The organism is Fusibacter tunisiensis (assembly GCF_016908355.1).
GTDB classification, from domain to species: Bacteria; Bacillota; Clostridia; order Peptostreptococcales; family Acidaminobacteraceae; genus Fusibacter_D; species Fusibacter_D tunisiensis.
Window position 1 is genome coordinate 57,672 of the sequence record NZ_JAFBDT010000004.1, and the last position, 57,671, is coordinate 115,342.

Here is a 57,671-nt window from a genome sequence, read left to right on the forward strand (position 1 = left end):
ATTAAGGTTAAGTATCCATGCCTGATTACAACTTTAAGCGAAATGAATGAAGCACGCTATATGTCTGTAAAAGGAATTTTGGATGCCCACCGCATTTTGGAAGTAGAAACTTGGTCTTTTGAACATATTAATGCTGATGTTTCTAAAATGGGTCTAAAGGGTTCTCCAACAAAAGTGAAAAAGTCATTTACAAAAGGTGCTAAACAAGCGGGAAAAATTGTGGAAGGCACCCCTAAAGAACTGGCAGTCGCTATTGTAGACAAATTAAAAGAGAAATTTATTGTTTAGGAGGGTCTCATGGACATTTCAAATTATAAAGGTGTTTTAGTCTTTGTTGAACAAAGACGTGGCGAAATACAAAATGTATCATTGGAACTACTTGGAAAAGGCCGAAAGATTGCAGATGAACTTGGTGTTTCTTTAATCGCGGCAATTCCAGGGTATAAAATTAATAATTCCAGTAACTTATTGGTGGCATATGGTGCCGATAAAGTGGTTATAATGGACCATGAAGATTTAGAAACCTACACAACAGAACCCTATACACAAGTGATGACCGAGATAATTGAAAGAGAAAAACCTGAAGTTGTCTTGTTTGGAGCAACTTCTATTGGAAGAGACTTGGCACCACGCGTGTCAGCGCGACTGGGAACGGGCTTAACGGCAGATTGTACATCACTTGACATATCAGAAGACAGACTCCTTATGATGACGCGACCAGCTTTTGGTGGTAATATTATGGCGACAATAGTCTGTCCAGACCATAGACCACAAATGTCCACAGTGCGTCCAGGTGTTATGACAAAAATGGAACGTGACCCATCACGAACAGGGGATGTGGTTCAAATGCCTGTATCGCTTGAAAAGAATCCAATGTGTGTAGAAGTCCTTAAGTTTGAGCAAGTTATGGAAGCAAAACAGGATATTCAAGATGCAAAAATTTTAGTGTCAGGTGGGCGTGGCATTGGCTCAAAAGAGAATTTTGAAGTACTCTACGACTTATCTGATACAATTGGTGGTATGGTTTCGGCATCAAGAGCCGCTGTTGATAGTGGCTGGTTGGATCCGTCGCATCAAGTTGGACAAACAGGCAAAACTGTAAGACCCGATCTTTATTTTGCATGTGGTATATCTGGCGCAATTCAACACGTTGCGGGTATGGAAGAAGCAGAACTCATTATTGCCATTAACAAAGATAAAGGATCAAAAATATTTGAAGTCGCTGACCTTGGTGTGGTAGGTGATGTTCACAAGATATTACCGCTTGTAACTGAAGAAATTAAAAAGATTAATGCCTCAAAAAAAGTAACAGACTAGAAAATCAAATGTATTCTTACCAAATTCTAATCTGTGACTAACGCGTTTTACACGTTATAAAGGTATGATAGAGTCATAAATCACACAGATGAGTTGGAGGTAATTATGATATTTGCTATCGCTGTAATGGGGCTAGTGGCACTATTCTTGCACAATAGAGGGTATTCTTTTGAAAAAATGATTCCATTTTTATTGATTGCAGGTGCAGTTGCTTTCTTTATTCCTATTGGAAGTATCTTGGCAGTTCCGTTTAAAATCATTGGGGGCATATTGGGTGGCCTTGGCGGTTTGATTGGTGGTATTGTCGGATTGGTTGTAGGCTTGGTTGGTGGCATTATTGGCCTTGTCTTTGGTGCAATTGGAGTTGCTTTTGGATTGGTGACACTTCTAGGCATACCACTCTTAATTGTATTTGTAATTTATAAAATTGTCACATAATTAAGGCCCGCATCATTCAGTAAAAGAATGAAATGCGGGCTTTTTACGTGCGCTTAGTTTTCTATATAGTAATCAACAATGAGTCTTCCTGGCGCTTTGAGTTCAAATACTTTAAAAGCCCCAGAATCTGTTAGCAAAATTCTTATACCCACGGCTGAATCGTCATTTGGATAAAAATATTCAATGGCTTCAACATTTGGAAACGCAACAGTTGACCGACTGGCAAATGCCCCACGGGCACCACTAATTAGAATTGTCAAAAGTTTGCCATCACTTGTAACAGTTGCTTCATAGCGGCCTATCTCTGACACGGTTTCAGTAGGTTCGGCTCCAGTCCAAGCATAAAGGTCAAAGACAAGTCGATCAAATGTGTCGTGATGGCCATATCTTACAGCGTAAATGTCTTGGCCATCTGAAAGTGTGCCACCAGTAAAATTACCTGTTGTAATAAATCCTTCCGGCCGAACGGGTTCAGTGGCTGCTTCGGTAGTAGGGGCGGTCTCTGATGTTGTCGTTTCAGGTTCGCTTGTGGGTTCTGGCGCCGTAGTGGGTTCTGTTTCAGAAGGCACTTGATCAGGTTCTTCGAAATTGGAAACTTCAAACTCTGATATAAGCCATTTTCCATCTGCTTGTGTGATTTCAAATTGCCATTCATAGGTTTCTGTATAAGTACCTTCAGAATTCGTCCGTGTCATTTCAGTCAGGACCTTATAGGCTGAAACATCATGGGCTTCATGAATGGGTGAAAGTTCGTAGGCATCTATTGAATCCAATGAGCCGGATTTTGAAAAGTTTTTAAGAGGTGTTAAAGACGCCTCTGAGTTTGTAAAGACATTGAGTATGGCGATGTTATCTTGGTTTACAAAAGAAGGCAGTAAAGCAAAAAATTGATCAACTTGATCTGGAGCTGTTCGGTCTGTTGGAACGACGATTGGAACTTTTGAAGTTGGTTCGGTGGCATCATCAGGTGTATCTGGTCCTAAGAGACGTCCAGCTAGGAATACAATTAACACCAAAAGCGCCAGCAGTAAAAGCACCCATATTGGGAATTTCCTTTTCGGTTCTTGAGGCGCATCCATTTCATATAAATCTTCTTCTTCTGAAGCAGTAGAATCGCCATCAAAAAGAGACCTGAGTTGAGCGTCTGTTTGTGTTGTTGACTGGAGTTCATATCCGCAAACTTTGCAGATTTCTGCAGAATCAGGGTTGTTAAAACTGCAATTTGGGCATTTCATATAGATCTCCTTCCATTAGCGGTCTAAAGGGATGTCAATGGTAAAGCAGGTTCCTTTCCCTTCTTCGCTGGTGACTTCGATTTTGCCACTATGTCCTTCCGTCAATTGCTTTACAATGGCAAGTCCCAAACCAGAACCACCTTTTTCTTTTTGATCTTTTACTTTGTTCACCATGAAAAACGGATCGAAAATATGATCTAGCACATCTTGTGGAATGCCATCTCCGTCATCTTTAATCTGTATTTGTAGATGATAATCCACAACTTTTGTCCAGATTTCAATCTTACTTTTAGCATATTTGGTAGCGTTTCCAATTATATTGTCTAGTATTTGATTGAAACGGTAGGGATCAACCAATATAAAAGTAGATATAAAAGGTTTGTTTAAAACTAAATTCAAAGGGCTGTACTTGAACTCCATGAATTTATGATTGAAATAAGCGTTGAGTAAGACACCTGAATTGATGCGCTCAAGATTAAGGGTAAACTCACCAAGTTCCTGCTTTGTATAGACGGACAGGTCATCAATTAAATGATTTAACTGATTGGTTTTGGTGAGTATGGTTTCAATATATTGGTCAAAAGTTGTTTGATCTTTTACAATGCCATCTTGAATGGCCTCCACATAACCTTGTATGGACGTAAGAGGTGTTCTTAAGTCGTGGGTTATGCTGGCAATTAAGCGTTTGCGTCTCTTTTCAATCTCGTGCTGCTCAAGAATTGTGTCTTTTAAGCGCACACGCATTTTATCAAATTCTTGACAAAATTCGCCAATTTCATTTGCCCCTTTATATTCAATGGGGTAATTGAGATTTCCTGATCGAATATGTTCTGCTGCTTTTTTCATCTGTGATATGGGATTGAAAATGTATTTGGTCACCAACAAGATAATGGCCATAAAGTAAATAATTAAAATGGTTACAAAAAGAGCCAGCATCAAAAATGGACTTTCAAGAATCCGTTGTGTCTGAATGGCGTCTAGTTTGTAGTTAAAAATCATAAAAAATAAAAATGCAGTGGTCATTAAAAGAATGCCCATCATCAAAAGTGCAAGGACACTTCTTAAGTTGAGTCGTAAGCGATGGTCTGACATGATTACCCCTTAAATTTATATCCGATTCCCCATACGGTTTCAATAAATGTAGGATTGGAAGGATCGGGTTCAATTTTTTCTCTGATTTTTCGAACGTGTACAGTGACCGTGTTAATATCACCATATTCATTGTAGCCCCATATTTCATCAAATATTTTTTCTCTAGAGAGCGCTTGATTTTTATTGAGCATTAAGTAATGCAAAATTTCAAACTCCTTAACTGAAAAAGGGATAAATCGATCTTTAATTTTAACAGTTCGGGCTTTGATGTCCAGTTCCAAATCGCCACACTGGAGCACTTCAACAGAGCCTTTACCCGAAAGTTCATTGGCCCTTCTTAAATGCGATTGAATTTTGGCAATTAACACGCGTGGACTAAATGGTTTTTCCACATAATCATCTGCGCCTAGCCCCAAGGCTAAAATCTTATCTGTATCTTCTTTTTTTGAGCTGAGCATAATAATGGGTATGCTGGATTCGTTTCGAATTTTACGGCAAAGTTCAAAGCCATCAATTTTAGGGACAATGATGTCGAGTAGTGCTAGGCTTGGTGTTTCGCTCTCAAATTTCATCAATGCTTCTTCACCATCACTGGCAGTGATTGCTATGTAACCGGAGGCATTGATGTAATCTTTGAGCAGGGTTTGAATTTGTAAATCATCTTCAACAATTAGAATTTTATCCATTGGTTCGCCTCCTAACGTTTATTTTTTTATGCCTTTTAAATCGGCAGTGGATAATATGTTAATGGTATTTGAACGCGTGAGTGATTTCTTCCGTCTATATGTTCTGTGAGCAGCTGAAATCATAGCTTCTAAGAGTTCTTTAAAGGATTTTCCGGTTGCCTCCCAGAGGTAAAAAGAGAGTGATCCGGGAATTGTGTTAAACTCGTTAATGTAAGGCAATCCACTTTGTGAATCAATCATAAAGTCAATTCTTGAAACGCCGGCACAGTCTAAAGCAACAAATGCTTCAGCGGCCATTTTTTCAATTTCTTTCTTGAGGGAATTTGTTAAGTCAGCAGGTAATTTTCTTTTTGCTGCAGACATGCCTTTGGTTTGGTTGGAATTCACATATTTTTCTTCATAGGTTAAAAAATCGGAAGCTGAAAGAGGTTCTTCACAAACAGATAACTCAAGTTTTTCGCTATCTCCTACAACGGAGATGTTAATTTCACGCATGCCTACAAGCATACGTTCAACGAGGATACGGTTGGTAAAAAACCGAGCAAGGTCGATTGCATTAATAAGTTCATTTCTATTTTTTGCAGGTGTCACACCGACACTGGATCCAATGTCAGCGGGCTTTACAATCATAGGGTAATTGAGTTTCTCTTCTAAAGCGTCAATTATAGCACTTTGATACATGATCCAGTCGTGCGTGTAGAACCAGTCACCTTCAACGACCCGGACACCAGAATTTTTCAGAAAAAGTTTGGACGCAATCTTATCCATGGTCATTGAAGCAGACAAAACATTGCATCCTATATATGGGATGTCCATATGTTCCAAAAATCCCTGTAAAGTACCGTCTTCACCACCTGTTCCATGAATAATTGGAAAAGCGATATCTACACTTGTAACATAGGCGCTTTTTAGCTTGGGTATTGGGTCTTTAATGAGCATGGCACACTTATTTGATTTTACCATATTTACTTTCTGAGATTCTGTAATAACTTTGTTTAAATCTTTAAAATGTTCAACTTCTAATAGGTAATCGCCAGTGTACCACTGATTGTCTTTTGAAATGTAGATTGGGACAACCTGATAGCCTGGCATTTTAAGCAATTGCGATATGGCTTGTTGTGCAGTGATGACGGAAACCTCGTGCTCTACGCTGGGTCCTCCAAAAAAAACACCGATATTAATCATTCCATAACCCCTTTATTCATTAAATGTATCTGGCAAGTCATTTTCAAGCAGAACAACATCATCTTGTTTCACGATTTCTGATAGTTTTGAAAAAGCATCTTGTGTGCTTTTTGCCACATAAAGTTTGGCTGGATTATATCCGCCTTCTTCAAGTCCATCTTGGATGGGACGTGTTTGGTGCTTGCCGACTAAAATTGTAAAGTCACAAGTTTTAGAAATGTTTACGCCAAAAGCTTTATTCAATTCATAGTGACGGTCACCAAGTCCAATCATCCCTGGTGTTATGATGATTTTTTGATTGCCTTCAAATTGGTCAAGTACTTCTAAGGCCATTCTTGAGCCCACAGGATTGGAATTAAAAGCGTCATCTAAAACGGTGTAGTGGTCATTAACCCGTCTAATGGACAAACGATGGTCTACTGGTTTAAGGTCCATTGTCAAATAAGGGAGTCGATCCATTGGAATCCCTAGGTTTATGGCGACAGCAGCACCTGCAACAATATTTGCAAGATTATGCCGGCCTAAAAGTTGGGTTGTTAATCTCACTTTTTTGCCACTTGGCTTGTGCACTAAGGTGAAACTTGAGCCTTTAGAGTTTACAGAGATAGATTCTATATTGAAATCAGGTGTCTCTATATTTCCGTCTGGTTGAGCAGAAAATGAGACATAATTTAAGTCGCTTCTTCTTGGCAGTCCAACGATATTGGAATCCGTTACATTTACAAAAGCTGTTCCCCCTGTTTTTAACAATCTAAACATGTTCCCTTTTTCATTGACGATGTTTTCAAAAGTTTTAAAAGTATCCAAGTGTTGTGGGCCGATGGATGTAATAATGCCCAGTGAAGGTTGAACAAATTCCATGAGTTCTTTTATATCACCCACGTGATCTGCCCCCATTTCTGCAATGAAGATTTCGTGGGTAGGCTTCATATGTTCCCGTATGGCACGTGTTAAGCCCATCTTGGTGTTAAAACTTTCAGGGGTCATTAAGACATTAAAATCTTTAGAGAGCATTGCATTTAAAACGTTTTTTGTACTTGTTTTCCCATAACTTCCTGTAATTCCAATTATGGTTAAGTTTGGAACTTTAGCCAAAGTTTTATGCGCATCATTGTAGTACCAATTGTTGATGGTAAGTTCCATAGGTTTGTTGATAAGATTCGATGCGATGACGGTTATAAATCCAAATAAATATAAGGCTAAAATCAAAATAACGCTTGCCCAAGTTACCATGAAAAAAGTAAGGGTCATAAGACCAATAAGTTGAATGGCATTTGTAACAAGCAAGCGTTTAACCCTAGGTGTGTATTTTAGTTTCTTCTTCGCAGCATATGCCGTTCGTATAAGATGAAAAAAATAGACGTCAATCAGGATGAGTAACAGCCCTATAAGTCGACTCCATAAGGTGTCTGTAAGTTGTGTTAGAAAAACGCCGCCTATGAAAAGCACTTCGTGTGGTCTTATAATCTTGGTGTAATTTCCAAATCGCCACTTGATATAATTTTTATTTTTATAACTGATTTGCTGTAAATGGTGAATGTGGGTATGTGTCTTATACCAGGCAGCAATCGTTACAACACTGATTATAAGTATGTCTAAAAACATGCATTAGCCTCCAAGAAAAGAATTCAATACGATAAGCGTCCGTTCGGGTTCTTCCAAATAAGAAAAATGACCAGCACCATCAAAGACAACAAGTCCAGCATCTGGAATTAATTTTTCCATAGTTTTACCATCTTCAAGTGGTGTGCTATCATCTTCAGATCCCCAAATGAGCAGTGTAGAAGCTGTAATTTTTGGCAAAAGGTAGGTTAAATCTTCGTTGACGACTTTAGACAAGGTTTGCTTCATAACCACATCTGCATTTTTGTAATCAGAACTTGAATACTTTTGCCTGTAAGCTTCAAGTGGTTCTTTTAAAATCCATGAAAGTACCGGAATTCGTGCAATGTTTTTAAAGAGTTTGTAGCCATAGACCTTTAAATAGTAGTCAGATTTACGTTTAGGCTTTATACCAGCACTGTCTATTAAAACCAATTTTTTATAATTGAAACGCTGCGACAAGCGTAGGGCAACCCTTCCGCCGAAAGAATGCCCAATGGGGATGAACTCAGTTAACTTAAGTTCTTTTATAAAGGCTTCTGTCATATTGACGTAGTCATCTAGTGACCACGGGCGATCAGGCTTATCTGACGCGCCAAATCCAGGGAAATCTAGTGCGATGATTTCATAATTGTTTTTAAGATGTGTCGTAAGGCAATTAAAACTTTCACAGTTTGCACCCCACCCGTGTAAAAACAGGAGAGGGGTCCCCCCACCTGTTTGGGTATAGTTTATGGACAGTTTATCGTATTTAAAAATGGGCATAAATCAACCTCTTTTTTTCTTTATTATTGTTACCCTTTATTTTATCATAAAAGAGAGTGAAAGAAACTACTTTATGCGGATTTTTGCGTATTGACTGGGCTTATTAATATGGGTATACTATTTTTTTATTGCCTTGGTTTTGAAAGGAGTAGGGTATGGCGACAAAGTACATATTTGTAACAGGTGGCGTGGTGTCATCACTTGGAAAAGGTATAACAGCAGCATCACTTGGTCAATTGTTGAAAGCACGTGGATTAAGTGTGACCATTCAAAAATTTGACCCTTATATCAATGTGGACCCTGGGACGATGAGTCCCTACCAACATGGGGAAGTTTTTGTGACGGATGATGGGGCAGAAACCGATTTAGATTTGGGCCATTACGAGCGGTTTATTGACATTAATTTATCAAAATACAGCAATGTTACAACTGGAAAAATTTACTTCAGTGTTTTATCGAAGGAACGGCGCGGGGATTATCTTGGCGCAACGGTGCAAGTGATTCCGCATATCACCAATGAAATTAAAGAACGTCTCAAAGTATCTGCAAGAGAATCGGGTGCAGACATTGTGATAACAGAAATAGGCGGAACGGTTGGCGATATTGAGTCTTTACCGTTTTTAGAAGCGATTCGTCAAATGAAATATGATGTTGGGCATGAGAATGTCATGTATATACATTTAACGTTGTTGCCCTATCTTGGTAAAGCTGGTGAAGTCAAAACAAAACCGACACAACATTCTGTTAAGGAACTTAGAGGGATTGGCATCCAACCGGATTTAATTGTATGTCGGACTGAAAAACCAGTAACTGCTGAGCTGAAAGGCAAAATTGCTATGTTTTGTAGTGTTCCAGAAAATCGCGTGATTCAAAACGTGGATTCTGATACACTTTATTCTGTACCACTTGCACTTGAAAAAGAAGGTTTATCAAAGATTGTTTGCGACTTTTTTAAGTTGTCCTGTAAGGCACCGGATTTGTCTGCGTGGGAAAAAATCGTAACGATCGAACAGCATTTAAAAAAGAAGGTGTCCATTGGACTTGTTGGGAAATATGTGGAATTACGAGATGCTTATCTGTCTGTTGCAGAAGCCTTGAAGCATGCTGGAATTGCCAATCAAGTCCAAGTGGAAATTCATTGGATTCATTCTGAAGATTTGAATCGGGAAAATGTGACTGACGTATTAGACAAAATGCATGGGATTATAGTACCTGGTGGGTTTGGAAATCGTGGGATAGAAGGAAAATTGGCAGCAATTGAATTTGCACGGACACATAAGGTCCCTTATTTTGGAATTTGTCTGGGAATGCAAATGGCAATTGTGGAATTTGCACGAAATGTTATGGGCATTGAAGCCGCACACAGTTCTGAACTTGACGGGTTGACGCCAGAACCTGTTATTGATTTAATGCCAGATCAAAAAGACCTTGAAAACATGGGTGGAACCATGCGGTTGGGCCTTTATCCATGTAAGGTGAAAGCAGATACCAAGGCTTATGCGGCATATGATGCCCCTTTAATTTATGAACGCCATAGGCACCGTTATGAGTTCAATAATGCTTATAGGTGTGATTTTGAAACGGCGGGACTTGTGTTCAGCGGTTTGTCACCGGATGAACGATTGGTTGAGATAGTTGAATTGCCGGAACATCCGTGGTTTGTAGCGGCACAGTTTCATCCAGAATTCAAATCGAGGCCAACGCGACCACATCCTTTATTCAATGCCTTTGTTGAAGCAGCATCAAAACAAGCACTATGATTTCCTGACCGATTGTTGTAAAATAGGAGGTGCAAGAGGGAAAACTATTTTTACGGAGGGATACTTATGTCAGAAAAAGCAATGATTAGAGTCCGAATGAGCATGCATGATGCCCATTATGGTGGCAATTTAGTGGACGGTGCACGGATGCTCAACCTTTTTGGGGACGTTGCAACTGAGTTGTTGATTCGTCAAGATGGCGATGAGGGCTTGTTTGCCGGTTATGAAAGTGTTGAATTTTTAGCGCCGGTTTACGCAGGGGACTATATTGAAGCTGTTGGTGAAATCACCAAGTTGGGAAACAGCTCCAGAAAAATGACTTTTGAAGCACGAAAAGTGATTGTTCCCAGACCTGATCTCAATGAATCTGCTTGTGATGTTTTGGAAACGCCGATAGTTGTATGCCGAGCGGTTGGCACTTGTGTTGTCCCAAAAGACAAACAGCGCAACAAATAGGAGGGTGTTATGGAAAAGTTAATTATAACAGCTGCCTTGACAGGCGCTGAAGTTACGCGTGAACAACAGCCTAATTTGCCACTCACGGCTGATGAAATTGCGACTGAAGCTTATGAATGTTATAAAGCAGGTGCATCAATTGTACATGTACACGCTCGGGACGAAAAGGGTGAACCAACTCAAGATAAGGAAGCATATCGCGCCATAAAAGATGCCATTTCAGAGAAATGCAATATTATATTTCAGCCTTCTACTGGAGGTGCTGTCTGGCATTCGCCTGAAGAACGTCTTCAGCCGGTGGAGTTGTCACCAGAAATGGCAACACTTAGTGCGGGGACCTGTAATTTTGGCCCAGATGTTTTCATGAATTCGGAAGCTTATATAGAAAAATTTGCCATAAGAATGCAGGAGCTGGGTGTTAAACCTGAAATTGAGGTTTTTGAACGTGGTATGATTGAAAATGCAAAGAAATTGGCAAAAAAAGGTCTTGTAAAAACACCAATGCATTTTGATTTGGTGCTGGGTGTACCGGGTGCTTGCCCAGGAACACCAGAAGACTTAATGTTTATGGTATCTCAGCTCCCTGAAGGATCGACATGGACGGTTGCTGGAATTGGCAGAAGCGAATTGCCACTTGCCGTTATGGCAATTGTACTCGGTGGTCATGTAAGGGTTGGTTTTGAAGACAACGTTTATTATAGTAAAGGCAGACTGGCCAAATCTAATGCAGAACTTGTAGAGCGGATTGTAAGATTGGCGGCTGAAATGGGTCGTGAAGTTGCAACGCCAGATGAAGCAAGGGCAATTTTAAATATTAAATAAAATGAGAATCCCAAGGTTGCATTTTGAAGCACCCTTGGGATTTTTTTAAAATGGTAAGGTTTCGATTTGAGTAAATTTTTCATAAAATGAGAGTTTTGATGCATTAAAACCATTGCTTGGACCACCATCTATCTTGATTTTTAAGTCTCCAGAAATATCTGCAACAAGCCACTTGCCATTGATATAGGCTTCAGTCCAAAAATGAGTGAAATCACCTGAAGTCCCTTGGACCACTCTGGCTGGAATATCAATTGCACGCAAAAGTCCAACGTAAAGGAGTGGCAACTCAAGGACATTGGCCGATTTTAACTGTACCAAATCTCCAATTGATTTTAAATCACCATCAAATGAAGTGGTGTCTAAAGTATAATTCAAATACAGCCATTCATAGATTCCAAGTGCCTTAGCATAGGAACTGGTTAAGTTATAAGTAATCCGACTGCTGGTGGTAAAAATATCCGGATTGTCAAAATCAACAAATTGCGAAGGCAACAAATCCTTAATCGGGTCGCTTGAAAGATTGACGACACTCATGTTTAGAATTGGTTTGTCTCTGTTGATCTTGCTATCTTCAGCAAGTGTTAATTTAATATAGTCTCCCAATGATGTAATGGTTGGATTGATCTGAACAGTTCCGTCATCGGTGGGGGTATCATTCATATGGGCATAGATTTTAATATTGTGTTTTCCCAGTCCAAAAGGGGTATAAATGAATTTGTCAAATGAATTGTTTCGAACGGGTACATACATCATAACCGCATCGTTGTCTTTGGAAATTTCGACATAGAATCCAAGAAGTGCGTCATTTAGACCAACCTTCCCCTTAAAGTGCAGTTGGTTTTCTACCACCATATTTGAGTACAGTAATGTGTCCAAATGAATGTCAGCATTGAAAAAAGTGTTGAATTCTACATAATGTTCAGACAAATTGTTAATGGATAATTTGTTGATTTCAAAAGTTGAAACAATTGTATCAAATATTTCCCTGCTCAAAGGGTTGTCATTTAAATCTGTATAAGTAGCTGTAAACAGATAGCCGGTTTTGTTTTCGAAAATTACATATAATATGTGATGCGTCCGGCGTTTAGGGTCGGGATTGTCCAGCGTGTAGTAAAGGGCCGAAGCATAGCTGTCGCCAACTTGAATCAGTTTTGTTCCAGTAATTTCAATGGCTTTATCATGGGCATAAAGCAAATTTTCCTGAAGACTTTTTAAAAGTGAAACTCGGGTAAACGTATCATCAAGTGGTAGGATTCTACTGTCAATTCTGTAGTGTTCATAATCGGCAATAAAGCCATATGCCCCATAGGCATCCGACATCGTTTCCCAGTATTCTGGAACATAAAAACTAACGCCCCAGTCCAAGAGCTTTACACGTTTATAATGATAGTACCCTATTTGGCGGTATTGATGGACTTCTTCCCTGTAATTGAGATAAACTGTTTTCGTTGATTCTTCATAGGAATAATTGAGTTCAAAGGCGTTTGCAACAACACTTAAAGGCACATAAATTTGAGACTTGTGCGTAAGCGCATGAATTGGCATCGCAGAAGGGTAACCATTAAGGGTATATGTATCCTTCCCAGCTGTGAACTTTACAAACACATTGTCTTTATAAGCAACCAATTGGTTATGTGCCTCATAGGTGTAAACTTGGGCACTGATGCTCTCCATGAACCACTTGGCCGGGACCATGATTTGGCCTTTTAATAGGTAGGGTTCTTCAGGATAAGCCATTTGTTTTTGGTTTAGAATAAGTGTGACCTTTTTGACGTCACCACTTCTGGAAGGTGACAAGGTGTTTGCAAAGGTCTGATTAGACACGACTATAAGGAATGACAGAAGAAGAGCCAAACCAATTGTAAATAAGAATTTTGAATATTTAAACATAAGCCTCACCGTTTGAATTCAAACATTGATTGTGGTAGTATTAAACTAAACTTTCATCTAGAATATATCACAAAATGAGGGGCGTCAATCACGCAATTGTTAATTGTTGCGCGGATTTAATATATCGGAGGCATGAATGGAAATTGATCAGTTAAGGGTGAAGAAAGTTGCCGACTTAAGGGAAATTGCAAAAGCAATGAAAATCCCACACGTGGCGCGGTATAAGAAAGATGAGTTGATTGATTTAATTGTCAATGGCAACACAGAGGAAGAAACCGAACTAGAAGTGGATTCTGAAAAACCTGTTGAAATTGAATCGGATTCAACCTATAAAGAAGTGGTTCGCACACTGGAAGAGCCACAGGAAAAACGCAGAAAACCTGAAGCCACTCAAGAAGTTGTTGAGGGGGTACTTGAAATCATTGACCAGGGCTATGGGTTTTTAAGATTTGAAAACTTTCTTACCAGTGACCGTGATGTTTATGTGTCACCTTCTCAAATTCGAAAATTCTCGATGCGAACAGGCGATAAAATTACTGGAATTACCAGACAAGCAAATGCAGGTGAACGGTTTAATGCCCTTTTAAGGGTTAATAAAATTAATGGTGATAAGCCTATCGCCAATTACAAACGGCCAAAATTTGAAGATTTGACGCCACTCTATCCAAAATCGAGATTTAGACTTGAACGCAGTGCCAATGAACATGCACTTAGAATTATTGATTTTGTTTCGCCCATTGGGAAGGGTCAAAGGGGACTCATTGTTGCGCCGCCTAAATCAGGGAAAACCATATTATTGCAGAAAATTGCAAAGGCAATATCTGCAAATTATCCGGAAGTTGAATTGATTATATTGCTTATAGATGAACGCCCTGAAGAGGTGACGGACATGAAGCGTTCGATAAATGGGGATGTGGTTTATTCAACGTTTGACGAACTGCCATCTCATCATATTAAAGTTGCAGAAATGGTCTTAAGCAGGGCCAAGGCACTTGTGGAGCAAAACAAGGATGTTGTGATTTTGCTTGATAGTATCACACGGTTGGCAAGAGCTTATAATCTTGTGATGCCATCAAGTGGTAAAACACTTTCAGGCGGTTTGGATCCCAATGCCCTCCACAGACCAAAACGGTTTTTTGGAGCCGCACGAAACACAGAAGAAGGTGGGTCTTTGACAATTTTAGCAACAGCGCTTGTTGAAACGGGTTCTCGTATGGATGATGTGATTTTTGAAGAGTTTAAAGGCACGGGAAATATGGAACTTCTTTTAGACCGAAAATTATCAGAAAAACGTATCTTCCCTTCTATTGATTTACGGAAATCGGGGACACGCCGAGAAGAATTTTTATTTGAAAAAAATGAGCTTGAGGCAGTTTGGAATATACGTCGGAACTTTGATAAATACAACAACATGGAAATTATTGAACGGTTTATTGATACGTTGGTGTCCACGAAATCTAATCGCGAGTTAATTGATCTTATCAACAAAGACTTAAATAATTAACAAAATGTTATTGAAAGAAAAAAGGCTTTATGTTACAATGATAAGGCTTGAAATTTGATTATCTAATTTGATATAAACAATAACGAAGAGTGAGGTGAAAAAAATGAAAGAAGGAATTCATCCTAATTACAAGGAAGTAGACGTACACTGTGCGTGTGGCAATAACTTTAAGACCCGTTCAACAAAATCTGAGATTAAAGTTGAAATCTGTTCAGAATGTCATCCGTTTTTCACAGGCACTGCAAAGTCTGTAGAGCGTGGCGGTAGAGCAGAGAAGTTTAAAGAGAAATACAATCTTAAATAAGTTGCTGTGATTAGGTTAGGATGGGGTAATCCTAACCTTTTTTGTTTATAGGGGGTCGAAATGGCAAAGTTGTATTTTAGATATGGCGCCATGAACTGCGGTAAGTCAACGGCGCTGATGCAGGTGGTTCACAATTATCATGAACGTGGCATGCGCGCTATGGTAATCAAACCTTATACAGACACAAAAGGCGGGGACCAAATTGTGTCACGTCTTGGAATTGTAAGAAAAGCAGATTTGATTATCAAGTCGGATGAAAGTGTTAAGGCAATGCTAGACGACTGGCGTGTTAGGCATGGTGAAGTGAATTGTATTATGGTGGACGAAGCTCAGTTTTTTAAAGCATCTCAGATAGATGAGTTTTTTGAGATTGCTGTAAAGCGTAATGTGCCCGTAATTTGCTATGGATTAAGAACGGATTTTTCCACTCGAGGGTTTGAGGGCTCTGAGCGCCTCTTGCTGTTGGCCCATAGTTTGGAAGAACTGAAGACCATTTGTCGTTGTGGACGTAAGGCAGTATTGAACGGTCGTAAAGTAAACGGAAAATTTGTGTTTGAAGGTGAACAAGTGGCAATTGATGGCGAAGATCAAGTTGAATACGAATCTTTGTGTGCCAATTGTTATTTCGAACTGAAAGAAAAGGAAAAAAATCATGAGTGACTATAAACCCAATGGATTTACAAGTATTGGCGGGCAAGCCCTAATTGAGGGCGTTATGATGCGCGGCAAAGAAACCATCGCCATAGCTGTACGAAAGCCTGATGGTGAGATTGAAATGAAAACAGAATCAGTTTCTGCAGTTTCAAAAATGAAGCTTACAAAACTTCCTATATTTAGAGGCGTATTTTCTTTAATTAGTTCAATGGTAGTAGGGGTGCGTGCACTCACTTATTCCGCTGAATTTTACGCCTTGGATGAAGCGGAAGAAAAGGATTGGTTTGAAAAGAAACTTGATAAAATATTTGGAGAGAAGGCAGACGATGTGCTTTTGGGATTTTCAATAGTATTCGCCTTTGCCTTTGCCCTTCTTTTGTTTGGCGTTTTACCGACTGGAATTGTAGGATTCTTTAAGCGATTTGTAGAGAGTGCTTGGGTTCTAAGTGCTATGGAAGGTGTTTTAAAATTTGCGATGTTTATTACCTATATTGTTGTGATTTCTAAAATGAAGGAAATAAAGCGTGTTTTTGAATACCATGGCGCGGAACATAAAACCATTCATTGTTACGAAAGTGGAAAAGAGGTAACCGTTGAAAATGCAAAAACATTTACAACATTGCACCCAAGATGCGGAACAAGTTTTATGTTTTATGTGCTATCAATCAGCATTATTTTGTTCAGCTTTTTAAGTTGGGATAATCTGCTGCTTAGAATTGTATCAAAGATTGTTCTTTTGCCAGTCGTAGCCGGTTTATCATATGAGTTGATTAAGTTGGCCGGAAAATCGACTCATCCCATAGTTAAAGTGTTAAGTGCACCGGGACTTTGGCTTCAAAAGTTGACCACAAACGAGCCGGATGATGCCCAATTAGAAGTCGCAATTGCCGCTTTTAAACGTGTTTTGGAGGATGAAGAAAAATGATCATCAAGGCATTGCATCAGCAAGTTGAATTCCAGCTGAAGCATGTTACGGAATCCTGGCAATTTGAAGCAAAAACGTTACTGTGCCATTTTTTAAAACTCTCATTTTTAGATTTGATTTTTAATGGGAAAGAAGAGGTGGCTAAAACTGATATTGAAGCAATTGAGTCAGCTGTTAGACGGCGATTAGAGGGCGAGCCCCTTCAATATATTTTGGGAACTCAGGCATTTATGGGACTAACTTTTGTGGTTACACATAGTGTTTTGATTCCTAGGCCTGAAACAGAGGTGCTTGTGGCTTGGGTTATAGACCAAATTAAACCAAGTGACACTGTTTTAGATGTTGGAACTGGAAGTGGTGCAATTGCCATTTCCATAGCAAAAAAATCCCCTGTACAAAAAGTCTATGCTGTGGATATTTCAGAGAAAGCTCTTGAAGTCGCGCGTCTTAATGCAGACCGATTAGAGGTTTCCAGTCAAATAGAGTTTTATCAAGGAGACCTACTTGAGCCTATTGAGGAAAAAACGTTTGATCTTATTGTATCGAACCCCCCATACATTCCAGAAAAAGATGCTGAAATTTTGATGCGAGAAGTGGTTGCACATGAACCGGGACTTGCACTTTTTGGTGGTGTAGATGGTTTAGATTTTTATAGGCGTTTAATACCGGAAGCGCTTAAGTGTTTAAAACCTGGCGGTTTATTGGTTTTTGAAGCGGGTCATGACCAGTCAGATCAAATTGTTAAAATGATGCTTTTAAGCGGTTATGTGGATGTTGGTACGTTTAAAGATTTGTGTGACATTCCACGATTTATTTATGGTAAAAAAACATGATGGAGGCTTAACATGTTTGATAAATTGGAATTTATTGAAGAAAAATTTGAAGAGTTGGGATTGAAGATTTCAGATCCCAATGTGATTGACGATCAAAAGTTATGGCAGAAGCTTATGAAAGAGCACTCTGAAATGACACCGATTGTTGAAAAGTACAAGGAATATAAGGCGGTTAAGCAGGGCATTCAGGATGCAAAAGAAATTATTCATGAAACCAATGACGATGAAATGAAAGATCTCGCAAAAATGGAACTTTCTGAATTGGAAGCGTCTATGGAGACCATTGAACTTGACCTAAAAAAACTCCTTCTGCCAAAGGACCCCAATGATGGTAAAGACGTTATTTTGGAAGTTAGGGCAGGTGCTGGTGGTGATGAAGCGGGACTATTTGCAGCAGAACTTCTTAGACTTTATATAAGGTTTTCAGAGCGAAATAGATGGAAGGTTGAGGTGCTTAACACCAGTGAAACTGGCGTTGGTGGTATTAAGGAAGCCTCTGTCTTAATTAAGGGATCTAATGTTTACTCTCGTATGAAGTATGAAAGTGGAACACACCGGGTTCAAAGAATTCCTCAAACTGAATCCGGAGGTAGAATTCATACATCAACTGCAACTGTTGCAGTTTTGCCAGAAGTGGATGATGTAGAGGTAGAGATTAAACAAAATGACCTTAGGGTTGATGTGTTTAGATCCTCTGGTAATGGCGGACAAAGTGTAAATACAACAGATTCAGCTGTTCGAATCACACACTTGCCGACAGGTCTTGTGGTAAGCTGTCAAGATGGAAAATCACAACTCAGTAACAAGGAAAAAGCGATGCAGGTTCTGCGTGCAAGACTTTATGAAATGGAATTGAGTAAGCAAAACGAAGAAATTGCGGAACAAAGAAGAAGTCAAGTTGGAACAGGTGATCGAAGCGCAAAAATTAGAACTTATAATTTCCCGCAAGGGCGTATTACAGACCATCGAATTCCAATTACCATTTATAAGTTGGATCAATTTATGGATGGCGAAATCAATGAGATGATTGACGAATTGACAACGTTTTATCAAGCAGAAGACCTTAAATCCCTTGAAAATTAACAATTTTCAGGTTTCCCCTTGAAATATTTTACTGGCAGGAGTATACTTGTCGAGTGTTTAAGCATTAGAACAGGGGGAAGATATGGAATCAAGTTATTGGTTTATGGTACAACTTGCCTTGATTTTGTTAGCGGCGAATGTTGCGGGGAAACTGAGCGAAAAATTTAAGCAACCGGCAGTTATGGGGCAAATTCTTATTGGACTTGTTTTAGGAGCCGGTTTGATGGAAAAAACAGAAATTATAGAACAATTCGCACAGATTGGTGTGGTGTTCTTGATGTTTATTGCTGGACTTGAGACAGATGTGAAAGAACTTTTGGCATCGATCAAGTCTTCATCTTTGATTGCGCTTGGCGGCATTGTATTTCCTGCATTTTTGGTTTTTGCGGGGATGATGATTGTATTTCCAAATCAGTCCATGCTCGTGGCGTTATTTTTGGGAATCGTCTCTACAGCCACTTCGGTAAGCATATCGGTTCAAACGTTAAGGGAAATACATCAACTCAGAACGAAACAAGGCCTTATGATTCTTGGGGCGGCTATAATTGATGATATTGCAGGTATTATATTGCTCACCTTATTGGTGGGACTTGTAAAGCCTGGCGCATCTAGTTCTGTTGGCGTTGTAACCTTAAAAATCGTTGCATTTTTTACAATTCTTTATGCAGTAGGCTTCGTCGTTGTGAAATTCTTACGTAAAATCAAAGATGATGTAGTTGGTGATGAACAAATTATAGTTTTTTCGATTATACTCTGCTTTATCTTGGCATTTATGTCAGAAGAGTTTGGTGTAGCTGCCATAACAGGCGCTTATTTTGCAGGGGTTATTTTTTCAATGACTTCTTTCAAACACAGAGTCTCACACGACGTCAATAAGGTTTCAAATCTACTGTTCACACCAATTTTCTTTGTTGGAATCGGTATGGACATCAATTTAAGTGCCGCAGCAACTGCTGTTGGTGTTGGATCACTTTTGATTGTTATGGGGATTATTGGGAAAATTGTAGGTTGTGGACTGGGCGCGAGATTGTCTGGATTTACATTGGATGATTCTCTACAAATCGGTGTTGGCATGGTGCCTAGGGCTGAGGTTGCAATTATCGTTGCCAATCTAGGTCTTCAGATGGCAATTCTTTCAGAAAAAGACATGGCGGCAACGGTTGTTATGGTACTTGTAACCACACTGGTAACACCGTCCATGTTAAAGTGGACCTTTAATCGGGTTCATAAATCTGTCGCATAATTTGAACCCTCCTTTGAAACCTAATTTTTGGTTTTGATAAGAGGGTTTTTTATTGAGTTGGTGTGAGGCGTAACTATGAAAAAAAATACGATGATAATACAGGTGGATACCCCGCAATTTGATCGAGATATTGAGCGGGCGGCTACCCTACTAAAAAAAGGTGAAAATGTTGCTTTTCCAACCGAGACTGTGTATGGACTTGGTGGAAACGCTTTTGATGAACAGGCCATTTTGGGCATCTATGAAGCTAAGGGTAGGCCATCAGATAATCCGTTAATTGTACATATTTCAAACAAAAAAATGTTGGAAGACTTAGCGATAGAGATTCAACCTTATGTTTGGCATTTAATAGAAGCATTTTGGCCAGGGCCCTTGACAGTTGTCTTGAAAAAAAAACAAGCGGTTTCCAGCCGAGTAACAGGAGGACTTGACACAGTTGCAGTCCGCATGCCAAATCATCCTGTGGCTTTAAAATTGATTGAATTAGCCGGTGTTCCGGTTGCAGCCCCTTCAGCCAATTTGTCAGGGAGACCAAGCCCGACAAAAGCAGCATATGTGATTGAAGACTTGACGGGCCGGGTTGCGTGTATTGTAGCGGGAGAAGCGTGTGAAATTGGGCTAGAATCAACAGTTTTGGATGTGACGGGAGAAAATCCAGTTATTTTAAGACCGGGCAGTGTGACACAAGAACAAATTGAATCTGTAGTGGGTTCTTGTGAAGTTGATCCAGCTTTGCGCGATTTTTCTTCAGAATTTGCACCAAAATCTCCGGGGATGAAATACAAACACTATGCCCCTGAAGCTCAAGTAACGGTGTATCGAGGCGATGGTACGCAAATCATTCAGATGCTTGAGACCAAGTGCCTGGATGCGATTTCTAATGGGTATAGAATTGGGCTTATGATATTTGAAGCAGACGACCTGGTTTTACGTAATCTTTCAAAAGATTGGCCTGAGAATTGGCAAGCCCATGTTGAAATTTGTTTGGAAGGAAATCCCTCGGATCTATCAGAATTCGCCAGAAAACTTTTTGGGGATATGCGATACTTAGATGGTAAAGGCTGCCAATCAATCTATATACATGGGGTGGAAGAAACGCACCTTGGCCGTGCCATTATGAATCGCCTTGAAAAGGCCTCAGAGGGACGTGTTTTCAAAATTTAATTTGTGTTTGTATAGGATGTTTATTATAATGTATTAGATAAATAATTGTATATTTTAGGAGGTGTCAAATGAAAATCGCTTTAGGGTCAGACCATGGCGGATACGATTTGCGACTTGCCATAAAAGCACATTTGGAGAGTCGGGGCTTTGAGGTTCAAGATTTTGGAACGCATACAAAAACATCCTGTGATTACCCAGATTATGCACTTGAAGTATCCAATTCTATTGTTTCAGGTGAAAATGACCTCGGTGTTTTGGTCTGTGGTACAGGACTTGGAATTTCAATAGCGGCCAACAAGGTTAAAGGCATCATTGCGGCACCTGTGAGTGATACGTTTAGTGCTGAAATGGCTAGAAGACACAACAATGCCAACATTATTGCGCTTGGTGGACGTGTTGTGGGTGAAGGCTTGGCACTTAAAATAATTGATGCATTCTTCGATGCATCATTTGAAGGCGGACGACATGAAACGCGTGTTGGCAAAATCAAGGCAATTGAAGCCGATAATTTGTAAAGGGGTGCAAAATGAGTAAAGTACATGAATTGAATCATCCATTAATTCAGCACAAGTTGAGTTTAATCAGAGACAAGAATACAGGTTCTAAAGAATTTAGAGAACTTGTAAAAGAAGTTTCAATGCTTTTGGCTTTTGAAGTGACACGTGATTTGCCACTGGAGGAAGTTGAAATTGAAACCCCTGTGTGTATGGCTAAAACAAAAATACTTGCGGGGAGAAAATTGGGAATTGTACCAATTTTAAGAGCGGGACTCGGAATGGTTGATGGCTTTTTAAACCTTTTGCCGGCTGCAAAAGTTGGCCACATTGGACTTTACCGTGATCCTGAAACTTTAATTCCTGTGGAATATTATTGTAAATTGCCCTCTGATGTCAATGAAAGAGATTTGATTGTTGTGGATCCTATGCTTGCAACAGGTGGATCTGCCAATGCAGCAATTCAGTTTATAAAAGACAAAGGTGCTCAAAGCATCAAGCTCGTTTGCTTGATTGGCTGTCCAGAAGGCCTTGCGGCGGTTCAAAAAATGCATCCAGATGTGGATGTTTATATAGCGGCAATAGATGAAAAATTAAACGATCATGCCTATATTGTTCCAGGATTAGGTGATGCTGGTGACAGATTATATGGCACAAAATAAGATTTATTCAAGGGGATGACCTTTTATGTATATACCTGCAATTGTGGCAGGACTTATTAGCTTTCTGCTCACGCCTCTTATTATTAGATTGGCGCATCGGTTTGGCGCCATAGATATTCCCAAAGATGAAAGGCGTGTTCACTCACAACCGATTCCACTTTGGGGTGGCGTTGCAATTTTTATTGGCTTTTTCGTAAGCATCGCACTATTTGCCAACATAGAGACCTTAAAACTTCTAGGTCTCTTTGTGGCGTCTTTAATTGTGCTGGTTACAGGAATGGTGGATGATGTGAAGCCAATTGGCGCAAAAACAAAGTTGTTAATGCAGATTTTTGCTGCAGCCGTACTTGTGGCATCTGGTTTTGAAATCAAGTATTTTACCAATTACTTTGCCGAAGAAGGCTATATTATGCTTGGTATTTTTTCAATACCGATTTCTATACTTTGGGTAGTTGCAGTAACCAATACAGTGAATTTAATAGATGGGCTGGATGGACTAGCAGCTGGCATATCAGCAATTGCCGCGATTACACTGAGTTATATTGCTATGATTAACAATCGCTATGATGCAGCCCTTATTACTTTAATTCTTGCAGGCAGTTCGGTAGGTTTTTTGCCATTTAACTTTAATCCAGCAAAAATTTTTATGGGAGATGCCGGCGCTTTATTTTTAGGCTTGGTCCTTTCAGCGGTCTCTATTGACGGCGCCTTAAAAGGTGCGACCGCCCTAACGGTTGTGGTCCCAATTTTAGCACTTGGTGTCCCAATTTTTGATACGACCTTTGCCATATTGAGACGAAAGATAAATCGAAAACCAATTATGGAAGCAGATCGAGGTCATTTGCATCATCGGCTCTTATCGATAGGGTTTAATCAGAGAAAAGCTGTTTTAGCCATGTATTTAATTAGTGCACTTTTAGGTGGTGGCGCAATTGAACTTTTAAAAGAAAACTGGATTCCAGCTGGAATTTTATTGTTGATTGCCATTATTGTGGTCATCATACCGATTAACCGGTCCTTATGGCTTGAACGGAAAAATAGTTTGGAGTAGATGAAAATGAAAATACTAGTGTTATTTGGAACACGGCCAGAAGCCATAAAGATGGCACCGCTTGTGAAAGCGCTTGAAAGAGAAGAGGATATGGAAGTGGTTGTGTGTGTCACGGCTCAGCATCGAGAAATGCTCGATCAAGTCTTAGAGGTCTTTCAAATTAAACCTCAGTATGATTTGAATTTGATGCAACATGGACAGACCCTTTCTCAGATTACATCAAGAGCTCTTGTGGGCATTGAATCTATCTTAAAAAATGAAAAACCAGACTTGGTATTGGTACATGGGGATACAACGACAACGCTTTCAGGAGCCCTAGCTGCATTTTATCAACAAATTCCAGTAGGTCATGTGGAAGCAGGTCTTAGAAGTGGGAACCCTTATAGTCCTTATCCGGAAGAAATGAATCGGATGCTGGCTTCAAAATTGGCAACGGTTCATTTTGCAGCAACAGAAGGAAATGTGGACAACCTTATAAAAGAAGGGATTAATCCACAAACCATCTATAAAACTGGCAATACGGTCATTGATGCCTTGATGTCAGTTGTGACCCCAGAATATGTTTTTAAGCATTCAATTTTGGATAAAATTGACTATAACGCTAAGAAAGTAATTGTCTTAACAGCCCATAGGCGAGAGAATCAAGGGACGCCAATGGTTAATATTTTCACAGCTGTTCGGGAGGTGGTGGATGCAAATCCAGATGTTGAAGTGGTTTTTCCGGTGCATTTGAATCCAAAAGTAAGAGATTTGGCACAGACCCTTTTATCAGACCATTCTAGGATTCACTTGATAGAGCCACTTGAATACGAACCTTTTGCCAATCTCATCGGAAAATCATACCTAATCTTGACAGACTCTGGTGGGATTCAGGAGGAGGCTCCCGCTCTTGGAAAACCGGTTGTCGTCTTAAGAACTGAAACAGAACGTCCTGAAGCGGTTGAAGCTGGCACTGTGGTTATAGCTGGGGTTGAAAAAGACGCCATTGTAACTGAAACCAATCGGTTGCTTCAAGATGCATCCCATTATAAGCAAATGTCCGGGGCAGTAAACCCGTATGGAGATGGCACTGCGTGTGAAAAAATTATCAGATCCATCTATAAATTAAGGGTATAATAGGAATGTGATTCCATCCGATTTAGCCACTGTGTGGTGACTTGGATGGAATTTTTTATGTGTATTTCTATAGTCATTTCACATACAAGAAAAGGGTTAAAATGTGATATAATTGTGATATAATAGCGTAGTAGCCGAGAATGGGGGTAATACTTATGCGTAAGAATCAAAATGCAATTCTTAAGAATTTGGCACTTTTGTCTCAAGTTGGTATTATGATGCTTGTCCCAATTTTTGGTGGCGTTCTTTTAGGGAGTTGGCTGGACAACAAGCTTGGAACAGGGCATATTCTCTTGATTATCTGTTTGATTTTAGGCGTTGGGGCTTCATTTAGAAACCTTTATATGCTTTCAGTTAGACAAGGCAAAGACTATGAGGATTCAGAATCTCCAGCTTCATATGTGAAAAAATTCAATAAAAAAGTAGATGAGGATAAGAAACGGAAGTGACAGAATGGATTCGGTAAGACAACTTGAATTTAGACTCATTAAAATCATGGGTGTTTTTGATCTGGTTTTGGTGGGGATCGGCCTTTTGTTTTTTAAAGAACCATGGGCTTTCATTATAGGCGTTGTTTTTGGCTCTGCAATTGCGGCACTTAATTTTTTGCAACTTGGGAATACACTTACCCGGGCTGTGACATTGCCGCCAAAACAGGCACAGGCTTATACCACTACCCAGTATTTTATTCGGTTCCTGATCTCTGGAGTCGTAATTGCTTTATCCATAAAAGCTCCTTACATCAATGTTTTAGGGACGGTGTTAGGACTTGTATCAATAAAATTTATTATTTTGGCAACACATCTTTTCAACGACAAGACGTACTACAAAAACATTTTTAAGAGAAAGGAGGATGAATCGAATGGGCACTGAAGGTTTTGGACCACGCGTTGCGTTTTACATCGGCGACATACCGGTATCGGAAACGGTAACGGTAACTTGGTTGATTATGGCCATTTTGCTTGTATTTTCCATTATCGCCACTCGGAATTTGCAAAAAGAAGCAAAAGGGTTGCAACTCGTCGTCGAAACAATTGTCAAAGTCATTAATAATTTGACAAAGCAGAATATGGGAGAGCACAACGCAAATTTTGCACCATTTGTTGGGACGTTATTAATTTTTATTGGCGTTTCTAACATTATAGGTCTTCTGGGACTTAGGCCACCTACTGCGGATTTGAACACCACAATGTGTCTTTCCATCACCACTTTTGTCTTAACCCAGTATTTTGGGGTTCGGCAAAAAGGGCTTGGAGGCTATTCAAAAGGATTTTTGGAACCAATTCCTTTTCTATTGCCATTGAACATTATTGGAGAACTTGCAAATCCAGTGTCACTTGGTTTTCGTTTGTTCGGGAACATAGTGGCAGGTGTCATTATTATGGCGCTTTTATATGGTGCACTTGGCATTTTCACAGAATCTCTTCTAGGATTTGCCGTCCCGTTTTTACAAGCGGGCGTCCCGGCAGTGCTACATGTGTATTTTGACATGTTTTCAGGCTTGCTGCAGTCGTTTATTTTTACAATGTTAACAATGGTGTTTATTTCAGGCGCTATGGAATAAGCCACTGTGGTAAAGAAATCAAAGAAGGGGTGAACTCATGGATTCAACCAATTTCATTATGCGTTTTCTAGAATGGTTGATGACCTTTGACCGAAAAGCACTTATTTTGGCAGCCACAGCAATTGGCGCAGGTTTTGCCATGATTGCTGGCATTGGCCCAGGTATTGGCCAGGGGTATGCAGCAGGTAAAGGTGCAGAAGCCGTGTCGAGAAACCCAAAAAGTCAAAGGGAAACGACAATGGTCATGCTACTTGGTGCAGCTGTTGCGGAAACATCCGGAATTCTTGCACTGGTTGTGGCTTTGATTATGCTCTTCGGTAATCCACTTGTGGATATGGAAGGTACCGCATTTGTCATTATGGCATCTGCAATTGGCGCAGGCCTTTCCATGATTGCCGGTATTGGTCCGGGAATAGGACAGGGTTATGCTGCTGGTAAAGGAACTGAAGCCGTTGGAAAACGACCAAAACTTCAATCCGTTATTGTGAGAACTATGCTTGTGGGACAGGCAGTTGCTCAAACAACGGGAATTTATGCGCTGGTAATTGCGCTGGTATTATTATTTGCAAATCCATTGGTTAGATTGTAATGGAAAAAAATTATATTTAATATCAAAAGAATCTTTTAAGGAGGAAACATATTATGGAACCTATTACAGGAAAAGCTCTTATTCTTGCTGCTTCGGCAATTGGCGCAGGCCTCGCAATGATCGCAGGTATTGGCCCTGGTATTGGACAGGGATACGCTGCGGGTAAAGGTGCAGAAGGTGTTGGTAGACAGCCTGAAGCACAAGGTGATATCGTTAGAACAATGCTTCTTGGTGCGGCTGTAGCCGAGACAACAGGTATTTATGCCCTTGTAATCGCTCTTATTTTGTTGTTTGCAAACCCACTTGTTGGCATGTTATAAAAAATATAGGAATCAATCCCTAAAAGGAGGATTTTAAATGAGTATGGACCTTACAACTGCAGGTCTTAGATTGGGACTTGTGGAATTTAACTGGACTTTTGTGTTCCAGCTGATCAACACACTCATCCTATATTTGATTCTTAAAAAGTTTCTATTTGCACCTGTTACGAAATTCATGCAAAATCGTGAAAATGAAATTAAAAGCCAAATTCAAAATGCTAAAGAAATGGAAAACAGTGCCATGACGCTTAAAGAAAGCTATGAGGCAAAACTGACCCATGCAGAAGAAGAAGGCAAGGAAATTGTGAAAAAGCATACTCAGCGCGCTGAAAATCGAGCTTTTGAGATTGTAAAAGCCGCTGAATCCGATATCGAAAGCATGAAACTCAATGCACATAGAGAACTTGAAAGAGAACGCGTTAAAGCCGTTAATGAGTTAAAAGATCAGATTTCACAGTTGACGATTATGGCTGCTTCTAAGGTTGTGGAAAAAGACCTGAATGAAGCCGACCACAAAGAACTGATCAATAAGTTCATCAGTGAAGTAGGTGAATCACAATGGCAGAATTAGTGAGCAGCAGATATTCAAGTGCTATTTTTGAATATGCACTGGAAGAAAACCGTTTGGAGCAGATCCAAAAGGAGTTTGATGCGCTTGCCAATGCTTTGATCGAAAACCCTGACTATTTCCAGTTACTCATAACACCGGAAATCAGTGTGGACGAGAAGAAAGCCCTTGTCAAGAAGACGTTTGGAGACACATTTTCTAATGAAATGATGAACTTTATTCAAATTGTCATAGACAAGAAAAGAACTTCCGAACTGCTTGATGTCAAAAAAGAATTTGACAAGCTTGTGGACGCACATAACAATTTGATTCATGCAACCGTTGAATCAGTTGTGCCACTTACAGAGGATCAGATAGAGAGCCTTCGCAAAAACCTCGAGAAAATAACGGGTAAGAACATCCAGGTTACACTGGAAATCAAACCAGAGTTGCTCGGTGGTATGACTGTGAAAATGGGGGATCACATTATTGATGGATCTGTGAAATACAAGCTGGAAGGAATGCTTAACGGTTTAACTCAAATAATAATATAGTAGGAGCGTGTTATACATGAATCTAAGACCAGAAGAAATTAGTTCTGTGATCAAATCGCAGATCAAAAATTATGAGTCTAAGCTTCAGGTAGAAGATACAGGTACTGTTATTCTGGTAGGTGATGGTATTGCAAGGGTTCACGGCCTTCGAAAGTGTATGGCTGGGGAGCTCCTTGAATTCCCGAACGAGGTATATGGCATGGTCCTTAACCTCGAAGAAGACAGTGTCGGTGTCGTTCTATTCGGCTCAGACGAAAATATTCGTGAAGGCGATTTGGTCAAACGTACGGAACGTATTGTAGAAGTACCCGTAGGTGAGAACATATTTGGCCGCGTCGTAAATGCTTTAGGTCAACCTTTGGATGGAAAAGGCCCAATCCCATCTGACAAATTTAGACCCATTGAAGCAAAGGCTTCAGGTGTAATTGCACGTAAATCAGTTTTTGAACCCCTTCAGACAGGGATTAAGGCGATTGACTCCATGATTCCAATTGGTAGAGGTCAAAGAGAGCTCATCATTGGTGACCGCCAAACTGGTAAGACAGCAATTGCAATTGATACAATTATCAATCAAAAAGATACAGATGTTTACTGCATCTATGTTGCCATTGGCCAAAAAAAATCTACTGTCGCACAAATTGTAAAACAGTTGGAAGATAATGGTGCAATGGATTACACATGTGTTGTTGCGGCAACGGCATCAGATCCAGCCCCACTTCAGTACATTTCACCCTATTCAGGTGTTGCCATGGCTGAAGAATTAATGTACAACGGAAAGCACGTTTTGATTGTGTATGATGACCTTTCCAAACATGCCGTGGCCTATAGAGCCATGTCCTTGCTTTTAAGAAGACCACCAGGACGTGAAGCGTTCCCAGGAGATGTATTCTATTTGCATAGTCGTCTTTTGGAGCGTGCTGCAAAGTTGAGTGATAAATTAGGAGGCGGTTCAATTACAGCGCTTCCAATTATAGAAACTCAAGCGGGAGACGTATCTGCGTATATCCCAACCAATGTAATTTCCATTACAGATGGTCAAATCTATCTTGAATCGGAACTTTTCTTCTCAGGACAAAGACCTGCTGTAAATCCGGGAATTTCGGTATCTAGAGTTGGTGGGGCTGCTCAAATTAAAGCCATGAAAAAAGTAGCCAGTAAGATTAAGCTCGAGTTGGCTCAATACAGAGAACTTGCTGCATTTGCACAGTTTGGATCGGAACTTGATAAAGACACAAAAGCAACACTTGAGCATGGTGAGCGATTGTTACAAATTCTGAGACAGCCGCAGTATAGACCAATGAAGGTAGAACATCAAGTTATATCAATATACACCATTGTTAACAAATACATGACAGACATTCCTGTTTCTGAAATTCGTCGTTTTGAGGCTGAACTCATTGACTACATGGATCTCAATGCACCTGAAATTGGCAAGAGTGTTTTAGAACATGGTGAGTTGACAAAAGAAATGGAAGAGAAACTTAAAAGCATGATTACTGAATTCAAAAAAAGCTTTAAAGTAGACTAAACTTCCGCATAGGAGGGATAAAATGGCAAGTAGTACGCGCGATATAAAGCGTAAAATTAGAAGTGTCAATAGCACCAAGCAAATTACAAAAGCCATGGAATTGGTCTCTACAGCAAAGCTTAGAAGAGCCAGAGAACGTATGGATATAACACAGCCTTATTTTGAGACTGTTCAGACTGCAGTTCAAGATATTTTGAGTGCAGATCATTCCATCCGCACTGAATATGTTTCCGATAAACCCATTGAGAATACACTTTACATTGTTGTGACTTCTGATCGGGGTCTTTGTGGTGGCTATAACATCAATGCCATAAAAAAGACATTTGAGCATATGGGGCCTAAGGAGAAGTCAAAGTTCATTACAATTGGACGAAAGGCATATGATGCTTTTGCCAAATTGGACTTTGAACTTGTGGATACGTTTATGTATATTTCTGAACATCCAGAGTATATTCATGCATCTCAAATTGCCAAAACAGCAATTGATCTCTTCAAAAAAGGTGAAGTAGATGCCATTCAGTTTGTCTATACCCGATTTGCAAGTACCATTTCCCAGGTGACGACTATGCTTCAATTGCTTCCAATTGAGCGTCCAGAACTTTCGGATACGGTTCAAGAGGAATTTATTAATTATGAGCCTTCGCCGGAAGAGGTTTTGGGGTATATTATTCCAAAATATGTGGAAAGTACAATTTTCGGTGGTCTGGTGGAATCGTCAGCTTCTGAACAAGCTGCACGGCGTATAGCGATGGAAAATGCGTCAGATAATGCTGAAGATATTATAGAAGAACTGGAACTTTATTACAATCAGGCGAGACAAGCGGCGATTACTCAAGAAATTTCTGAAATTGTCGGCGGTGCAGAGGCACTAAAATAACAAATGAAAAGGAGTGAGAGTATGGATCAGGCGATTGGTAAAATCGTTCAAATTATTGGACCTGTACTCGATATTAGATTTGAAGCGGACAAGCTTCCTAATATTAACGATGCAATCAAAATTGATTATAATGACATTAAAGTCGTGGCTGAAGTGGCACAACACATTGGCGATAACACGGTGAGAGCTGTTGCAATGAGTTCAACAGACGGTCTTGTAAGAGGAATTGAAGCTGTATCGACAGGGGCACCAATATCTGTACCGGTTGGAAACCCAACGCTGGGCAGACTTATCAACGTACTTGGAGAAACGATAGACGAAAAAGGTCAAATCGAATCAAAAGATGCTGAATTTTGGCCGATTCACAGAGAAGCACCTGCTTTTGTTGAGCAAGGAACTTCTGCTGAAATTTTGGAAACTGGAATTAAAGTAGTCGACTTGATTGCACCTTATGCAAAAGGGGGTAAAATCGGCTTGTTTGGTGGTGCAGGTGTTGGTAAAACTGTTATTATTCAAGAGTTGATCAACAACATTGCCACAAACCACGGGGGACTTTCTGTATTTGCAGGTGTCGGTGAACGGACACGTGAGGGAAATGACCTTTACCATGAAATGAAGGAATCAGGTGTTCTTGACAAAACCACTTTGGTATTTGGACAAATGAACGAGCCTCCTGGCGCAAGAATGCGAGTTGGCCTTACAGGACTAACGATGGCAGAATACTTTAGAGACCAGGAAGGGAAAGATGTCCTTCTCTTTATTGATAATATTTTTAGATTTACACAAGCAGGTTCAGAGGTATCAGCCCTTCTTGGCCGTATGCCAAGTGCAGTTGGATATCAGCCAACGCTTGCAACAGATATGGGTGCGCTTCAAGAGCGGATTACATCTACGACTAAAGGCTCCATTACATCGGTTCAAGCCGTTTATGTACCTGCTGATGACTTGACTGACCCAGCACCAGCAACAACGTTCTCTCACTTGGATGCAACAACAGTTCTTTCCAGAAAAATTTCAGAACTTGGTATTTATCCCGCTGTGGATCCTTTGGATTCAACATCGAGGATTTTGACACCAGATGTTGTTGGAAATGAACACTATCAGGTAGCGCGTGACGTTCAAGAAATTCTTCAACGTTATAATGAACTTCAAGATATTATCGCGATTCTTGGTATGGATGAACTTTCAGAAGATGACAAATTGGTTGTTGCAAGAGCACGTAAAATCCAAAGATTTTTATCACAACCTTTCCACGTTGCTGAGCAATTTACAGGCTTTAAAGGTGTTTATGTACCGATTAAGGATACGGTTCGAGGTTTTCGTGAAATCTTGGATGGCTTGCATGATGATATCCCAGAGCAAATGTTCTTGTATTGTGGAACGATAGAAGATGTTGTTGAAAAATACAAAAATAGCCAGGCGTAGTGGAGGTGTTTAGATGGGCAGTAAATTCAAGCTTAATGTTGTAACACCCGATCGCGATTTTTTTTCAGGTGAAACTGAAATGGCCATTGTGCGTACAACTGAAGGCGATTTAGGAATTTTATATGACCACGAACCTCTTGTGGCGCCGCTGCGTATTGGCAGCATGCGCATCAAAATGGAAGATGGATCGTTTAAGTGGGCAGCATGTTCATCAGGATTCATCACTGTCAATGACTCGGATGTTACAATGTTGGTGGATTCAGCTGAATGGGTTGAAGAAATTGACATGGATCGTGCACTTGAAGCAAAAAAGCGTGCTGAAGAACGAATTCGCGAAGGCGATGCAAAAGAAATTGACATTGCCAGAGCTCAAGCTGCACTTGAACGTGCCATAAATCGTATTAAAATGCGTGACGTACGGAAATAATTTCAAAGAACCCAATCGAAAATTTTTCGATTGGGTTCTTTTTTTGGTTTTTAAACACTTTTTTTAAAAAAATTTCAATTTACTGTAGCACCTATTGTTGTTTTTATATATAATAATAAATGGAAACTTGGCTTTTAACTGGTTTACTAAATCGAGTTGAAATAAATGAAAATACTGATTACTGTATGTGAGAACAATCAGACTTTGAATGGAGGACAAAATTGTCAAAATTATTGGTTAAAAAAAGTGGCCCTTTAAAAGGGAGCGTTAGAATAAAAGGTGCAAAAAACTCAGTTCTTAAATTAATGGCTGCATCCATTTTGGCGGATGAGCCTTGTACAATAGAAAGTGTTCCAGAGCTCTTGGATGTTGAAGTGATGATAACCCTTTTAGAGTCATTAGGTCTGAGAATTCATTATGATAAAGAAGCTGAAGTTATCGTGACTCAGCCTGCTGAAAAACTTCTATGTGAGGCCCCTTATGAACTTATACAAAAGATGCGGGCATCTTTTCTCGTTATGGGACCTCTTTTGGCGAAGAAGGGAATTTCTAAAATCTCCATGCCAGGTGGCTGTGCGATTGGTGCAAGACCTATTGATCTGCATTTAAAAGGGTTTCAGGCTTTAGGCGCTGAAGTGACCCTTGGCCATGGTTATATTGAGGCAAAAGCAGACAATGGACTTGTGGGTGCTGAAATTTATTTGGACTTTCCGAGTGTTGGTGCTACTGAAAACATCATGATGGCGGCAACAATGGCAAAAGGCCAGACGGTGATACAAAATGCAGCCAAAGAGCCTGAAATTATTGATTTGGCCAATTTCTTAAACGAAATGGGGGCTAGTGTAAAGGGTGCAGGAACAGATACAATACGTGTTATGGGCGTTGAGAAAATGACAGGCTCTAAACATCAAACCATACCAGATCGTATTATTGCGGCGACTTATATGGTTGCAGCTGCAATTACAAAAGGAGACATCACAATTGAAAATGTGGTTTCAAGTCACGTTAAACCTGTGACGGCAAAGCTTAGAGAAATGGGCGTCACAGTTGAAGATGATGATGATTGCATACGCGTCATTTCAAATGGGCCTTTAAAAGCAGTGGACATTACAACCTTGCCTTATCCTGGGTTTCCCACAGATGCACAAGCACAATTTATGGCGCTTCTTGCAACTGCTGAAGGAACGAGTGTAATCAATGAAACTGTTTTTGAAAACCGTTTTAGACATGTTTCGGAGATTAACCGTATGGGGGCAAATATAAAGATAGAAGGCCACAGCGCGGTGATTCAAGGGGTTACTAATCTTCAAGGCGCTCAAGTGAAAGCAACAGATTTAAGAGCTGGTGCAGCGCTTGTTCTAGCTGGTCTTATTGCAGAAGGTGAAACAGAGATTGATGAAATTTATCATATTGATCGCGGTTATCCGCAAATAGAAAATGATTTATTGGCGCTTGGTGCGGCAATCAAACGAATTGACTAGGGGATTAAGCTTAAAAATATTCTGGAAGGTGGAACAATATGTTGGGACTAGGCGCAGAGATTGGAATTGACCTCGGTACAGCCAGTGTACTTGTTTATATAAAGGGGAAAGGGATTGTCTTAAGAGAGCCTTCAGTGGTTGCAATTGACAAAAATACTGACCGTGTACTTGCTGTAGGAAATGAGGCACGAAAGATGCTGGGAAGGACACCTGGCAACATTATAGCGATTCGTCCGCTAAAAGATGGGGTTATTTCAGATTATGACGTTACAGAACGTATGCTTCGGTACTTTATAAATAAGACCTGTGGCAAGCGCAGACTTTTCAAACCTAAAATTATTATTTGTGTACCAAGCGGTGTTACTGAAGTTGAAAAAAGAGCAGTTCTCGATGCCACAATGGAAGCAGGTGGCGGACGAACCTTTTTAATAGAAGAACCGATTGCAGCCGCAGTTGGTGCTGGCCTTGACATTACAAAACCGGACGGAAATATGGTTATTGATATTGGTGGCGGTACCTCTGATATTGCGGTTATTTCTTTAGGGGGAATTGTAGTAAGCACATCGATTAAAGTTGCTGGCGACAAATTTGATGAGGCAATTATCAAATATATGCGGAAGCGACATAATCTTTTAATTGGTGAGCGAACTGCTGAAGAATTAAAAATTAATATTGGGACAGCTTATCCTAGAACAAAATCCATTAAGATGGATTGCAGGGGAAGGGATTTGATTACCGGTCTACCAAAAAATATTTCCATTTCAAGTGAAGAAATGTTAGAAGCTTTAAGTGAAGTGGTAAATGCCATTTGTGATGCCGTTCATTTTGTTCTTGAAAAAACGCCACCAGAATTGGCTTCAGATATCAGTTCTAGAGGCATTGTCCTCACAGGCGGTGGATCATTGCTAAATGGACTTAATAAGCTTATTGAAAAGCGCACAGGAATTCCAACTTATATTGCCGATGATGCTGTAAGTTGTGTGGCAAAAGGAACAGGTATGAGTTTGGAACACTTGGACATTCTTGAAAAAAATATGATGACTGCTCAGCGGAAAAAGTATGTATGATTTTTCGGCTGACGCCTTGCTGAGTGCACCTTCGGTGCGTTAAGGACTGCTTTGCAGCGTGGGGTGCACCTACGGTGCGGGGAGTGGCAACAAAGTTACCTGAGAGTACGGCTTACGCCGTGTGGAAAAGAATAGAGCGCTTTATGAAGATTTAGTGGGTTTAGGCCTTAAGTTTTCATGAAGCGTTTTTTTGGTGTGAATAGGGGATAGGGGATAGTTGGTTAGGGGATAGTTGGTTAGGGGTTAGGGGTTAGGGGATAGGGGTTAGGGGATAGGGGTTGGTTGATTTCAAAAAAGAAAAAGGAATGCCAAGAGCGAATTGGCATTCCCAAAAATGAGGAAATTGAAATTAATAAAGGGTATGGTATTTCTAACCACCTCAAATATACCATACTTGAGAAGAGGTTTCAATGAGAGAACGTTGGAATTCCAATAGAAAAATCGAATGGTTAGCGTGTTATGTATTATAAGATAATGAGAATCATTTAAGTTTAAAATTAATGCTAAAGATTTTTATTGATTATGACGATACAATTGTTGATAGTTTTTATGGAGGATTTTTATGATTAAAGGATTGTACGTCGCCGGAACCAACATGATGGCCAATATTTATAAAATGGATGTAACCAGTAATAATCTGGCTAATGTCAATACAACTGGATTCAAGAAAGAGACTTTTGAAGTGGAGTCTTTTAATAGCAGGTTGTTTAATCGAATGAATGGCAGTCTTTTGCCTAGTGAAGTAGGCGTTGCTGAGGTGAGTCAGAGTACGGACGGTGATGTTTATACCCTGAACACAAGCAAGGGTTATTTTCGTGTCAATACTGAAGACGGCATACATTTTGATAAAAGCATGAAGTTTATTGTGGATCAAGATGGGTATTTGAGAACGCCATATAAGAACGTTGGTGGCACGCTTGATCCTATGCAGGGCAATTTAATTCTTGGGCACAATGGCGCGATTTTTGTGGGAGATGGCGCTCTTGAAATTAGCGATCGTGGCCTAGTAAGTGTGGATGGACAGGAAGTAGATGGCTTAGTGGTACAAGGATTTCCAAATGCGATAGGTACAATGGGCGCAGGGATTAAAGGCTACAATGTCCTTACAAATTTTGAACAGGGCCAGCTTGAAATGACCAATGAAAAATTTGATGTGGCCTTAAAGGGAGATGGTTTCTTTAACATTAGAACAGAAAATGGGGATTATCTCACTCGAAATGGTGCCTTTACAGTGAATCAGTATAATGAACTTGTAACACTTGATGGTGACTATGTTTTGGGACTTGACGGTCCAATTTTAATAGAAAGCGATAATTTTACAATAAATGAATTTGGTGAATTGATTCAAAATGGTGAAATTACGGACAAACTTAATATCACAGCCTATTCCAATGTAGGCGATTTGTATAAAGTAGGCACGTCTCATTTTAAAGTTAAAGAAGATATGACTGGCGAGGAGATGGAATTTGAAGGTGAAGTAATCCAAGGATTTGTGGAAAGATCCAACACAGATTCCATTACTGAAATGATTCAATTGATTGAAATGAATCGAAATTATGAATCCAGCCAGAAAGTTGTGACAACCATTGATGAGATGCTTGGAAAAGCAGCAACTGAATTAGGTAGAGTATAGGAGGCAATGCAATGAAAGCAATGTGGTCAGCCGCATCGGGCATGAAAAATCTTCAACTTAAAATAGACACAATTTCCAACAATCTCGCGAATGTGAATACAGTTGGTTATAAAAATCAACGTGTGGAATTTAAGGATATTATGTATGAAAGATTGTTTACATCAGATAAATTAGAAGACGAAGGCCGTCCAGTGCCTATTGAAGTTGGACATGGCGTGATGGTGTCTGCGACCCTTAGAAGTTTTGCAACGGGCAACCTACAGCAAACAGAAGGTCAATTTGATTTTGCAATTAATGGGGACCATTTCTTTAAAATTATTGATCCTTATGGCAATGAAAGGTATACAAAAGATGGTAACTTTAAGTTAGCGGCTACTGACGAAGGGGCTGTTTTAGTAACTTCTGATGGCTATTATGTTCAGGGGTCACAAGGCAATATTGTTCTGGGTGAAGATGTGACAGATTTTGCTGTAGACGGTGAAGGAAACATGCGCATCAAACGATTGGATGATGAAACCTATGAAGATATGGGCCAGATGACACTTGTGAAATTTATAAATGCTTCTGGACTTGAAGCTATGGGTAAAAACCTCTTCAAAGAATCAGTAGCTTCAGGCGTTGCAATTGAAGGTCTTGAAGAAGGGGATACGACTGAAATCATGCAAGGGTTTATTGAAAACAGCAATGTTCAAATTGTAGATGAAATGATAAACCTCATAACGGCAGAACGTGCGTATGAAATTAATTCCAAATCAATTCAGACAGCAGATCGTATGCTTGAAATTGCAAACAATTTGAAGCGATAAATTGACAGCGATAGAAAGTGGGTTCCTATATGAAAATTGATGGCATTAGCAGTTCTGAAACTTATGCGTTACAGGCTGAAACACATAAAGAATCGGAATCAACCGACGCTTTTAAAACTGCTCTGGAAAAAGCAGCACAAAGTGGTGACATGGACCAACTTAAGGAAGCGTGTACTCAGTTTGAATCTTATTTTATAAACACGTTATTTAAGCAAATGCGGTCTAGTGGTACAATTGGAGCGGTTGAAGACAAGAGTCAGGCGCGCGAATATTTTGAGGGGATGTTGGATGAAGAACTTTCAAAAGAAATGACAAAGTCTGGAGGCGTTGGTATAGCAGACATGCTTTTTGATAATTTAAAAAAAGCATATGCATCAACCGATGATAAAGGCAAGGATGACTCTGAAAAGGACTATGAACCTTTGGATTTAAAAGTGTAACAAAAAAGGGATAAACCTATTGTCGTGGCATCTGGCAATGGGTTTTTTTACGTTTTAAAAGCAAATAAGAATGGTATATACATATCAGAATGATATTGGGAGGCACATATGAGAGGTTTGGCACTTGAAGGTGGTGGCGCAAGAGGTTCATTTCAGGTTGGCGCCATAAAAGCACTTAAAGAATTGGGCATTGAATTCGATGCAATAACAGGGACTTCTGTCGGCGCAATAAATGGCGCTTTAATTGTAATGGACGATTTGGAACGGATGCAAGCCATTTGGGAAGGCGCAGAAATGGCAGACATGGTCAATGGAGATTCGGAAGTGATTCAAGAAATCGTGAGCTTCGAGTTTAAGTCTGACATCCAAAAATTAAGAGAAGTAATTTTAAATACATTTAAGCAAGGCGGGTTTGATGTGACCCCTTTTCGGATGAGATTGCGTGATTCTATAGACGAATCTGTGATTCGAAATTCCAAAGTGGATTATGGATTGGTAACTTTATCTTTGACAGATTTAAAGCCCATCGAGATTTTTATTAAAGATATTCCCGAAGGAAAACTCCATGATTATATACTTGCCTCATCTAATTATCCAGCTTTTAAAGATGAGAAGTTTGACAACAAAAAAATGATAGACGGGGCTTTTTTTGACAATTTACCCGTAAATATGCTCATAGAGCGCGGATGTGATGAAGTAATTGCAGTCCGTCTCAATAGCCTTGGCCGTATTCGGAAGCCACCCAAAGATACCAAAGCAAAAATTATCATGATTGAACCCTCAGAAGATCTTGGAAGAACATTGGATGTGGATCCTAAGCGTGCCAAACACAATATGAAACTCGGATATTTTGATACCATGCGCGTAATGAAAGAACTAAAAGGGAACAGATATTATATTGAAGACCTACCAGAAGAGCAAAGATTAACGGATCAGATGGCACGTATGCCGGAAGAGACTGCCCGAAAAATTGCTGAGATCATAAAAAGTGAGAAACCCCATAAACGTATGATTTTTGAAGATTTACTGCCCTTGCTGGCCGATCTTGTAAAAGCAGACAAGGGGCATACCTATGGAGAACTGGTGCTTAATTTTTATGAACACTTGGCAGAACTCCTTGAAATTGACCGATTTGAAATCTTCACGTTTGAAGTTTTTTTAGACCGCGTCCGCAAGGAATTTTTAAATTCCAGTACGCTTATGAAGGATTCTGATGAATTTGGCAAGCATTTGATTAATCTAATTCCACTTAAAGGGATGGGGCTTTTGCCTCAAAAGACAAAAGATCACTTGTTGATCCAAATTTATAGAGTTTTGTTTCAAAAAGGATTTTGGGCACCCTCTACAGAATCTACAGAAAATATGGTATAATTTTGAAGTTATTTGAAATTGATGGATCATTTGAAAGGAGACACCTAATGCGCGCTATGGAGATTTATAAGAAATGGCTTGAAAACCCTTATTTTGATGACGCATTTAGAGCTGAATTGAAAGCGATAGAAACAAACACAAGTGAAATAGAAGAACGTTTTTATAGAGATTTAGAATTTGGAACCGCTGGTATGCGGGGGATTATTGGGGCTGGAAGAAATCGAATCAATGCTTATGTCGTTCGCAAAGCCACACAGGGATTTGCAAATTTTTTATTGAAACGCAAGGAGACTGTCTTACATGACAGTAAAGAAAAAGCTGTTGTAATTGCATATGATTCCAGACATTTTTCACCTGAATTTGCCATGGAGACCGCCCTTGTAATGGCAGGGAACGGCGTTAAAGCCTATGTGTTTGACGGTGTGCGAACCACGCCTGAATTGTCCTTTGCGGTTCGTATGCTCAATTGTATCGGTGGCGTCATGATTACAGCCAGTCACAATCCGCCGGAATACAATGGTTACAAAGTATACGACGAAACAGGCTGTCAGTTAGTGCCTGCACTTGCAGAGGCGCTCGTAGACCATGTTACAAGTGTTCAAGAATTTGAGCAAGTGAAAATTAGCAGTAAAAAAGACGCTATTGAACACGGTCTCTTGAAACTTATATCAGAAGAAGTAGATACCCCCTATGTTGAGATGGTAAAACAGGTGTCGCCGAGACCTGACTTGTTGCGGGATTCAAGTTTAAAAGTGGTATATACCCCCCTTCATGGGACTGGTGGCATGACGATTTCAAGAGTTCTTAAAGAATTGGCTTTTTCAGGCTTGATTCCAGTGGCAGAACAAATGGAACCTGATGGGGATTTTCCAACTTGTAAAGAACCCAATCCAGAAAATAAGAGCGCTTTTGAAGTGGGCCTCAAGTACGCAGAAAAATACGATGCAGACCTTGCTGTGGCAACAGATCCTGACTGTGACCGTATTGGCCTCTTGGTGAAAAAAGAAGGCGGCTATGAAATTTTAAACGGCAATCAGATTGGAACGCTTTATATGGAATATATTCTATCGTCTAGAAAGGACCTTACAGAGAATCATTATGTGGTCAATACAGTGGTTTCCAGCGATTTGGCACGGGCTCAAGCCCAGCACTATGGTGTTAGACTGATACAAACCCTTACAGGCTTTAAATTTATTGGTGAGCAAATTGAAAAAGATACAAGGCATTTTGTTATGGGGTATGAAGAAAGCTTTGGGTATTTGTTTGCCCCTCACGTGCGTGATAAAGATGCTGTTATGGGAACACTGATAGCGGTTGAAATGGCAGAATATTATAAAAGACAAGGTCTTTCGCTTCTTGATGTCCTAGAAACAGTCTATGAACGACATGGTTACTTTGTAGAGGAAACCATAGCCAAGAAGTTTGAAGGCAAAGATGGACAAGCAGATATGAACCGAATTATGGCTAAATTTAGAGCAGAATCTGAAAGTATTTTGGCGTATGACCGCAAGATTGACTATAAAAATGACAACACAGGTTTGCCGAAGGCAGATGTTCTAAAGTTCTATCTGGATGCCAATTCATGGATGGTCCTTAGGCCGTCTGGCACTGAACCAAAACTGAAAATTTATTTCTCCATACAAGGGGCGGATCGTGAAAAAACCTTGGAAAAATTGGATCATTACAAGAAAGCAATCGTGGAGAAGGTGCTGTCCTAATGATTGGAAAAATGAAATTCGTAAGGGCTCGGGCTACGACCACGCGGCTAATGGGGGTTGTTGGCCTTGTTGCTACGTGGCAGGATTTAAAGGGACAAGAGGTTGTACAGGTCTATCACTTGGATTATGAGAGCTATGGCATTGACGGCTTCCATCATTTTATCAATCCAGATCCCGATGAACTGAGCCAAGTGGTTTTAGGTGTTACCGGTGGACTTGGCGGAACTTTTGTAGAAATCACAGAGTCTGAATTCGTTTTTCTAATAAAATCAGCGTATGTAGTGGATGAAGGGTGTTTAGATGCCCTTGTTGACTTTGAATCTTTTGAAGAGATATTTGAGACTCTATATGTAGACTTATCTGAGTCTGAAGAGATTGCCCTCTATCGTAAATTGACGCCTGAAATGGTTAACGATGAAATGTGTATTCACTATTTTGTGATGCGGTATGTGGGGTGCGATTATCCAGGGGCAATGCTTTTGTGGAAGGATGGAGCCATTGATCCGGTGTTTGAACTCATGCATGCACCCCATACTTTGATTAAAAACACATGTGCGTTAATTGAGGTGAAATCGGGTAAGAAACTGTATAGGGTGGAAGCCCTTGTGGATTTTGAGACCAAGTATAAACTTATAGTTATCTCGGTAGAGGTATGTGCTGATACCCGCCAGATACTGTCTGCTGAACTTCTTGAAACACTCACCATTAGCAGCACAGAAGCTGCTTTTAATCTTAGCAAACCAGAGTATATGATGGTGATGCAGGCACAAGATTCGTTTTTTGAACGTCGCTTTGTAAGAGACAATCCTGAATTAATGAAGCAAACTTACATTCAGGGCAATCTTTATATTGAATTTAATCCAGACAATGCCCACGTGGCTGAAAATCCCTATTACTTAAATGGGGACATCTACGCCCTTTATTTTTTCGGCTATTCTGGACAAGTGATTGTATGTACAATGACGCCAGAAACACTTGGAGAGATTGATCAAATGCTTGAAAATAGGCATGCTTATGAAGAAAGCCTTTCTTTTATTTGTGAACTTAAAACAGATGACCCTGTGTTGTATACCTATATTAATAGTGGCTATGACAATTTGTTTGATTTTTTAAAATAAGGGTTGCATCTGTAAAAGTGATGTGCTATTATGAATAAGCAAATTTAATAGTAGTCCTTATCAAGAGCGATGGAGGGAATAGGCCCTGTGAAGTCCAGCAACCGGTATCAAGTCGGTGCTAAATCCTACAGATGCAATGGAGATCTGGAAGATGAGGTTTGAGTCGATCAGCCTTTTCTTATGGAAGGGCTTTTTATATGCCCAAAATTTATAGGAGGTGTACTTAAAAAATGGCAAGAAAGAGATTATTTACGTCGGAATCGGTAACAGAAGGACACCCTGATAAGGTGTGTGACCAAATTTCAGATGCAATTTTGGATGAAATTTTTAGCAAAGATCCAAATGCGCGTGTCGCTTGTGAGACCTCGGTAACAACAGGTCTTGTACTGGTGGCAGGCGAAATTACCACAGAGTGCTATGTGGACATTCAAAGTGTCGTACGAAAAACCATAAAAGAAATCGGCTATACACGTGCAAAATATGGATTTGACGGCGAGACATGTGGTGTACTTGTGGCAATTGATAAGCAATCAGATGACATCGCTATGGGTGTCGACAAGGCGCTTGAGAGCAAAGAAGGCCATATGGCTGATGATATTGAAGCGGTTGGTGCAGGTGATCAAGGGATTATGTTTGGATTTGCCTGTGATGAAACACCAGAACTTATGCCACTCCCTATAGCGCTTTCACATCGTTTGGCAAGAAGACTTTCAGAAGTTCGTAAAGATGGAACCCTCCCTTACCTTAGACCTGACGGTAAAACGCAAGTAACTGTTGAGTATGGCGAAGATGGGAAACCAGAGCGTGTGCATACGGTATTGATTTCTACGCAACATAGTCCAAGAGCACAAAGAGACCAAATTGAACGGGACTTAATTGAACAGGTTATTAAACCAATCATTCCAGCTGAATTACTTCAAGACACCCGATATCTTGTTAACCCAACAGGTCGATTTGTAATCGGAGGACCTCAAGGGGATGCAGGGTTGACAGGACGTAAGATAATCGTAGACACATACGGTGGCTATGCACGTCATGGTGGTGGTGCGTTTTCAGGTAAAGACCCAACAAAAGTAGACCGTTCTGCAGCCTATGCTGCACGTTACGTGGCAAAAAATGTTGTTGCAGCAGGACTTGCAGAAAAATGTGAAATTGAACTGGCTTATGCGATTGGTGTCGCCTATCCCGTATCTATTATGGTAGAAACCTTTGGCACTGCAAAAGTAGATGAAGCATTAATCGAAGACCTTATCGGAAAGCACTTCGACCTTAGACCAGGTGCAATTATTAGAGACCTTGACCTAAGACGTCCAATCTACAAGCAAACAGCAGCGTATGGCCACTTTGGGCGAACAGACATTGACCTACCATGGGAAAGAACAGATAAAGCAGAAACACTTCGAAATGCTGCAGGATTACGTTAAGGGCGATTGCACCTTCGGTGCGGTGAGTGCTGCTTCGCAGCGTTGAATGCCAGTTTCACTGACGTGGGGTGCGACTAACGTCGCGTGGAAGTGAGGCTGCGCCTCGTGGCATAAAACAACCACTAATACGACTAAAAAAAAGCCTTTGATTAAGGCTTTTTTTAGGTTTATCTACAATTTCCCAACGCGACATCAGTCGCATTCACCGCTGCGGAGCAGCACTCAACGCACCGAAGGTGCACGCCCCACGACTTTAGCCCCAAATCTCCTTGCCGAAAGATTGATTAAAATGATATGATTAGATAACGATTATAAATATGATAAGAGGTCTTATGGAAAAAATCACCCTTGAAGGGGTTATTGAGGATATCATTTATTATAATGAAGAGAATGGCTATTTGATTGCTACTTTTGGGACAGACGAGGAACTGGTTAGCATTAAAGGAAGTTTGCCGTTTGTTCAAGAGGGAGACCGTCTTAGGATTGTAGGAGAGGTTGACTTGCACCCTGTATATGGCGAGCAGATTGTGATTCGGTACGCTGAGCATTTGAAGCCAACTGAACGTGAAGATATACTGAAGTATCTTTCTTCTGGCGTAATTACAGGTATTGGGCCTGCTACTGCAGAATTGATTGTGCAGGCTTTTGAGACGAAAGCACTGGAGGTTTTAGAGAAAACACCAGAAAGACTTTTGGAAATATCAGGAATTGGGCCTAAGAAACTTGAACAGATTATTCTTTCTTATAAAGAACAGTTTGAACTTAGAGATTTTATAATTTATTTTCAGTCTCTGAATTTGTCTGTTAATATGGCCATGCGGATTTATAGGCATTTTGGACTTGATGCGGTAATGAAAGTTCAGGAAAATCCTTATATTTTAGCAGAAGAGGTTGTTGGGGTTGGCTTTAAGCAAGCAGATCAGATTGCCATGACCATGGGGATTGATTTTCATGCACCTTTTCGGATAGATTCAGGGATTGTTTTTTTGCTCAATCAAGAGTCTATGGCAGGCCATACGTGTATGCTTGAATCGGATTTAATCCAGAAAACAGCTGTGACGCTTTCAGTGGATGCAGATGAAGTGGCGCATCAAATTCGGGACATGGCTGTTTTGGGGAAAATTTATGTGGACAGACTGGCAAGTGGTGAAGTCCGGATTTATTTGCCCAGTCTTTATTATGCGGAACAGCAGGCTGCTGGAAAATTGTATCAGATTGCTGTAAATGCTGAGCCCCTGTCGCCATTTGATTCGGAAGATTTTATTGAAAAATTTGAATCAGACCGAGGTATTTTGCTTGGAACCAAACAAAGGCATGCCATAAAGGCGGCTTTAGACCATGGGGTATTTATTATAACAGGTGGACCGGGAACGGGGAAAACCACTATTATTAATGCCATTATAAAGGCCTATGAATCTTTTGAAAAAAAAGTAACTTTGTGTGCACCAACGGGTAGGGCTGCTAAACGGATGACCGAAGCCACAACACGCGAAAGCAAAACCATTCACCGATTGCTGGAGTTTCAAGGTGAGAACCAATTTGCCAGAAACGGAGAGACCCCCCTTGAAACGGATGTCCTTATTGTAGATGAAATATCTATGGTGGACATTGTGATTCTATACCGTCTTTTGGATGCCATTAAGCCCGGGACACATGTGATTTTTGTTGGAGATGCAGACCAATTGCCTTCGGTTGGACCGGGATCGGTTTTGAAAGATCTGTTGGACAGTGGGCTTATTGGCAGTATACGGCTGGATGAAATTTATAGGCAAAGTGAACAGTCTCTGATTGCCATAAATGCCCATAAAATTAACCATGGTGAAATGCCGACACTAAATCGACAGGACAAGGATTTCTTTTTTATTCAGGCCAATGGCCCAAGCGGTATTATGGCAGTGATTAAGGATCTTGTAAGTCAAAGACTTCCTGATTATTATCAACTGGATCCAATTGAAGACATTCAAATTTTATCGCCTATGAAGAACACTCAGGTTGGGGTGCATGCTCTAAATGAGATGGTTCAAGAGGTTATTAATCCACCAAATAAAAATAAGATTGAGAAACGACTTGGCAAACGCACCTTTAGAGAAGGTGACAAGGTCATGCAGATTCGAAACAATTATAATTTGGACTGGGTCAGCAAGTGGGGAGAAGAAGGTACAGGGGTCTTTAATGGAGACATCGGCAGAATTACTGAAATTGACGAACCTTCTAGGACACTTACAGTTTTGTTTGATCAAGAGCGTGAAGTGGTTTATGATTTTCCGACGCTGGATGAGTTGGTACATGCTTATGCAGTGACTGTCCATAAAAGTCAAGGGAGTGAATTCAAGGCTGTGATTATGCCAATGATTTATGGACCACCAATGCTGATGACCAGAAACATACTTTATACAGCGATTACAAGAGCGAAAACTTTGGTCGTCCTTGTTGGCGATAAACGGGCTATGCAGGCTATGATTTCAAGAGACCAAGAACAGTACAGGCGGTCTGGCTTCAAAGAAAGGCTTGGCTTTTATCAGCAAATCAACAGGGGGATTTCAGAATGATTAATGTGGCAAAAGCACTTGAAGATTTAATTTTTCCGCAAAATATTAAATGTCATGTGTGTGGTGAAGATTTAGATCCAAATGAAAAGCCCCCTATATGCAAGATGTGCCTTGAAACCATTTATCCAGTAAAAGGTTTGGTGTGCACCCATTGTGGGAAACCCATTGAAAGCCCAGAGGCCCAAAGTGGTCATTATAGAGGAAAATGCGTAGACTGTCAGGAGCATTTTTCATATATTGAAAAGCATCGATCCTATGCCCATTATGAAGGTGGCATTAAGCAAATGCTTATGGCACTTAAATATAAAGGGAAAACGTTTCATGTGGCATATTTTGTGGATAAACTCTATGAAGTCACAAGTTGTACACAAGAATTTATGGAAGCCGACTTAATTGTACCTGTCCCGAGTCATTGGGCACGGCGGTGGTCTAGGGGATATAATCAAGCTGAACTTTTAGCAACTGGGTTAGCCGGTAAGCTTCAGCAAATACCCTGTGAAAGCATATTAATTCGGCATAGGCATACCACGAAACTAAAAATACTTGATAAAGAGGCTAGGAAGAAGGCCCTTCATAGTGCTATAATATTAAGTAATAAGAATACACTTAATCTACAGGACAAGCGTGTCCTACTTGTGGACGATATTTATACCACTGGTGCAACGCTAGAGGCATGTGCAAAAGTTTTATATGAATCTGGATGTGCAGCTGTGTATGCCATTACCGTAGCAATGGGTTATTAATGAGGAGGCTCAATATGACAGATGATAAATTAAAGGGACTTAGGAATTGCAAAAAGTGTGGACGATTGTTCTCGTCTACAAATGGCTCGTATTTGTGCTCCAGATGCAGCGACAGTATAGATGACGAATTTACACGTGTTAGAGAGTATATCTACGACAACCCATCCTCTAGTGTCAAAGATGTGGCTGAAGGCACTGGCGTTGAATCAGAAGCGATTTTAAAATGGATTCGCGAAGGGAAAATTGTACTTGGTGAAGGTGCCCGCATTTCATTTTGTGAACGGTGTGATGAACCCACAGATGGCAGTCGTTTCTGTCCTAAGTGTGCAAGAGAACTTTCCCAAGGCCTTAAATCGGGACTCGAGTCAAAAGAGACACCAAAGAAGGACAACATAGGAATGCACATTAAAGAACCTACAAAAAAATAAAATTCCCACTAAACAAACCCCCGTTTGTGCCGATATATGTTATAGAGAAGTCGGCAGGAACGGGGGTGTATTTATGAAGATTACAAATTTAAACAGTGTCGCAAGTGCCTTTAAGGCCTATAACAAAACGGCAAAAAAACCAGAAGCAGTTGGTAAAACAGGAGTCGCAGCGGATAAAGTTGAGATATCCTCAAAAGCACGGGACATTCAAGTGGCGATGAAGGCCCTTAGTGAAATCCCAGAGAGTCGAAGTGAAAAGGTGGAAGCCATCAAGACCCAAATCAGTCAAGGAACCTACAAACCATCAGCAGATGAACTTGTAGACAAACTGTTTTCGGGACTTGGGCGCGTAAAATAGAGCTGCCGATTTCTTTTCCCCCAGATTACCCTTGCCGGACTTAGTGTCCGGTTATTCATTATAAGGAGCCATTGCTATGACTAAAAGTGTGGAACAATTGATTTTAACTTTGGACAAAGAGTCCGAAATTTATAGAGATGTATTGGAACTTTCTACAAAAAAAAGAACGGCCATAAGAGCGAATGAAATTGACACCTTGGAAAAACTTGCAGGTGAAGAGCAGGCACTTGTTGTGACGCTTTTTAAACTTGAAGAGATTCGGGAAAAGGTTTTAGACAACCTTATGCGGGAACTTAAACTCGACAACATCGATACCGTTTCACAACTTACTCAGTTTTTGATGCCTGAAGACCGAAAAAAGGTGCAGGCCGCCAAAGATCAATTGGTGGTACTTGTAAAAAATGCTGCCGATGAAAATCGGTTTAACAACCGGATGATTCAGGACAAGTTGGAACTGATAGAGTTTAACATCAATGTCCTAACTGAAGTTTCGGATACCAGCGGTAAGTATGATAAAAAAGCAGTTAACGACAGTTATGAGCGCAAGAACTTGTTTGATGCGCGTGTATAGATAGGAGTGTGAACCATGTCATCAGGTTTTTTAGGATTAACAACTTCATTGTCAGGCCTCTTTGCCAATCAAAGATCTTTGGGGATTGTCAGTCATAATATTGCCAATGCCAATACAGAAGGTTACTCTCGACAAGTGATGAATACTAAAGCATATAAACCGCAAATGCTGCCCGGCGGCATGGGTGCACTTGGTGTTGGTGTGGATGTAACAGCTGTAAAGCAAATAAGAGATGCCTATCTTGACAGCAAATTTAGGGATGAAACCAGCGCACAAGGCGAGTGGACTGCAAGAGCAGACGTCTTGCAAGAAGTTGAAGGGATTTTTAATGAGCCTTCAGATTCCAGTGTCGCTGAACTTTTAGATCAATACTATGAGTCTTTACAGAGCCTTCAAAAGAATCCGGAAAACCTTACTGCCAGAACATTGGTGCGTCAAACCACCATTGCCCTAACAGAAGGGGTGGGGCGGATTTCTACCATGCTCAAAGAACTTCAAAAAGACCTTAATATGCAATTTGAAGCAGCTGTGGGTGAAGTAAATGACATAGCAGACCAGATTGCAACCTTAAATGAGACCATCTTCAAGGCAGAACTGGAAGGTGGCAAAGCCAATGATTTAAGAGACCAAAGGGAGTTGCTTTTAGACAAACTTTCAGAGTTTGTGAACATCAACTATTATGAAGATTCTCAGAATCGTTTTTATGTGTCCATAGGTGGGCAAGAAATCGTGTCCCACTTTAGGGCGGATGAACTGGAAACAGTAGAGCGTACTTCAAAAATTAATGAAGATGACTCCGAGGGCATTTGGGATGTTCAGTGGTCTAACGGCAATACCTTAAATGCTGCTACAGGAAAAATCAAAGGGTTAAGAGATGTAAGAGACAACAATACGGAACTATCAAAAGGAATTCCTTATTATATTGATAAACTTAATGAGTTTGTGGATGTCCTTCACGACACCATGAATGGAATTCATGAAACTGGTTTTGGCCTCGATGGCAGTATTGGAAATTATATGTTCACCATGGATGGCATGAGCACAGCAGAGTATAAGGCTTATTTGACAGCCTCAGGAACAGATGTTACGGCAACGATCACAGCAGGTGGTACACTTGACCCAACGAATCCAGCTGACAAGGCGGCAATTGATGCAAATATTGAAGCATATTTTATTGCCAATCCAGATGAGGCAGGCAAACGCATTAAACTGGTGGATGATCAATATCTTTTGGTAGAAAAAGTAAAAGCCGATCGTTTATCCCTAGCCAGTGACTTAGACGATCTTAATAAAATTGCAGCAGCCACAAATCTTGCAGATATACCAGGGGATGGTGGCAATATCTTAAAAATGATTGAAACCAGACACGATACAAAGTTATACGATTGGGGTGCTCCAGAAGATTTTGTTAAATCTTTGGTATCCAATTTAGGCGTTGATGCTGCAGAGGCCAACCGGGTCAAAAATAATCAAGATCTTTTGACCAATGAGTACAGCATGTCCAGGGACTCTGTTATGGGCGTTTCTTTAGACGAAGAAATGGCCAATATGATTAAATTTCAAACGGCTTACAATGCCAATGCACGAATGATTAATGTCTTTGACGAAATGTTGGACTTAGTCGTCAATCGTTTGGGAACGGTTGGCAGATAGGGTGATAGAATAGGAGTAAAACAATGCGTGTAACGAATTCAATGCTTATAAAAGACATGCTGTGGAATGCCAACAACAACATGGTTCAAATGTCAAACTATCAGTCCCAGATGTCTTCAGGCAAAAAAATCCAAAGGCCTTCAGATGATGCTGTTGGAACCACTATGGTAATGAAGTACAAAACAGATATTCGGGAAGCGGCCCAATATCAAAAAAATATTGATGACTCACTGGGCTGGCTAGAAGTTTCAGAAAGCGCCCTTACAAATTTAAAAGATGTCCTTCAGCGTGCCAGAGAACTTACTGTACAGGCAGCTAACGGGACCAACACCACAGAAGACCGCCAGAAAATACAGCTTGAAATGGAACAACTTAAGCAAGAGGTTATTGCGGCAGGAAATGCCACCAATGCCGGCCGATATATTTTCACAGGTCTTGAGACCAATGTGCCACTTTTTAATGAAGATGGTACCTATAACGTTGCCATGACGGAAGAACGGGATGTAAACAGGCGAAGCGTGGAATTTGAAGTGTCTGTGGGAACAACCCTTGACATAGGCACGCACCCGCTGGACATCTTTGGAATTGTGAAAGAACCTAATCCATTAAAAGATATAAATGGGGCGGGTGTTCCAGCAGGTGATATAGCAACCTATACGGGCGTTCATTCTATGGTGGTTCAACTTGGAGAGGCCCGTCACCAAATTGATATTGATTTTGGAAATCCTTCTGCTATAGGAACTATTAACGATTTGGAGACAGCTGTCCAAACGGCCGTTGATGCTAAATTCGGCTCAGGGGCTGTGACGGTTACAGGCAATGTTGGTCCGCCAGAAACTTTAACCTATGGACCTGCAGACGTTGTGGTGGAAGCGACAGTTGGCCGCGAGAGTGAACTCATGAGCGATATGAACAATTTAATTGACGCATTAGAAACAGGGGACGATGCCGGGATACAAACGGCACTTGGTAAAATAGATGAAAATATGGAACGTCTTTTGTCCGTTATGGGTGAAATTGGCGGGAAAACAAATCGGGTTGAATTCATCAAAAATAGGGTAGAAGAGAATGAGATCACTTTTACAGGCCTTTTAAGTAAGGTTCAAGATGTGGACATGGCAGAAGCGATTATGTACTTTAAGAATTTAGAAAACGTCTATAGGGCGTCTTTATCTGTTGGCTCAAAAGTTATCCAACCATCCTTGGTGGATTTTATCAGGTAAATGAGGAGGCGTTTTAAGTGCCTATTAAAATTGAATCCCAGTCCGCTCAAATTGGCTGGGATACCAAGAAAGCACAACTGAATCAAAGTGGGAACAATCAGCAGAGTTTGGACATTCAGACTAGAAAGCCTAAGCTTGAAATTAGGACCACAAGGCCACAAATGAACATAGACCAGTCTCAACCATTTGCTGAAGCAGGTCTTAAGAATATACAGGCTTTTATGTCAGATTCAGTTTCTTATGCCAAACAAGTTGTTTCACAAGGTATAGACAGGATTGTCTCTCAAGGAAACGAAATGAAGGACATTCACACAGGTGTAGACCCTATACCAGATCAAGCCATTTACAATGCTTATGACCTGTTTGAAAAGACTTTTAATTTTGCACTTGTGCCCAGTTCCAGACCAGAGATAAATGTAACGCCCGGCGAGGTGACAACCACACTAAATCCTGGTGAAGTGATTAACAATACAATGCCTAGGCGCGTTCAAATGGACTATACACCTTGGCAAATTAGCTATTATATGAAACAGTACGCGAGTATTCGGTTTAGTTTTGAACCGTCTAAATTTGAAACTATGGTATAGGAGGCGTAATAATGAAATTAACCACACAACATTTGGGTGAACTTGAGTATGAGGAAGTAGACGTGATTCACTTTGATGATGCAATTCCTGGATTTGAAGAACTCCACAAGTACATTATCATTCCATCAGGGGATGCAGAGCTGCCCTTTCACTATCTTCAGTCCGTAGAAGAAGCAGACCTTGCCTTTATTGTAACCGATCCTTTTTTATTTGTTGAAAACTATGATTTTGAACTGCCCGATGCAGATGCTGAAAAACTGGGTGTCGCTTCTGAAGCAGATGCTGAAAAATTGATTGTATATGCCATTGCCACAATTCCTGAAAATGTGGATGACACCACCATCAATATTGTAGCGCCAATACTTATAAATATTGAAAGCAAAAAAGGCATTCAACTGGTTTTAAATGAGTACGATGCTTTTAAACATCCAATCTTCAAAAAAGAGGAGGCCTAGTTATGTTGATTCTCACGCGCAAGAAAGACGAGAGTATCATCATTAACGGCAACATTGAGATACAGGTCATTGGCATAGAAGAAGGCAAAGTGAAAATTGGAATAAGTGCCCCCAAGTCAGTAACCATCCACCGGAGTGAAATTTTTGAAAAAATAAAAGAATCCAATGTGGCTTCAACAGTTAGAAATACAAACTTAGAAGCACTTGGCGCAAAATTTACCACAACAAAAAAATAAAAAAATTCCTAAAGGTGCTAAAGTATCTGACAACTTTGCCGATACTTTACATAGACAACCTAATTCAAACTTGCGGCCGAAAGAATGAAGGGTTGTCCTATAAATTTATAGCGTGGTTGGAAAGGATTCCGACCCTAAAAATTCAAGGAGGATTATTATGAGAATTAACAATAACTTAATGGCAATGAATACCCACAGACAATTGGGGATCAACTCAGGAAATGGTGCAAAATCAATCGAGAAATTATCATCAGGTTACAGAATCAACCGTGCTGGCGATGACGCTGCTGGTCTTGCGATTTCTGAAAAAATGAGAGGACAAATTAGAGGTCTTAATATGGCTTCAAGAAACTCTCAAGATGCGATTTCATTGGTTCAAACGGCTGAAGGTGCTTTAAATGAAACACAAGCAATCCTTCAACGTATGAGAGAGTTATCAGTTCAATCTGCGAACGATACAAATGTTGATGCTGATCGTACAGCGCTTCAGAATGAGATTGATCAATTAACAACTGAAATTGATAGAATAGCAACAACAACTGAGTTTAATACAAGAAAATTGTTGAATGGTGGAGCTGGCGTTGCAATTTCTGCAAGCAATGGTTCAGTTACATCTTTATCAGGAACTGCTGATACAACAGCTGGAGTGATTTCTATAACAGCTGCAAATACAACACTGGCTGATAAAGGTGCTGTAGTTGATGCTGGAACTACAGCGTTAGCAGATGCTTCAACTGCTTTAGGTGGTGTTGGTGCAATCACTATTAATGGAACTTCATTTAGTTTTGCTGCAACAGATACAGTTCAAGAAGCTTTAGATACATTTAATGGTCAGACAGCTACAACTGGTGTCACTGCAACTTGGGCTAATGGTACTGGATTTACTTTTACACAAGTTAATGAAGGTTCTGCTCATAGTGTTAATGTTACAGCAGCTTCAGGTGTATTTACTGGCGGAGCACAGAGTGATGCTGGCGCAGATGCAATCTTAAGTGTTGGTGAATTAGGTGGTTCGTATTCCGCAAGTGGTAATAAAGTAGAAGTAACATCTGGCGCTTATGAAGGTCTTCAGTTTACTTTGACTGCAGATGCTGATGTTTCAATTACTGTAGGGACTAACAATTCTTTAAAAATGCAAATAGGTGCAAATGAAACTCAAGATATGAGTGTTTCAATTGGTGATATGAGAGCTGATGCTCTTGGAGTTGGTAGTGTAAGTGTTGCTACTCAGGCAGATGCTGCAACAGCGATCACAACAATCAATGATGCAATTACATCTGTATCTGATGAAAGAGCAAAACTTGGTGCGGTCCAAAACAGATTAGAGCATACAATCAAGAACTTAGATACATCATCTGAGAACTTACAAGCTTCTGAATCTCGAATCAGAGACGTAGACATGGCGAAAGAAATGATGGAATTCACTAAGAATAACATCTTGCAACAAGCAGCTCAAGCTATGTTGGCTCAAGCAAATCAGCAACCTCAAGGCGTATTGCAGCTTCTGAGATAGTTGATTAAGGGTCCATTGGAGAGTAATCTCTAAATGATAATTGGGTGAATTGCTGGAACTTCCTTAAGCTCAGCTAACCACAACGCAGCTGGAAACGGCAAACGTGACGGTTTGAAAATAGGTGAGATTGGATAATCAGCAGCCAAGCTCCTGTACCGAAAGGTTGGAGAAGGTTCAACGACTAGGATAGACCATCTAAAGCGAAAGCCATGATGATGAAATCCGTAGGATCAGAGGTGGTCCGAAGTGCCCAACAACCAAATTAGTGAATAGGCGAAAGGCGTTAGCCGTTAGGAAAAGCACTTGACCTTCCTAATCAATTAACCCCTAACCAACTAACCAACTAATCCGGTTGAAGATATAGTCTGGCATATACTGAAAGGTATGTGATGGTCCGCAAGCAAACCAAGCACCTCAAGGCGTTCTCCAGTTACTCAGATAATTGGACGCAAATTAAAGCCATTAAGGAGTCCAGGGGATTATTCTCCTGGCTCTTTTTTTTACATATTGTGGAGAATTATAATGGGGGATGACTATGTTGACACTTACCGTGGATTTTAGAAAAGAACTTGCTCACAGAATAGAAGAAAATGGTAATAAAGGTTTGTCTGATATAGATCTTATGGAGTTTTCAAAAAAACTAATTCAGAAGTTAAAAAATTCAAATTCAGTGAAACTGTATCGTTACATGCCTTTTAACTATAATAGTGTTCGATCCATTGAAACGGGTAGTATCTATCTTAGTGAAGTTGGAAAAATGAATGATGTGTTTGAAGGGTTAACATTGACACATTCAAATAAGAATATTAGTTTCAATACTTTGAATGACTTGATCTATCTTAAATCATTTTGTGAGGAAAAGGACAACTTGCTAATGTGGAGTCACTATGCAGATAACCATAAAGGAATATGTATTGAGTATGATTTGACTTATCTCATCAGCAAAATAGATGATAAAAAAAGCAATCCAAATATTTTGTTTCACCTTTTCCCTGTTGTCTATTTAGAGAATAGAATCAATGATGAAGCAGCTTTCAATAATTTGATATATGCATCCAAAAGCATAAATCAATACAAATTAGACTTGAAGAATCAGAATCATCATGATGATGTTGAATGGCATAATGACATAAAGATGTTGTTTTTAATCAAGTCTAAATCTTGGGGATATGAAAAAGAATGGCGCATCGCTGTGACTTTCACACAGATGAATGAAAAGCCAAAATATTCAGATGAGTCACTTTCTGATTTGTATACGATTGATTCACAAAATGTAGATTTTGATTGTATCACGTCAATTTATTGTGGTGCGAACTTAGAAAACGATAAAGTTGAGCATCTTAAAGAAATTGCTAAAAGAGTTAATAATAACAGTTTACGTAGGCTATCTGTCTATAGATCTCAGTTGGACCCGAAAGAGTATAAACTAAATTATGAACGGATATTATAGACTGAAAGGACCCCATCATGACCGAACGCGATAAGCTCATAGAACTTCTGGAAGAAGTCAAACAGAAAATCAGAATGCTAGACGCCATCGAGGAGCGTCTTTTAAGAGCGCGTGATCTGGTCATGAAGTCCACAGAGGTAGAAGTCCTTGATGGACAGAGGCAAGACCTGCAGCGAGAGATTGATGAGTTGATGGCTGAGGTACGATTGCTAGAGATGGACGACACCGAAAATCAGTGAAATTCATTTTACTCAAACCTGAGTATAACCTTCCTGTAAAAATCCCAACTAGTCAACGCCGAAAATCGCTGAAAAGTTGGGACAGAGTGTTAAAAAAGAGCAATTTTTGAACTCATTTTATTTTGTAACGAATTATGTTACGATTTAGTTCAGTTAGAAGTTGATTTTCAGTTAAATCATGTATGCTAACGGTGTTTCGTGCGAAATTTAACTGGTGCATACTAATTTTGGTGCTTGATGTTTTTTTCTTAGTTGAATATTTATAGTTTGCGATTATTTTATGCCATTAATGTGCAAAAGAATTCACGCTTACCTATATAATTAAAAGAGCAAATATTTAAAACTCAGTCCACTAAACCAAGTAATACCCCACAACAAACAAGGTGAGCCCAACCAGTGCCATTATCAGCATAAAAGCCACGCTACCATCAGCCAATCCAGCACGGTTTTCGTGATCGGCAAAATTTTGGTTGGTCATTCGCGCCATGTTGTAGTTGTAGTCCCGGTTGATGTTGTTAGAGCCAAGTTGAGATGCAAAACCAATGAAGACAATCACACCACCAATGATTTTCAAGATGTTGGTTGGTTGGAAATCTGTAAAATAGATAAGAAGTAGACTTATTATTGCGCCAATAAGTAAAGTGATTAGGTACAATTTTGCGATTTTTTTCAGTCCGTACAGTAAATTTGCTTTCATTGTGGAGCCTCCTTTTATAATGCTCTAATTATGTGAATTATACCATTTAGAGGGACTGGATATTTAAAATGAAGCGTTATTTAAGCAATCTTTAATGAAAATTTAAGTTGGGGACGGGGCAAAATCGGCACCCGTGGTGGAGGGGTGCCGATTTTGCCCCGTCCCCAATTGAGGTGAGATTATGTTTAAGAAGCCGGTTATTTGGTTAATTATTAGTGTGTTTATAATTTCTGTGGGAATTCTAATTGCATCCCAAGCTGGAGTTTGGCTTGTAGCAGAAACAGATGATGAAAATGTAGATCTTATTGTGGTTCTTATGGGGAGTGTTCCAGACCGTATATTGGAGGCTGTAGACCTTTATCATGAGGGCCGTTCAGACAAGATTGTGTTTGTTAAAAGCCACATGGAGGGCAGTGAGATTTTACTGGAACGGGGATATGAAATTCCCACAGACGCCCACTTGAGTTTTGATGCAGCTTTTGGACTTGGAGTGCCTAGTGAGGCCCTTGAAATTATTGAAGGGGATGCAAAGAGTACCCAGGATGAAGCGATTCTTGTGAAAGACTATTTAGAGGCGAACCCAGAAATTGAATCAATCCTGGTGGTTACATCTAAGTATCATTCCATGCGCTCGCACAAAATATTTTCAAAAATGGTGAAAAGTTTGGATCAAGAAGTGAAAGTATACTCAAGTTCCAGCAGATATGACAGTTTTAACGCAGAAAATTGGTGGAAAAACCGAGAAGACGCCAAACGGGTTGTGATGGAGTATTTGAAAATTTTTAACTTTTTACTCCGAGAACAGTTCCAGTTTTAATCCGATTAATTTGGGTATATATTGAATAGGCATTTATGCCGAAAGGAAGTGAGTGGAATGTTGAACGTTAGGGTTCAGGATGACCTAAAAACCTACCTTCATACACACCACCATGACACCATTTCTTTAAGGGTAAGACACAATGATTATACCACTGGAAACATCAACACATTGACCCCAAAGATTCGATTTAAAGATCCAACACACAAAGACAGATTCGATGTCTACGAGGTGGATGGGATTACAGTTTATGTTGAAAAAGAAATTGAAGCTGAATCAGATACCCTTGAATTTGTGGATGAGCATGTAATGGGTATACATAGATGTCATGTGAAGGGAATTAGGCTGGATTCCGCAGAGATTAGTTAGCAAAAGTGAAGTTTTATTTCAATCCTGTTTTGTAGGTGTTTGTTTTACAAAGCAGGATTTTTGTGTTTATTGAATTGATGCGTAAAAACGTTAAAGAATTTTACGAGAGATGCCGATACATAAGATAGAGAATTCCATGGAGAGGAGAAAGTGTTATGAAGATTAACCATCTAAACGCAGGCAATGTTGCTGCGGCTGCACCGGGCACGGATGCCCAAATTAGGAGAACGGGTCAGGAGAGTACCAATCCTAAACCGGTTGAACGGATTAAGCAAGACGTCAAAGAAAATATCAATGTGGACAAAATGACTGGCAAAGAGCCTGTAAAAGAATTTTTTGATGAGGACATGCTGGACAAGTCAGTAGAGCAGGCAAATAAGTCTCTTGAAATTTATAACAGGCGGATAGAGCGTGCGGTTCACGAAGTAACACATGCAGTGATGTACACTGTAAAAGATACAGTGACCAATGAAGTTATTCAAGAGTTTCCACCGAGAAAAATTCAAGATATGATTGCTAAAATGTGGGAACTTGCAGGACTTTTTGTAGATGAGAAGGCTTAACAGCTGGGACGATAGAGAATAGGATGTGATTTTATGTCAACACTTAGAAT

General features: G+C 40.1%; 63 protein-coding genes and 1 riboswitch (2 of these 64 cut by a window edge). Of the genes, 55 read left to right on the forward strand and 8 right to left on the reverse strand.

Going from position 1 to position 57,671, the window contains the following annotated elements; translation table 11 throughout:
- The 3 genes from JOC49_RS03935 to JOC49_RS03945 all read left to right on the forward strand — a co-directional run.
- Positions 1-288: the 3' end of an electron transfer flavoprotein subunit beta/FixA family protein gene (locus JOC49_RS03935; protein WP_204662592.1), read on the forward strand. The gene continues 495 nt to the left of window position 1, outside the view; 288 of the gene's 783 nt are visible here — the last part of the coding sequence; its start codon lies off the left edge, out of view; it ends in the stop codon at positions 286-288.
- A 9-nt stretch (positions 289-297) separates the two neighbouring features.
- A complete protein-coding gene (locus JOC49_RS03940) occupies positions 298-1,317 on the forward strand; it encodes an electron transfer flavoprotein subunit alpha/FixB family protein (RefSeq protein ID WP_204662595.1) in 1,020 nt (339 codons plus the stop codon).
- A 105-nt stretch (positions 1,318-1,422) separates the two neighbouring features.
- On the forward strand, positions 1,423-1,755 hold the full coding sequence (locus tag JOC49_RS03945) for a hypothetical protein (protein WP_204662597.1): 333 nt from the start codon (positions 1,423-1,425) through the stop codon (positions 1,753-1,755).
- A 53-nt stretch (positions 1,756-1,808) separates the two neighbouring features.
- Here the strand turns inward: JOC49_RS03945 and JOC49_RS03950 are convergent, their stop codons facing one another.
- Genes JOC49_RS03950 through JOC49_RS03975 form a run of 6 tightly spaced genes read right to left on the reverse strand, consistent with a single transcriptional unit; the run spans position 1,809 to position 8,320 of the window.
- Positions 1,809-2,990, reverse strand: coding sequence for a zinc ribbon domain-containing protein (locus JOC49_RS03950; protein WP_204662599.1), 1,182 nt, complete (start codon positions 2,988-2,990; stop codon positions 1,809-1,811).
- A gap of 15 nt (positions 2,991-3,005) precedes the next feature.
- Positions 3,006-4,082: a sensor histidine kinase gene (locus JOC49_RS03955; RefSeq protein WP_204662601.1), complete on the reverse strand. Its 1,077-nt coding sequence runs from the start codon at positions 4,080-4,082 to the stop codon at positions 3,006-3,008.
- Between the two features lie 2 nt (positions 4,083-4,084).
- Positions 4,085-4,768 carry a response regulator transcription factor gene (locus JOC49_RS03960; RefSeq protein ID WP_204662603.1) on the reverse strand — a complete coding sequence of 228 codons (684 nt, stop codon included), beginning with the start codon at positions 4,766-4,768 and terminating at the stop codon, positions 4,085-4,087.
- Positions 4,769-4,786: 18 nt separating this feature from the next.
- The gene (locus JOC49_RS03965; RefSeq protein ID WP_204662605.1) at positions 4,787-5,953 is read right to left on the reverse strand and encodes a D-alanine--D-alanine ligase family protein; all 1,167 of its coding nucleotides are present in this window, start codon (positions 5,951-5,953) and stop codon (positions 4,787-4,789) included.
- 12 nt (positions 5,954-5,965) lie between these two features.
- The gene (locus JOC49_RS03970) at positions 5,966-7,558 is read right to left on the reverse strand and encodes a Mur ligase family protein (RefSeq protein WP_204662607.1); all 1,593 of its coding nucleotides are present in this window, start codon (positions 7,556-7,558) and stop codon (positions 5,966-5,968) included.
- Positions 7,559-7,561: 3 nt separating this feature from the next.
- Complete coding sequence (locus JOC49_RS03975) at positions 7,562-8,320, reverse strand: alpha/beta fold hydrolase (protein WP_204662610.1); 759 nt, start codon at positions 8,318-8,320, stop codon at positions 7,562-7,564.
- Positions 8,321-8,475: 155 nt separating this feature from the next.
- On the opposite strand from JOC49_RS03975, the gene JOC49_RS03980 reads away from it, so the two are divergent.
- The 3 genes from JOC49_RS03980 to kce all read left to right on the forward strand — a co-directional run bounded on the left by JOC49_RS03980 (position 8,476) and on the right by kce (position 11,358).
- Positions 8,476-10,080 carry a CTP synthase gene (locus JOC49_RS03980; protein ID WP_204662613.1) on the forward strand — a complete coding sequence of 535 codons (1,605 nt, stop codon included), beginning with the start codon at positions 8,476-8,478 and terminating at the stop codon, positions 10,078-10,080.
- 66 nt (positions 10,081-10,146) lie between these two features.
- Positions 10,147-10,536: a 3-aminobutyryl-CoA ammonia lyase gene (gene kal / locus JOC49_RS03985; protein WP_204662615.1), complete on the forward strand. Its 390-nt coding sequence runs from the start codon at positions 10,147-10,149 to the stop codon at positions 10,534-10,536.
- Positions 10,537-10,545: 9 nt separating this feature from the next.
- Positions 10,546-11,358, forward strand: coding sequence for a 3-keto-5-aminohexanoate cleavage enzyme (kce, locus tag JOC49_RS03990; RefSeq protein ID WP_204662617.1), 813 nt, complete (start codon positions 10,546-10,548; stop codon positions 11,356-11,358).
- A 45-nt stretch (positions 11,359-11,403) separates the two neighbouring features.
- On the opposite strand, the gene JOC49_RS03995 is transcribed toward kce, so the two are convergent.
- Positions 11,404-13,248 (reverse strand): stalk domain-containing protein, encoded by a 1,845-nt coding sequence (locus JOC49_RS03995; RefSeq protein ID WP_204662619.1) that lies wholly within the window; start codon positions 13,246-13,248, stop codon positions 11,404-11,406.
- A 136-nt stretch (positions 13,249-13,384) separates the two neighbouring features.
- On the opposite strand from JOC49_RS03995, the gene rho reads away from it, so the two are divergent.
- The 45 genes from rho to JOC49_RS04220 all read left to right on the forward strand — a co-directional run bounded on the left by rho (position 13,385) and on the right by JOC49_RS04220 (position 55,175).
- Positions 13,385-14,752: a transcription termination factor Rho gene (gene rho, locus JOC49_RS04000; RefSeq protein ID WP_204662621.1), complete on the forward strand. Its 1,368-nt coding sequence runs from the start codon at positions 13,385-13,387 to the stop codon at positions 14,750-14,752.
- Positions 14,753-14,855: 103 nt separating this feature from the next.
- Entirely contained in the window at positions 14,856-15,056 is a 201-nt protein-coding gene (gene rpmE, locus JOC49_RS04005; protein ID WP_204662623.1) for a 50S ribosomal protein L31, read from the forward strand.
- 60 nt (positions 15,057-15,116) lie between these two features.
- Positions 15,117-15,716, forward strand: a complete 600-nt coding sequence (locus JOC49_RS04010; RefSeq protein WP_204662625.1) for a thymidine kinase — start codon at positions 15,117-15,119, stop codon at positions 15,714-15,716.
- Positions 15,709-16,635 carry a DUF1385 domain-containing protein gene (locus tag JOC49_RS04015; protein WP_204662627.1) on the forward strand — a complete coding sequence of 309 codons (927 nt, stop codon included), beginning with the start codon at positions 15,709-15,711 and terminating at the stop codon, positions 16,633-16,635. Before JOC49_RS04010 ends, JOC49_RS04015 begins: the two co-directional genes overlap by 8 nt.
- Positions 16,632-17,468, forward strand: coding sequence for a peptide chain release factor N(5)-glutamine methyltransferase (gene prmC / locus JOC49_RS04020; RefSeq protein ID WP_204662629.1), 837 nt, complete (start codon positions 16,632-16,634; stop codon positions 17,466-17,468). Before JOC49_RS04015 ends, prmC begins: the two co-directional genes overlap by 4 nt.
- A 12-nt stretch (positions 17,469-17,480) precedes the next feature.
- Complete coding sequence (gene prfA, locus JOC49_RS04025) at positions 17,481-18,551, forward strand: peptide chain release factor 1 (protein WP_204662632.1); 1,071 nt, start codon at positions 17,481-17,483, stop codon at positions 18,549-18,551.
- An 82-nt stretch (positions 18,552-18,633) separates the two neighbouring features.
- Entirely contained in the window at positions 18,634-19,794 is a 1,161-nt protein-coding gene (locus JOC49_RS04030; RefSeq protein WP_204662634.1) for a cation:proton antiporter, read from the forward strand.
- 75 nt (positions 19,795-19,869) lie between these two features.
- Complete coding sequence (locus JOC49_RS04035; RefSeq protein ID WP_204662636.1) at positions 19,870-20,958, forward strand: L-threonylcarbamoyladenylate synthase; 1,089 nt, start codon at positions 19,870-19,872, stop codon at positions 20,956-20,958.
- Between the two features lie 68 nt (positions 20,959-21,026).
- Complete coding sequence (gene rpiB / locus JOC49_RS04040) at positions 21,027-21,473, forward strand: ribose 5-phosphate isomerase B (RefSeq protein ID WP_204662638.1); 447 nt, start codon at positions 21,027-21,029, stop codon at positions 21,471-21,473.
- Positions 21,474-21,484: 11 nt separating this feature from the next.
- Entirely contained in the window at positions 21,485-22,114 is a 630-nt protein-coding gene (gene upp, locus JOC49_RS04045; RefSeq protein WP_204662640.1) for a uracil phosphoribosyltransferase, read from the forward strand.
- 25 nt (positions 22,115-22,139) lie between these two features.
- Positions 22,140-23,165: a glycosyltransferase family 4 protein gene (locus tag JOC49_RS04050; RefSeq protein WP_204662642.1), complete on the forward strand. Its 1,026-nt coding sequence runs from the start codon at positions 22,140-22,142 to the stop codon at positions 23,163-23,165.
- The gene (gene wecB, locus JOC49_RS04055) at positions 23,166-24,281 is read left to right on the forward strand and encodes a non-hydrolyzing UDP-N-acetylglucosamine 2-epimerase (protein ID WP_204662644.1); all 1,116 of its coding nucleotides are present in this window, start codon (positions 23,166-23,168) and stop codon (positions 24,279-24,281) included. It begins immediately after the preceding gene.
- A gap of 155 nt (positions 24,282-24,436) precedes the next feature.
- Positions 24,437-24,730: an AtpZ/AtpI family protein gene (locus JOC49_RS04060; protein WP_204662646.1), complete on the forward strand. Its 294-nt coding sequence runs from the start codon at positions 24,437-24,439 to the stop codon at positions 24,728-24,730.
- Positions 24,708-25,154 (forward strand): ATP synthase subunit I, encoded by a 447-nt coding sequence (locus tag JOC49_RS04065; RefSeq protein ID WP_243423588.1) that lies wholly within the window; start codon positions 24,708-24,710, stop codon positions 25,152-25,154. Before JOC49_RS04060 ends, JOC49_RS04065 begins: the two co-directional genes overlap by 23 nt.
- On the forward strand, positions 25,135-25,845 hold the full coding sequence (atpB, locus tag JOC49_RS04070; RefSeq protein ID WP_279381191.1) for a F0F1 ATP synthase subunit A: 711 nt from the start codon (positions 25,135-25,137) through the stop codon (positions 25,843-25,845). Before JOC49_RS04065 ends, atpB begins: the two co-directional genes overlap by 20 nt.
- 37 nt (positions 25,846-25,882) lie before the next feature.
- Positions 25,883-26,434, forward strand: coding sequence for an ATP synthase F0 subunit C (atpE, locus tag JOC49_RS13505; protein ID WP_204662648.1), 552 nt, complete (start codon positions 25,883-25,885; stop codon positions 26,432-26,434).
- 53 nt (positions 26,435-26,487) lie between these two features.
- Positions 26,488-26,754, forward strand: a complete 267-nt coding sequence (gene atpE, locus JOC49_RS04080; protein WP_204662651.1) for an ATP synthase F0 subunit C — start codon at positions 26,488-26,490, stop codon at positions 26,752-26,754.
- Positions 26,755-26,791: 37 nt separating this feature from the next.
- A complete protein-coding gene (atpF, locus tag JOC49_RS04085; RefSeq protein WP_204662654.1) occupies positions 26,792-27,325 on the forward strand; it encodes a F0F1 ATP synthase subunit B in 534 nt (177 codons plus the stop codon).
- Complete coding sequence (locus JOC49_RS04090) at positions 27,313-27,855, forward strand: F0F1 ATP synthase subunit delta (RefSeq protein ID WP_204662656.1); 543 nt, start codon at positions 27,313-27,315, stop codon at positions 27,853-27,855. Before atpF ends, JOC49_RS04090 begins: the two co-directional genes overlap by 13 nt.
- Positions 27,856-27,871: 16 nt before the next feature.
- Positions 27,872-29,383: a F0F1 ATP synthase subunit alpha gene (atpA, locus tag JOC49_RS04095; protein ID WP_204662658.1), complete on the forward strand. Its 1,512-nt coding sequence runs from the start codon at positions 27,872-27,874 to the stop codon at positions 29,381-29,383.
- 22 nt (positions 29,384-29,405) lie between these two features.
- Positions 29,406-30,260 (forward strand): ATP synthase F1 subunit gamma, encoded by an 855-nt coding sequence (gene atpG, locus JOC49_RS04100; RefSeq protein ID WP_204662660.1) that lies wholly within the window; start codon positions 29,406-29,408, stop codon positions 30,258-30,260.
- Positions 30,261-30,281: 21 nt separating this feature from the next.
- Positions 30,282-31,685: a F0F1 ATP synthase subunit beta gene (gene atpD, locus JOC49_RS04105; RefSeq protein ID WP_204662662.1), complete on the forward strand. Its 1,404-nt coding sequence runs from the start codon at positions 30,282-30,284 to the stop codon at positions 31,683-31,685.
- A gap of 13 nt (positions 31,686-31,698) precedes the next feature.
- Positions 31,699-32,112 (forward strand): F0F1 ATP synthase subunit epsilon, encoded by a 414-nt coding sequence (locus JOC49_RS04110; RefSeq protein WP_204662664.1) that lies wholly within the window; start codon positions 31,699-31,701, stop codon positions 32,110-32,112.
- A gap of 221 nt (positions 32,113-32,333) precedes the next feature.
- Complete coding sequence (murA, locus tag JOC49_RS04115; protein ID WP_204662666.1) at positions 32,334-33,593, forward strand: UDP-N-acetylglucosamine 1-carboxyvinyltransferase; 1,260 nt, start codon at positions 32,334-32,336, stop codon at positions 33,591-33,593.
- A 38-nt stretch (positions 33,594-33,631) separates the two neighbouring features.
- On the forward strand, positions 33,632-34,660 hold the full coding sequence (mreB, locus tag JOC49_RS04120) for a rod shape-determining protein (protein WP_204662668.1): 1,029 nt from the start codon (positions 33,632-33,634) through the stop codon (positions 34,658-34,660).
- A gap of 562 nt (positions 34,661-35,222) precedes the next feature.
- Positions 35,223-36,293 carry a flagellar hook-basal body protein gene (locus JOC49_RS04125; protein ID WP_204662671.1) on the forward strand — a complete coding sequence of 357 codons (1,071 nt, stop codon included), beginning with the start codon at positions 35,223-35,225 and terminating at the stop codon, positions 36,291-36,293.
- Positions 36,294-36,304: 11 nt separating this feature from the next.
- Complete coding sequence (gene flgG, locus JOC49_RS04130; protein ID WP_204662674.1) at positions 36,305-37,099, forward strand: flagellar basal-body rod protein FlgG; 795 nt, start codon at positions 36,305-36,307, stop codon at positions 37,097-37,099.
- A 29-nt stretch (positions 37,100-37,128) separates the two neighbouring features.
- Entirely contained in the window at positions 37,129-37,539 is a 411-nt protein-coding gene (locus JOC49_RS04135; protein ID WP_204662677.1) for a rod-binding protein, read from the forward strand.
- Between the two features lie 108 nt (positions 37,540-37,647).
- Positions 37,648-38,910 (forward strand): patatin-like phospholipase family protein, encoded by a 1,263-nt coding sequence (locus JOC49_RS04140; RefSeq protein ID WP_204662679.1) that lies wholly within the window; start codon positions 37,648-37,650, stop codon positions 38,908-38,910.
- 47 nt (positions 38,911-38,957) lie between these two features.
- Complete coding sequence (locus tag JOC49_RS04145; RefSeq protein WP_204662681.1) at positions 38,958-40,628, forward strand: phospho-sugar mutase; 1,671 nt, start codon at positions 38,958-38,960, stop codon at positions 40,626-40,628.
- The gene (locus JOC49_RS04150) at positions 40,628-41,746 is read left to right on the forward strand and encodes a hypothetical protein (RefSeq protein WP_204662683.1); all 1,119 of its coding nucleotides are present in this window, start codon (positions 40,628-40,630) and stop codon (positions 41,744-41,746) included. The genes JOC49_RS04145 and JOC49_RS04150 overlap by 1 nt, the downstream gene beginning before the upstream one ends.
- A gap of 54 nt (positions 41,747-41,800) precedes the next feature.
- Positions 41,801-41,904: riboswitch (SAM riboswitch) on the forward strand.
- Positions 41,905-41,976: 72 nt separating this feature from the next.
- Entirely contained in the window at positions 41,977-43,170 is a 1,194-nt protein-coding gene (gene metK, locus JOC49_RS04155; RefSeq protein WP_204662685.1) for a methionine adenosyltransferase, read from the forward strand.
- 332 nt (positions 43,171-43,502) lie between these two features.
- Positions 43,503-45,719 (forward strand): SF1B family DNA helicase RecD2, encoded by a 2,217-nt coding sequence (gene recD2, locus JOC49_RS04160; protein WP_204662687.1) that lies wholly within the window; start codon positions 43,503-43,505, stop codon positions 45,717-45,719.
- Positions 45,716-46,462, forward strand: a complete 747-nt coding sequence (locus JOC49_RS04165; protein ID WP_204662689.1) for a ComF family protein — start codon at positions 45,716-45,718, stop codon at positions 46,460-46,462. Before recD2 ends, JOC49_RS04165 begins: the two co-directional genes overlap by 4 nt.
- A 14-nt stretch (positions 46,463-46,476) precedes the next feature.
- The gene (locus JOC49_RS04170) at positions 46,477-46,890 is read left to right on the forward strand and encodes a flagellar protein (protein ID WP_204662691.1); all 414 of its coding nucleotides are present in this window, start codon (positions 46,477-46,479) and stop codon (positions 46,888-46,890) included.
- Positions 46,891-46,963: 73 nt separating this feature from the next.
- The gene (flgM, locus tag JOC49_RS04175; RefSeq protein ID WP_204662693.1) at positions 46,964-47,248 is read left to right on the forward strand and encodes a flagellar biosynthesis anti-sigma factor FlgM; all 285 of its coding nucleotides are present in this window, start codon (positions 46,964-46,966) and stop codon (positions 47,246-47,248) included.
- 76 nt (positions 47,249-47,324) lie between these two features.
- Positions 47,325-47,819, forward strand: a complete 495-nt coding sequence (locus JOC49_RS04180) for a flagellar protein FlgN (RefSeq protein WP_204662696.1) — start codon at positions 47,325-47,327, stop codon at positions 47,817-47,819.
- Positions 47,820-47,834: 15 nt separating this feature from the next.
- Complete coding sequence (gene flgK, locus JOC49_RS04185; RefSeq protein ID WP_204662699.1) at positions 47,835-49,472, forward strand: flagellar hook-associated protein FlgK; 1,638 nt, start codon at positions 47,835-47,837, stop codon at positions 49,470-49,472.
- A gap of 23 nt (positions 49,473-49,495) precedes the next feature.
- Positions 49,496-50,695 (forward strand): flagellar hook-associated protein FlgL, encoded by a 1,200-nt coding sequence (gene flgL, locus JOC49_RS04190; protein WP_204662702.1) that lies wholly within the window; start codon positions 49,496-49,498, stop codon positions 50,693-50,695.
- 17 nt (positions 50,696-50,712) lie between these two features.
- On the forward strand, positions 50,713-51,282 hold the full coding sequence (locus tag JOC49_RS04195) for a DUF6470 family protein (protein ID WP_204662705.1): 570 nt from the start codon (positions 50,713-50,715) through the stop codon (positions 51,280-51,282).
- 11 nt (positions 51,283-51,293) lie between these two features.
- Complete coding sequence (fliW, locus tag JOC49_RS04200; protein WP_204662708.1) at positions 51,294-51,737, forward strand: flagellar assembly protein FliW; 444 nt, start codon at positions 51,294-51,296, stop codon at positions 51,735-51,737.
- Between the two features lie 2 nt (positions 51,738-51,739).
- Positions 51,740-51,973: a carbon storage regulator CsrA gene (gene csrA / locus JOC49_RS04205; protein WP_204662710.1), complete on the forward strand. Its 234-nt coding sequence runs from the start codon at positions 51,740-51,742 to the stop codon at positions 51,971-51,973.
- A 157-nt stretch (positions 51,974-52,130) separates the two neighbouring features.
- Positions 52,131-53,486 (forward strand): flagellin N-terminal helical domain-containing protein, encoded by a 1,356-nt coding sequence (locus JOC49_RS04210; protein ID WP_204662712.1) that lies wholly within the window; start codon positions 52,131-52,133, stop codon positions 53,484-53,486.
- Between the two features lie 535 nt (positions 53,487-54,021).
- Positions 54,022-54,936, forward strand: coding sequence for a DUF2971 domain-containing protein (locus JOC49_RS04215; RefSeq protein WP_204662714.1), 915 nt, complete (start codon positions 54,022-54,024; stop codon positions 54,934-54,936).
- 17 nt (positions 54,937-54,953) lie between these two features.
- Positions 54,954-55,175: a hypothetical protein gene (locus JOC49_RS04220; protein WP_204662716.1), complete on the forward strand. Its 222-nt coding sequence runs from the start codon at positions 54,954-54,956 to the stop codon at positions 55,173-55,175.
- 352 nt (positions 55,176-55,527) lie between these two features.
- On the opposite strand, the gene JOC49_RS04225 is transcribed toward JOC49_RS04220, so the two are convergent.
- On the reverse strand, positions 55,528-55,872 hold the full coding sequence (locus tag JOC49_RS04225; protein WP_204662718.1) for a hypothetical protein: 345 nt from the start codon (positions 55,870-55,872) through the stop codon (positions 55,528-55,530).
- Positions 55,873-56,053: 181 nt separating this feature from the next.
- Here JOC49_RS04225 and JOC49_RS04230 point away from each other — a divergent pair, with 181 nt between their 5' ends.
- The 4 genes from JOC49_RS04230 to fliD form a co-directional block, all read left to right on the forward strand.
- A complete protein-coding gene (locus JOC49_RS04230) occupies positions 56,054-56,689 on the forward strand; it encodes a YdcF family protein (protein ID WP_204662720.1) in 636 nt (211 codons plus the stop codon).
- A 57-nt stretch (positions 56,690-56,746) separates the two neighbouring features.
- Positions 56,747-57,058, forward strand: a complete 312-nt coding sequence (locus JOC49_RS04235) for a hypothetical protein (protein WP_204662722.1) — start codon at positions 56,747-56,749, stop codon at positions 57,056-57,058.
- Positions 57,059-57,213: 155 nt separating this feature from the next.
- Positions 57,214-57,621: a flagellar protein FlaG gene (locus JOC49_RS04240; RefSeq protein ID WP_204662723.1), complete on the forward strand. Its 408-nt coding sequence runs from the start codon at positions 57,214-57,216 to the stop codon at positions 57,619-57,621.
- Positions 57,622-57,654: 33 nt separating this feature from the next.
- Positions 57,655-57,671 carry the beginning of a flagellar filament capping protein FliD gene (fliD, locus tag JOC49_RS04245; protein ID WP_204662726.1) on the forward strand. It continues 1,861 nt past the right edge of the window, so 17 of the gene's 1,878 nt are visible here — the first part of the coding sequence; the start codon lies at positions 57,655-57,657; its stop codon lies beyond the right edge, outside the window.

Coding starts and splice junctions, on each gene's coding strand:
- JOC49_RS03940 (WP_204662595.1), top strand. CDS start 298: ATGGACATTTCAAATTATAAAGGTGTTTTAGTCTTTGTTGAACAAAGA.
- JOC49_RS03945 (WP_204662597.1), top strand. CDS start 1,423: ATGATATTTGCTATCGCTGTAATGGGGCTAGTGGCACTATTCTTGCAC.
- JOC49_RS03950 (WP_204662599.1), bottom strand. CDS start 2,990: ATGAAATGCCCAAATTGCAGTTTTAACAACCCTGATTCTGCAGAAATC.
- JOC49_RS03955 (WP_204662601.1), bottom strand. CDS start 4,082: ATGTCAGACCATCGCTTACGACTCAACTTAAGAAGTGTCCTTGCACTT.
- JOC49_RS03960 (WP_204662603.1), bottom strand. CDS start 4,768: ATGGATAAAATTCTAATTGTTGAAGATGATTTACAAATTCAAACCCTG.
- JOC49_RS03965 (WP_204662605.1), bottom strand. CDS start 5,953: ATGATTAATATCGGTGTTTTTTTTGGAGGACCCAGCGTAGAGCACGAG.
- JOC49_RS03970 (WP_204662607.1), bottom strand. CDS start 7,558: ATGTTTTTAGACATACTTATAATCAGTGTTGTAACGATTGCTGCCTGG.
- JOC49_RS03975 (WP_204662610.1), bottom strand. CDS start 8,320: ATGCCCATTTTTAAATACGATAAACTGTCCATAAACTATACCCAAACA.
- JOC49_RS03980 (WP_204662613.1), top strand. CDS start 8,476: ATGGCGACAAAGTACATATTTGTAACAGGTGGCGTGGTGTCATCACTT.
- kal (WP_204662615.1), top strand. CDS start 10,147: ATGTCAGAAAAAGCAATGATTAGAGTCCGAATGAGCATGCATGATGCC.
- kce (WP_204662617.1), top strand. CDS start 10,546: ATGGAAAAGTTAATTATAACAGCTGCCTTGACAGGCGCTGAAGTTACG.
- JOC49_RS03995 (WP_204662619.1), bottom strand. CDS start 13,248: ATGTTTAAATATTCAAAATTCTTATTTACAATTGGTTTGGCTCTTCTT.
- rho (WP_204662621.1), top strand. CDS start 13,385: ATGGAAATTGATCAGTTAAGGGTGAAGAAAGTTGCCGACTTAAGGGAA.
- rpmE (WP_204662623.1), top strand. CDS start 14,856: ATGAAAGAAGGAATTCATCCTAATTACAAGGAAGTAGACGTACACTGT.
- JOC49_RS04010 (WP_204662625.1), top strand. CDS start 15,117: ATGGCAAAGTTGTATTTTAGATATGGCGCCATGAACTGCGGTAAGTCA.
- JOC49_RS04015 (WP_204662627.1), top strand. CDS start 15,709: ATGAGTGACTATAAACCCAATGGATTTACAAGTATTGGCGGGCAAGCC.
- prmC (WP_204662629.1), top strand. CDS start 16,632: ATGATCATCAAGGCATTGCATCAGCAAGTTGAATTCCAGCTGAAGCAT.
- prfA (WP_204662632.1), top strand. CDS start 17,481: ATGTTTGATAAATTGGAATTTATTGAAGAAAAATTTGAAGAGTTGGGA.
- JOC49_RS04030 (WP_204662634.1), top strand. CDS start 18,634: ATGGAATCAAGTTATTGGTTTATGGTACAACTTGCCTTGATTTTGTTA.
- JOC49_RS04035 (WP_204662636.1), top strand. CDS start 19,870: ATGAAAAAAAATACGATGATAATACAGGTGGATACCCCGCAATTTGAT.
- rpiB (WP_204662638.1), top strand. CDS start 21,027: ATGAAAATCGCTTTAGGGTCAGACCATGGCGGATACGATTTGCGACTT.
- upp (WP_204662640.1), top strand. CDS start 21,485: ATGAGTAAAGTACATGAATTGAATCATCCATTAATTCAGCACAAGTTG.
- JOC49_RS04050 (WP_204662642.1), top strand. CDS start 22,140: ATGTATATACCTGCAATTGTGGCAGGACTTATTAGCTTTCTGCTCACG.
- wecB (WP_204662644.1), top strand. CDS start 23,166: ATGAAAATGAAAATACTAGTGTTATTTGGAACACGGCCAGAAGCCATA.
- JOC49_RS04060 (WP_204662646.1), top strand. CDS start 24,437: ATGCGTAAGAATCAAAATGCAATTCTTAAGAATTTGGCACTTTTGTCT.
- JOC49_RS04065 (WP_243423588.1), top strand. CDS start 24,708: ATGAGGATAAGAAACGGAAGTGACAGAATGGATTCGGTAAGACAACTT.
- atpB (WP_279381191.1), top strand. CDS start 25,135: ATGAATCGAATGGGCACTGAAGGTTTTGGACCACGCGTTGCGTTTTAC.
- atpE (WP_204662648.1), top strand. CDS start 25,883: ATGGATTCAACCAATTTCATTATGCGTTTTCTAGAATGGTTGATGACC.
- atpE (WP_204662651.1), top strand. CDS start 26,488: ATGGAACCTATTACAGGAAAAGCTCTTATTCTTGCTGCTTCGGCAATT.
- atpF (WP_204662654.1), top strand. CDS start 26,792: ATGAGTATGGACCTTACAACTGCAGGTCTTAGATTGGGACTTGTGGAA.
- JOC49_RS04090 (WP_204662656.1), top strand. CDS start 27,313: ATGGCAGAATTAGTGAGCAGCAGATATTCAAGTGCTATTTTTGAATAT.
- atpA (WP_204662658.1), top strand. CDS start 27,872: ATGAATCTAAGACCAGAAGAAATTAGTTCTGTGATCAAATCGCAGATC.
- atpG (WP_204662660.1), top strand. CDS start 29,406: ATGGCAAGTAGTACGCGCGATATAAAGCGTAAAATTAGAAGTGTCAAT.
- atpD (WP_204662662.1), top strand. CDS start 30,282: ATGGATCAGGCGATTGGTAAAATCGTTCAAATTATTGGACCTGTACTC.
- JOC49_RS04110 (WP_204662664.1), top strand. CDS start 31,699: ATGGGCAGTAAATTCAAGCTTAATGTTGTAACACCCGATCGCGATTTT.
- mreB (WP_204662668.1), top strand. CDS start 33,632: ATGTTGGGACTAGGCGCAGAGATTGGAATTGACCTCGGTACAGCCAGT.
- JOC49_RS04125 (WP_204662671.1), top strand. CDS start 35,223: ATGATTAAAGGATTGTACGTCGCCGGAACCAACATGATGGCCAATATT.
- flgG (WP_204662674.1), top strand. CDS start 36,305: ATGAAAGCAATGTGGTCAGCCGCATCGGGCATGAAAAATCTTCAACTT.
- JOC49_RS04135 (WP_204662677.1), top strand. CDS start 37,129: ATGAAAATTGATGGCATTAGCAGTTCTGAAACTTATGCGTTACAGGCT.
- JOC49_RS04140 (WP_204662679.1), top strand. CDS start 37,648: ATGAGAGGTTTGGCACTTGAAGGTGGTGGCGCAAGAGGTTCATTTCAG.
- JOC49_RS04145 (WP_204662681.1), top strand. CDS start 38,958: ATGCGCGCTATGGAGATTTATAAGAAATGGCTTGAAAACCCTTATTTT.
- JOC49_RS04150 (WP_204662683.1), top strand. CDS start 40,628: ATGATTGGAAAAATGAAATTCGTAAGGGCTCGGGCTACGACCACGCGG.
- metK (WP_204662685.1), top strand. CDS start 41,977: ATGGCAAGAAAGAGATTATTTACGTCGGAATCGGTAACAGAAGGACAC.
- recD2 (WP_204662687.1), top strand. CDS start 43,503: ATGGAAAAAATCACCCTTGAAGGGGTTATTGAGGATATCATTTATTAT.
- JOC49_RS04165 (WP_204662689.1), top strand. CDS start 45,716: ATGATTAATGTGGCAAAAGCACTTGAAGATTTAATTTTTCCGCAAAAT.
- JOC49_RS04170 (WP_204662691.1), top strand. CDS start 46,477: ATGACAGATGATAAATTAAAGGGACTTAGGAATTGCAAAAAGTGTGGA.
- flgM (WP_204662693.1), top strand. CDS start 46,964: ATGAAGATTACAAATTTAAACAGTGTCGCAAGTGCCTTTAAGGCCTAT.
- JOC49_RS04180 (WP_204662696.1), top strand. CDS start 47,325: ATGACTAAAAGTGTGGAACAATTGATTTTAACTTTGGACAAAGAGTCC.
- flgK (WP_204662699.1), top strand. CDS start 47,835: ATGTCATCAGGTTTTTTAGGATTAACAACTTCATTGTCAGGCCTCTTT.
- flgL (WP_204662702.1), top strand. CDS start 49,496: ATGCGTGTAACGAATTCAATGCTTATAAAAGACATGCTGTGGAATGCC.
- fliW (WP_204662708.1), top strand. CDS start 51,294: ATGAAATTAACCACACAACATTTGGGTGAACTTGAGTATGAGGAAGTA.
- csrA (WP_204662710.1), top strand. CDS start 51,740: ATGTTGATTCTCACGCGCAAGAAAGACGAGAGTATCATCATTAACGGC.
- JOC49_RS04210 (WP_204662712.1), top strand. CDS start 52,131: ATGAGAATTAACAATAACTTAATGGCAATGAATACCCACAGACAATTG.
- JOC49_RS04215 (WP_204662714.1), top strand. CDS start 54,022: ATGTTGACACTTACCGTGGATTTTAGAAAAGAACTTGCTCACAGAATA.
- JOC49_RS04220 (WP_204662716.1), top strand. CDS start 54,954: ATGACCGAACGCGATAAGCTCATAGAACTTCTGGAAGAAGTCAAACAG.
- JOC49_RS04225 (WP_204662718.1), bottom strand. CDS start 55,872: ATGAAAGCAAATTTACTGTACGGACTGAAAAAAATCGCAAAATTGTAC.
- JOC49_RS04230 (WP_204662720.1), top strand. CDS start 56,054: ATGTTTAAGAAGCCGGTTATTTGGTTAATTATTAGTGTGTTTATAATT.
- JOC49_RS04235 (WP_204662722.1), top strand. CDS start 56,747: ATGTTGAACGTTAGGGTTCAGGATGACCTAAAAACCTACCTTCATACA.
- JOC49_RS04240 (WP_204662723.1), top strand. CDS start 57,214: ATGAAGATTAACCATCTAAACGCAGGCAATGTTGCTGCGGCTGCACCG.